General features: G+C 71.3%; 48 protein-coding genes (1 of these 48 cut by a window edge). 24 read left to right on the top strand and 24 right to left on the bottom strand.

The genetic code is table 11. The features are described 5' to 3' along the window. Nucleotides 1–121: 121 nt before the first annotated feature. Nucleotides 122–589: an RDD family protein gene (locus ACFY0D_RS35580; protein ID WP_390802049.1), complete on the bottom strand. Its 468-nt coding sequence runs from the start codon at nucleotides 587–589 to the stop codon at nucleotides 122–124. A 185-nt stretch (nucleotides 590–774) separates the two neighbouring features. On the opposite strand from ACFY0D_RS35580, the gene glnA reads away from it, so the two are divergent. Next, nucleotides 775–2,184, top strand: coding sequence for a type I glutamate--ammonia ligase (gene glnA, locus ACFY0D_RS35585; RefSeq protein ID WP_030010919.1), 1,410 nt, complete (start codon nucleotides 775–777; stop codon nucleotides 2,182–2,184). Nucleotides 2,185–2,325: 141 nt separating this feature from the next. Beyond that, nucleotides 2,326–2,937, top strand: coding sequence for a hypothetical protein (locus tag ACFY0D_RS35590; RefSeq protein WP_390802050.1), 612 nt, complete (start codon nucleotides 2,326–2,328; stop codon nucleotides 2,935–2,937). Nucleotides 2,938–3,005: 68 nt separating this feature from the next. On the opposite strand, the gene ACFY0D_RS35595 is transcribed toward ACFY0D_RS35590, so the two are convergent. Then, nucleotides 3,006–3,668 (bottom strand): TetR/AcrR family transcriptional regulator, encoded by a 663-nt coding sequence (locus ACFY0D_RS35595; protein WP_390802051.1) that lies wholly within the window; start codon nucleotides 3,666–3,668, stop codon nucleotides 3,006–3,008. An 86-nt stretch (nucleotides 3,669–3,754) separates the two neighbouring features. Here ACFY0D_RS35595 and ACFY0D_RS35600 point away from each other — a divergent pair, with 86 nt between their 5' ends. Continuing rightward, nucleotides 3,755–4,525 carry an SDR family NAD(P)-dependent oxidoreductase gene (locus ACFY0D_RS35600; protein WP_390802052.1) on the top strand — a complete coding sequence of 257 codons (771 nt, stop codon included), beginning with the start codon at nucleotides 3,755–3,757 and terminating at the stop codon, nucleotides 4,523–4,525. On the opposite strand, the gene ACFY0D_RS35605 is transcribed toward ACFY0D_RS35600, so the two are convergent. The 6 genes from ACFY0D_RS35605 to ACFY0D_RS35630 form a co-directional block, all read right to left on the bottom strand. Continuing rightward, nucleotides 4,526–5,044: a DUF4240 domain-containing protein gene (locus ACFY0D_RS35605; protein WP_390802053.1), complete on the bottom strand. Its 519-nt coding sequence runs from the start codon at nucleotides 5,042–5,044 to the stop codon at nucleotides 4,526–4,528. It lies immediately after the preceding gene. Nucleotides 5,045–5,168: 124 nt separating this feature from the next. Next, nucleotides 5,169–7,853, bottom strand: coding sequence for a pyruvate dehydrogenase (acetyl-transferring), homodimeric type (gene aceE / locus ACFY0D_RS35610; protein WP_390802054.1), 2,685 nt, complete (start codon nucleotides 7,851–7,853; stop codon nucleotides 5,169–5,171). A 230-nt stretch (nucleotides 7,854–8,083) separates the two neighbouring features. After that, complete coding sequence (locus ACFY0D_RS35615; RefSeq protein ID WP_030010631.1) at nucleotides 8,084–8,707, bottom strand: GntR family transcriptional regulator; 624 nt, start codon at nucleotides 8,705–8,707, stop codon at nucleotides 8,084–8,086. Nucleotides 8,708–8,934: 227 nt separating this feature from the next. Continuing rightward, entirely contained in the window at nucleotides 8,935–10,728 is a 1,794-nt protein-coding gene (gene sucB, locus ACFY0D_RS35620; RefSeq protein WP_390802055.1) for a 2-oxoglutarate dehydrogenase, E2 component, dihydrolipoamide succinyltransferase, read from the bottom strand. A gap of 54 nt (nucleotides 10,729–10,782) precedes the next feature. Next, nucleotides 10,783–12,171, bottom strand: coding sequence for a dihydrolipoyl dehydrogenase (gene lpdA, locus ACFY0D_RS35625; protein ID WP_030731050.1), 1,389 nt, complete (start codon nucleotides 12,169–12,171; stop codon nucleotides 10,783–10,785). Nucleotides 12,172–12,480: 309 nt separating this feature from the next. Then, a complete protein-coding gene (locus ACFY0D_RS35630; protein ID WP_390802056.1) occupies nucleotides 12,481–14,019 on the bottom strand; it encodes a leucyl aminopeptidase in 1,539 nt (512 codons plus the stop codon). 345 nt (nucleotides 14,020–14,364) lie between these two features. On the opposite strand from ACFY0D_RS35630, the gene ACFY0D_RS35635 reads away from it, so the two are divergent. The 5 genes from ACFY0D_RS35635 (at nucleotide 14,365) to ACFY0D_RS35655 (ending at nucleotide 21,075) form a co-directional block, all read left to right on the top strand. Beyond that, nucleotides 14,365–16,392: a hypothetical protein gene (locus ACFY0D_RS35635; RefSeq protein WP_390802057.1), complete on the top strand. Its 2,028-nt coding sequence runs from the start codon at nucleotides 14,365–14,367 to the stop codon at nucleotides 16,390–16,392. A 93-nt stretch (nucleotides 16,393–16,485) separates the two neighbouring features. Further along, complete coding sequence (pelF, locus tag ACFY0D_RS35640; RefSeq protein WP_390802058.1) at nucleotides 16,486–18,012, top strand: GT4 family glycosyltransferase PelF; 1,527 nt, start codon at nucleotides 16,486–16,488, stop codon at nucleotides 18,010–18,012. Continuing rightward, entirely contained in the window at nucleotides 18,009–19,577 is a 1,569-nt protein-coding gene (locus ACFY0D_RS35645; protein ID WP_390802059.1) for a hypothetical protein, read from the top strand. The genes pelF and ACFY0D_RS35645 overlap by 4 nt, the downstream gene beginning before the upstream one ends. Next, nucleotides 19,574–20,269 (top strand): spherulation-specific family 4 protein, encoded by a 696-nt coding sequence (locus ACFY0D_RS35650; RefSeq protein WP_390802060.1) that lies wholly within the window; start codon nucleotides 19,574–19,576, stop codon nucleotides 20,267–20,269. Before ACFY0D_RS35645 ends, ACFY0D_RS35650 begins: the two co-directional genes overlap by 4 nt. After that, nucleotides 20,266–21,075, top strand: a complete 810-nt coding sequence (locus ACFY0D_RS35655) for an endo alpha-1,4 polygalactosaminidase (RefSeq protein ID WP_390802061.1) — start codon at nucleotides 20,266–20,268, stop codon at nucleotides 21,073–21,075. Before ACFY0D_RS35650 ends, ACFY0D_RS35655 begins: the two co-directional genes overlap by 4 nt. A gap of 277 nt (nucleotides 21,076–21,352) precedes the next feature. Here ACFY0D_RS35655 and ACFY0D_RS35660 read toward each other — a convergent pair whose 3' ends face one another. From ACFY0D_RS35660 to ACFY0D_RS35680, 5 genes are all read right to left on the bottom strand, one after another. Further along, a complete protein-coding gene (locus tag ACFY0D_RS35660) occupies nucleotides 21,353–22,594 on the bottom strand; it encodes a sensor histidine kinase (RefSeq protein ID WP_390802062.1) in 1,242 nt (413 codons plus the stop codon). A 13-nt stretch (nucleotides 22,595–22,607) separates the two neighbouring features. After that, complete coding sequence (locus tag ACFY0D_RS35665; RefSeq protein ID WP_390802063.1) at nucleotides 22,608–23,252, bottom strand: hypothetical protein; 645 nt, start codon at nucleotides 23,250–23,252, stop codon at nucleotides 22,608–22,610. Nucleotides 23,253–23,305: 53 nt separating this feature from the next. Beyond that, nucleotides 23,306–25,171: a phosphatidylglycerol lysyltransferase domain-containing protein gene (locus ACFY0D_RS35670; protein ID WP_390802064.1), complete on the bottom strand. Its 1,866-nt coding sequence runs from the start codon at nucleotides 25,169–25,171 to the stop codon at nucleotides 23,306–23,308. Nucleotides 25,172–25,254: 83 nt separating this feature from the next. Then, nucleotides 25,255–26,319: a nicotinate-nucleotide--dimethylbenzimidazole phosphoribosyltransferase gene (cobT, locus tag ACFY0D_RS35675; protein WP_390802065.1), complete on the bottom strand. Its 1,065-nt coding sequence runs from the start codon at nucleotides 26,317–26,319 to the stop codon at nucleotides 25,255–25,257. A gap of 95 nt (nucleotides 26,320–26,414) precedes the next feature. After that, a complete protein-coding gene (locus tag ACFY0D_RS35680; RefSeq protein WP_390802066.1) occupies nucleotides 26,415–27,620 on the bottom strand; it encodes a bifunctional adenosylcobinamide kinase/adenosylcobinamide-phosphate guanylyltransferase in 1,206 nt (401 codons plus the stop codon). Between the two features lie 143 nt (nucleotides 27,621–27,763). On the opposite strand from ACFY0D_RS35680, the gene ACFY0D_RS35685 reads away from it, so the two are divergent. Beyond that, nucleotides 27,764–27,976 (top strand): hypothetical protein, encoded by a 213-nt coding sequence (locus tag ACFY0D_RS35685; protein WP_030011614.1) that lies wholly within the window; start codon nucleotides 27,764–27,766, stop codon nucleotides 27,974–27,976. Nucleotides 27,977–28,215: 239 nt separating this feature from the next. On the opposite strand, the gene katG is transcribed toward ACFY0D_RS35685, so the two are convergent. Beyond that, nucleotides 28,216–30,405 (bottom strand): catalase/peroxidase HPI, encoded by a 2,190-nt coding sequence (gene katG, locus ACFY0D_RS35690; protein ID WP_390802067.1) that lies wholly within the window; start codon nucleotides 30,403–30,405, stop codon nucleotides 28,216–28,218. 231 nt (nucleotides 30,406–30,636) lie between these two features. Here katG and ACFY0D_RS35695 point away from each other — a divergent pair, with 231 nt between their 5' ends. Further along, nucleotides 30,637–31,065, top strand: a complete 429-nt coding sequence (locus ACFY0D_RS35695) for a Fur family transcriptional regulator (RefSeq protein ID WP_390802068.1) — start codon at nucleotides 30,637–30,639, stop codon at nucleotides 31,063–31,065. A gap of 18 nt (nucleotides 31,066–31,083) precedes the next feature. On the opposite strand, the gene ACFY0D_RS35700 is transcribed toward ACFY0D_RS35695, so the two are convergent. After that, complete coding sequence (locus ACFY0D_RS35700; RefSeq protein ID WP_390802069.1) at nucleotides 31,084–32,085, bottom strand: AraC family transcriptional regulator; 1,002 nt, start codon at nucleotides 32,083–32,085, stop codon at nucleotides 31,084–31,086. Between the two features lie 192 nt (nucleotides 32,086–32,277). Here ACFY0D_RS35700 and ACFY0D_RS35705 point away from each other — a divergent pair, with 192 nt between their 5' ends. After that, the gene (locus ACFY0D_RS35705; protein ID WP_390802070.1) at nucleotides 32,278–33,042 is read left to right on the top strand and encodes a type 1 glutamine amidotransferase domain-containing protein; all 765 of its coding nucleotides are present in this window, start codon (nucleotides 32,278–32,280) and stop codon (nucleotides 33,040–33,042) included. A gap of 84 nt (nucleotides 33,043–33,126) precedes the next feature. Here ACFY0D_RS35705 and ACFY0D_RS35710 read toward each other — a convergent pair whose 3' ends face one another. From ACFY0D_RS35710 to ACFY0D_RS35720, 3 genes are all read right to left on the bottom strand, one after another. Then, on the bottom strand, nucleotides 33,127–34,410 hold the full coding sequence (locus ACFY0D_RS35710; RefSeq protein ID WP_390802071.1) for an AI-2E family transporter: 1,284 nt from the start codon (nucleotides 34,408–34,410) through the stop codon (nucleotides 33,127–33,129). Between the two features lie 249 nt (nucleotides 34,411–34,659). Beyond that, complete coding sequence (locus ACFY0D_RS35715; protein ID WP_390802072.1) at nucleotides 34,660–35,451, bottom strand: class I SAM-dependent methyltransferase; 792 nt, start codon at nucleotides 35,449–35,451, stop codon at nucleotides 34,660–34,662. Nucleotides 35,452–35,468: 17 nt separating this feature from the next. After that, the gene (locus tag ACFY0D_RS35720; RefSeq protein ID WP_390802073.1) at nucleotides 35,469–36,077 is read right to left on the bottom strand and encodes a DUF3043 domain-containing protein; all 609 of its coding nucleotides are present in this window, start codon (nucleotides 36,075–36,077) and stop codon (nucleotides 35,469–35,471) included. 263 nt (nucleotides 36,078–36,340) lie between these two features. On the opposite strand from ACFY0D_RS35720, the gene ACFY0D_RS35725 reads away from it, so the two are divergent. Then, nucleotides 36,341–37,135 (top strand): PspA/IM30 family protein, encoded by a 795-nt coding sequence (locus ACFY0D_RS35725; RefSeq protein WP_301371625.1) that lies wholly within the window; start codon nucleotides 36,341–36,343, stop codon nucleotides 37,133–37,135. 13 nt (nucleotides 37,136–37,148) lie between these two features. Then, on the top strand, nucleotides 37,149–37,427 hold the full coding sequence (locus tag ACFY0D_RS35730; protein ID WP_301371626.1) for a hypothetical protein: 279 nt from the start codon (nucleotides 37,149–37,151) through the stop codon (nucleotides 37,425–37,427). A gap of 71 nt (nucleotides 37,428–37,498) precedes the next feature. Here ACFY0D_RS35730 and ACFY0D_RS35735 read toward each other — a convergent pair whose 3' ends face one another. Then, nucleotides 37,499–38,272 (bottom strand): hypothetical protein, encoded by a 774-nt coding sequence (locus tag ACFY0D_RS35735; protein ID WP_390802074.1) that lies wholly within the window; start codon nucleotides 38,270–38,272, stop codon nucleotides 37,499–37,501. 100 nt (nucleotides 38,273–38,372) lie between these two features. On the opposite strand from ACFY0D_RS35735, the gene cobS reads away from it, so the two are divergent. The 3 genes from cobS (at nucleotide 38,373) to ACFY0D_RS35750 (ending at nucleotide 43,202) form a co-directional block, all read left to right on the top strand. After that, nucleotides 38,373–39,164 carry an adenosylcobinamide-GDP ribazoletransferase gene (cobS, locus tag ACFY0D_RS35740; protein WP_390802088.1) on the top strand — a complete coding sequence of 264 codons (792 nt, stop codon included), beginning with the start codon at nucleotides 38,373–38,375 and terminating at the stop codon, nucleotides 39,162–39,164. A gap of 32 nt (nucleotides 39,165–39,196) precedes the next feature. Further along, nucleotides 39,197–39,925, top strand: a complete 729-nt coding sequence (locus tag ACFY0D_RS35745; RefSeq protein WP_390802075.1) for a response regulator — start codon at nucleotides 39,197–39,199, stop codon at nucleotides 39,923–39,925. Between the two features lie 136 nt (nucleotides 39,926–40,061). Beyond that, nucleotides 40,062–43,202, top strand: coding sequence for an efflux RND transporter permease subunit (locus tag ACFY0D_RS35750; RefSeq protein ID WP_390802076.1), 3,141 nt, complete (start codon nucleotides 40,062–40,064; stop codon nucleotides 43,200–43,202). A gap of 79 nt (nucleotides 43,203–43,281) precedes the next feature. Here ACFY0D_RS35750 and nadA read toward each other — a convergent pair whose 3' ends face one another. After that, nucleotides 43,282–44,469, bottom strand: a complete 1,188-nt coding sequence (gene nadA / locus ACFY0D_RS35755; RefSeq protein WP_390802077.1) for a quinolinate synthase NadA — start codon at nucleotides 44,467–44,469, stop codon at nucleotides 43,282–43,284. 293 nt (nucleotides 44,470–44,762) lie between these two features. On the opposite strand from nadA, the gene erpA reads away from it, so the two are divergent. After that, nucleotides 44,763–45,119 (top strand): iron-sulfur cluster insertion protein ErpA, encoded by a 357-nt coding sequence (gene erpA, locus ACFY0D_RS35760; protein ID WP_030010511.1) that lies wholly within the window; start codon nucleotides 44,763–44,765, stop codon nucleotides 45,117–45,119. A 94-nt stretch (nucleotides 45,120–45,213) separates the two neighbouring features. Here the strand turns inward: erpA and ACFY0D_RS35765 are convergent, their stop codons facing one another. Together ACFY0D_RS35765 and ACFY0D_RS35770 are read right to left on the bottom strand one after the other, a co-directional pair. Then, nucleotides 45,214–46,668, bottom strand: coding sequence for a hypothetical protein (locus ACFY0D_RS35765; RefSeq protein WP_390802078.1), 1,455 nt, complete (start codon nucleotides 46,666–46,668; stop codon nucleotides 45,214–45,216). Nucleotides 46,669–46,740: 72 nt separating this feature from the next. Beyond that, nucleotides 46,741–46,980, bottom strand: a complete 240-nt coding sequence (locus tag ACFY0D_RS35770; protein ID WP_301371632.1) for a hypothetical protein — start codon at nucleotides 46,978–46,980, stop codon at nucleotides 46,741–46,743. Nucleotides 46,981–47,111: 131 nt separating this feature from the next. Here ACFY0D_RS35770 and ACFY0D_RS35775 point away from each other — a divergent pair, with 131 nt between their 5' ends. After that, nucleotides 47,112–48,086, top strand: coding sequence for a carbohydrate kinase family protein (locus tag ACFY0D_RS35775; RefSeq protein ID WP_390802079.1), 975 nt, complete (start codon nucleotides 47,112–47,114; stop codon nucleotides 48,084–48,086). 454 nt (nucleotides 48,087–48,540) lie between these two features. Here ACFY0D_RS35775 and ACFY0D_RS35780 read toward each other — a convergent pair whose 3' ends face one another. Further along, the gene (locus tag ACFY0D_RS35780; RefSeq protein WP_390802080.1) at nucleotides 48,541–49,920 is read right to left on the bottom strand and encodes a cysteine desulfurase/sulfurtransferase TusA family protein; all 1,380 of its coding nucleotides are present in this window, start codon (nucleotides 49,918–49,920) and stop codon (nucleotides 48,541–48,543) included. A 389-nt stretch (nucleotides 49,921–50,309) separates the two neighbouring features. Between ACFY0D_RS35780 and coxB the strand changes: the two genes are divergently transcribed. The 4 genes from coxB to ACFY0D_RS35800 all read left to right on the top strand — a co-directional run bounded on the left by coxB (nucleotide 50,310) and on the right by ACFY0D_RS35800 (nucleotide 54,779). Then, nucleotides 50,310–51,284, top strand: coding sequence for a cytochrome c oxidase subunit II (gene coxB / locus ACFY0D_RS35785; protein WP_301371635.1), 975 nt, complete (start codon nucleotides 50,310–50,312; stop codon nucleotides 51,282–51,284). Continuing rightward, nucleotides 51,281–53,011 carry a cytochrome c oxidase subunit I gene (gene ctaD, locus ACFY0D_RS35790; RefSeq protein ID WP_390802081.1) on the top strand — a complete coding sequence of 577 codons (1,731 nt, stop codon included), beginning with the start codon at nucleotides 51,281–51,283 and terminating at the stop codon, nucleotides 53,009–53,011. The genes coxB and ctaD overlap by 4 nt, the downstream gene beginning before the upstream one ends. Continuing rightward, entirely contained in the window at nucleotides 53,008–53,406 is a 399-nt protein-coding gene (locus ACFY0D_RS35795; RefSeq protein ID WP_053692942.1) for a cytochrome c oxidase subunit 4, read from the top strand. Before ctaD ends, ACFY0D_RS35795 begins: the two co-directional genes overlap by 4 nt. 125 nt (nucleotides 53,407–53,531) lie before the next feature. Then, on the top strand, nucleotides 53,532–54,779 hold the full coding sequence (locus ACFY0D_RS35800; RefSeq protein ID WP_390802082.1) for an Ig-like domain-containing protein: 1,248 nt from the start codon (nucleotides 53,532–53,534) through the stop codon (nucleotides 54,777–54,779). Nucleotides 54,780–54,895: 116 nt separating this feature from the next. On the opposite strand, the gene ACFY0D_RS35805 is transcribed toward ACFY0D_RS35800, so the two are convergent. Continuing rightward, a complete protein-coding gene (locus ACFY0D_RS35805) occupies nucleotides 54,896–55,297 on the bottom strand; it encodes a hypothetical protein (protein ID WP_328963654.1) in 402 nt (133 codons plus the stop codon). Nucleotides 55,298–55,496: 199 nt separating this feature from the next. Here ACFY0D_RS35805 and ACFY0D_RS35810 point away from each other — a divergent pair, with 199 nt between their 5' ends. Then, the gene (locus tag ACFY0D_RS35810) at nucleotides 55,497–56,117 is read left to right on the top strand and encodes a heme-copper oxidase subunit III (protein ID WP_266390758.1); all 621 of its coding nucleotides are present in this window, start codon (nucleotides 55,497–55,499) and stop codon (nucleotides 56,115–56,117) included. A gap of 76 nt (nucleotides 56,118–56,193) precedes the next feature. Further along, nucleotides 56,194–56,761, top strand: partial view of a c-type cytochrome gene (locus ACFY0D_RS35815; protein WP_314253217.1) — the 5' portion only. Its footprint extends 242 nt past the window's final position; the window shows 568 of its 810 coding nt (coding positions 1–568); it begins with the start codon at nucleotides 56,194–56,196; its stop codon lies off the right edge, out of view.

Here is a 56,761-nt window from a genome sequence, read left to right on the forward strand (position 1 = left end):
GGGGGGGGGCTCGTCGGCGCCTCCCCGTTCCTTTTTTTTCCCCCCCCCCCGGGGGGGCCCCCCCCCCCCCCCCGGGGGGGGGCCCCACCCCTGTGTCGTACGCGTGGTCCGCGGTGCGGGCCTAGATGCGGACCTGGACGGCGCGGGCCAGCCGGTCGTGGAGGCCGCGGCCGTCGCGGTCCCAGATCAGCGCCGGGACGACCAGGGCCAGCAGCAGCGTGCGCAGGACCACCCGGACGATGCCGAGGCGGTCGCCGGACTCCGAAATCACCCGGAGGCCCAGGATCCGCTTGCCGGGGGTGAAGCCCACGGTGCCGACCGTCAGGATGGTGAGGGCCACGAAGAGCGCGAGGGTCCAGTTGCCCGCCGCGGCCAGGTTGCCGCCGGTGATCAGCCCGTAGGCAATCAGCTGGCAGGCGATCCAGTCGATCGCGACGGCGCCGAGCCGACGTCCGAAGCGGGCCACCGAGCCGGGCCCCTGCTGGGGCAGGCCGAGCCGCTGACCCGGATAGCCGAAGTCGACACCCATCTCCTCGGCGGCCGCGCGGGGGCCGGAGAGCCAGGATCCGATTGCCTGTCTGTTGTCCACCCGAACACGGTACCCGTGGCGCCGCACGGCCCTCCGGCCGGACCCTGGTTAACTTGTGCGAAACAAATGGGTCATGCTTGGGAAATCCCGTCTGCTTATGGTCGGGTCAGCGTGCGGCACCGCACTGACGCACCACGAGCTATAAAGCCCGTCCCTGCCCCGGGGCCGGGAGTAGGAGGAGTTGGATGTTCAAGAACGCCGACGAAGTGAAGCAGTACATCGAGGAGAACGACGTCAAGTTCGTCGACGTCCGCTTCTGCGACCTGCCTGGTGTGATGCAGCACTTCACCATCCCGGCGCGAGCGTTCGACCCGGCGGAGGAGCTCGCCTTCGACGGATCCTCGATCCGCGGCTTCCAGGCGATCCACGAGTCCGACATGGCGCTGCGTGCCGACATCACCACCGCGCGTCTGGACCCGTTCCGCAAGGACAAGACGCTCAACATCAACTTCTTCATCCACGACCCGATCACGGGTGAGGCCTACAGCCGCGACCCGCGCAACATCGCGAAGAAGGCCGAGGCGTACCTCGCCTCCACCGGCATCGCCGACACCGCGTACTTCGGCCCCGAGGCCGAGTTCTACGTGTTCGACAGCGTGCGCTTCGCGACCTCCGCGAACGAGGGCTTCTACCACATCGACTCCGAGGCCGGCGCCTGGAACACCGGTTCGGAGGAGAACAACCGTGGGTACAAGGTCCGCTACAAGGGTGGTTACTTCCCCGTAGCCCCGGTCGACCACTTCGCCGACCTGCGCGCCGAGATCTCCCTTGAGCTGGACGCCCAGGGCCTCCAGGTCGAGCGTCAGCACCACGAGGTCGGCACCGGTGGCCAGGCCGAGATCAACTACAAGTTCAACACGCTGCTCGCCGCGGCCGACGACCTGATGCTCTTCAAGTACATCGTGAAGAACGTCGCCTGGCGCAACGGCAAGACCGCGACCTTCATGCCGAAGCCGATCTTCGGTGACAACGGCTCGGGCATGCACGTGCACCAGTCGCTGTGGGCGAACGGCGACCCGCTGTTCTACGACGAGGCCGGCTACGCGGGCCTGTCGGACACCGCGCGCTACTACATCGGCGGCATCCTCAAGCACGCCCCGTCGCTGCTGGCGTTCACCAACCCGACGGTGAACTCCTACCACCGCCTGGTGCCGGGCTTCGAGGCGCCGGTCAACATGGTGTACTCGCAGCGCAACCGCTCCGCCGCCATGCGCATCCCGATCACGGGCTCGAACCCGAAGGCCAAGCGCGTCGAGTTCCGCGCCCCGGACCCGTCGTCCAACCCGTACCTCGCCTTCGCGGCGCTGCTGCTCGCGGGCCTCGACGGTGTCAAGAACAAGATCGAGCCGATGGAGCCGATCGACAAGGACCTCTACGAGCTCTCGCCCGACGAGCACGCGAGCGTCCCGCAGGTCCCGACCAGCCTTGAGGACGTCCTCAAGGCCCTGGAGGAGGACCACGAGTACCTCCTGGCCGGCGGTGTCTTCACCCCCGACCTGATCGAGACCTGGATCGACTACAAGCGCACGCACGAGATCGCCCCGATCGCGCTGCGTCCGCACCCGCACGAGTTCGAGCTCTACTTCGACATCTAAAAATGCCTGATGGGAGGCCCCTCGCCACGCTCCTCGGAGTGCGGCGGGGGGCCTTTCCGCTTTGACAGGGCCGCACGGGCGAGTGAGGGTGGAAATGACCTAAAAGCCTCATAAGCGAAACATGTGCGGAGGTGCATGATAATGCGCCGTAAGATCGTTGCGGCAGCCATGGCGGGCGCCGCGGGAATCGCGATAGGTCTGCTGCCCGTCGCCAGCGCCTCGGCTTCGGTCGTCACCGGGAGTGGTGGCGGTGGCGGGAACGGTGGCTACAACTGCTACCGGTACCCCTCGAACCGCTCCGACGCCCGGTGGGACGCCTGCTGCAACCACGACTGGCGCAACCGGCCCAGCTGGTGCTGGGACCAGGGCGGTGTCGGCGGATACAACGACAACTGGCGCGACAACCGCAACTGGCGCGACTCGAACTGGTCGAACTGGAACGACTCCGGCCGCGGTGGCAACGGTGACTGGGGCAACCACGACGACTGGGGCAACGGCCGTGGCGGCAACGGTGACTGGGGCAACGGCCGTGGTGGCGACGGCGGACGCGGTGGCGACGGCGGCGGCAACTGGGGTGACGGCGGCGGTCGCGGTGGCGACGGCGGCGGCAACTGGGGCGGCGGGGGCGGCGACGGCGGCGGCAACTGGGGCGGCGGTGGCGGCGACGGCGGTCGCGGAGGCGACGGCGGTGGAGGCAATTGGGGCGGCGGCGGAGGGGGCGGCGGTGGCGGTGGAGGCGGCTGGGGCGGCTGAACCCCACCTGAAGACGTAGAGCCGCGGGCCTGACCGGCCCGGCCCGACCCGATGCGATGCCCCTGTTCCTACCCCTGGCGGAGGAGCAGGGGCATCGCCCCTGTGAGGTCACGCAGGCAGCGGACCGCGAGTTCCGCCGGCGATCCCGGGCCCGAGACCGGGGCCCCCGTCGTCGACCACAGCTCCAGCGAGACACGGATCGCGTCCGTGGCCGCCGCCGCGAGCAGACGTACCTCCAGCGGGTCGGCCTCCGGGCCCGCCAGCCGGGAGATCACCGGGACCAGCTGCTCCTCGGAATCCTGGTTCACGCGGTACCAGACCGCGCGCAGGGCCTGGTCGTCCGCCGCCGCGCGCAGCAGGCCGCGGGTCACCTCCAGGCCCTCCTCGACCGCCTGCTGTCCGCTCAGGGACCGGGTGACCGCGCGTTCCAGCGCCTCGCCCAGCGGCGTGCCGGGGTCCTCCTCGGCGAGCACGGCGCGCCAGGCGTCACCGCCGCCGGCCAGCAGCGGGGCCACCGCCTCCTGCTTGTTGCGGAAGTAGCGGTAGAAGGTGCGCAGTGCCACCCCCGCCCGGTGGGCGATGTCCTCGGCGGTGGTGCCGTCGGGGCCGTGTTCGGCGAACAGTTCGCAGGCCGCGCGGGCGATGTCGAGCTGGGTGGCGGCCTTGCGGCGCTCGGTCAGCGACTGGGCTCCGGGGCCGGCCTGGGGAGAGTACGGGCGAGGGGATCTCACGGGTGAAGCGTACCCCTCGCCATCCCCGGCGATTACATTCTTTGTCATCATGGCAAAACGTGCCATCGCTTGGGTACGCTCGCGCCATGAACCGTTACGAAGGACGTCGCGTCCTCATCACCGGCGGTGGCTCCGGCATCGGCCAGGCCACCGTCCACCGCATCCTCGCCGAGGGCGGCCGGGTCCACGCCGTCGACGTCAACGAGGCCGGCCTGAAGGCCACCGCCGACCGGGCCGCCGCCGACCGTAACGCGGCCCGGCTCACCACCGCGCTCCTCGACATATCCGACGAGAGCGCCGTCAAGGAGGGCGTGGCCGCCGCGGTCGGCGTCCTCGGCGGGATCGACGTACTCGTCAACGCCGCCGGCATCCTGCGTTCCGGGCACACCCACGAGACCACCCTGGACCTCTGGAACCAGGTCATCGGGGTCAACCTGACCGGCACCTTCCTGATGATCCGCGCGTCCCTCCCGGCGCTGCTCGCGGGCGACCGGCCGGTCGTCGTGAACTTCAGCTCCACCTCGGCGTCCTTCGCCCACCCCTACATGTCCGCCTACGCGGCCAGCAAGGGCGGCATCCAGTCCATGACCCACGCGCTGGCCGCCGAGTACAGCAAGCAGGGCCTGCGCTTCGTCAGCGTCGCACCCGGCTCCATCGAGAGCGGCATGACCACCGGAAACGGCCCCGGCCTGCCGGAGGACACCGACTGGTCCCTCTTGGTCAAGCTGGCCCCGGCCCTCGGCCAGGGCTTCGCCGGCCCGCAGACCGTCGCCGGCGTCGTCGCCATGCTGGGCTCCGAGGACGGCGCGTTCATCACCGGTACGGAGATCCGCATCGACGGCGGCACGCACTACTGATCAGGCGCGGAACCGGTCCCACAGCCGGGGGAAGCGCTCCGCGAGCACGGCTTCGTTCTCGAAGTCCAGCGCGGCGCCCTCCGGCTCGGCCGCCTGCAGCGGGATGCCCAGATCCGGCGCCACCGCCCCGGTCAGCTGTTCGTACGCCTCGTCGGCCGCGTACCCCAGCTCCTCGCCGTCCCCGTCGATCTCCTCGTCGAACTCGCCCAGGAGTTCCGCCAGCTGGTCGGGATCGTGCACCCCGCCCTCGAACACCTCCCGCCCCTGGCCGATCAGCCAGCAGCGGAAGTAGTCGAAGGCGTCGTCGCTCGCCCCGTCGAGCAGCACCCAGGCCGCGCCCCACAGGTCCCAGGTGTACGCCCGGTTGTACCGGGACTCGAAGTGGCGGGCGAAGTCCAGGACGGAGTCCGGGTCGAGCAGTGCGAGCCGCTCCACGAGCAGCTCGGCGTGTTCCTCGGGGTCGCCGTCGGCGGCCTCGCGGGTACGGTCGACGATCTCCCAGAACTCCGTCTCGTCCATCACCGCTCCAGCATCACGGGTTCACCCCCCGGCCGCCACCGCTCATACGGCCAAAGGCCGGTGTCCGACCCCCTTGGCGGGGCCGGACACCGGCCTTCGGCATGCCGTGCGCGGACGCGGGACCTTACAGGCCGTAGCGCTCCCGGGCCTCCTTGACGGCGGACGCCGGCACCTCGCCGCGGCGGGCGAGCTGGGCCAGCGCGGCCACCACGATCGACTGGGCGTCGACACCGAAGTGGCGGCGGGCGCCCTCGCGGGTGTCGGACAGGCCGAAGCCGTCCGTACCGAGCGAGGTGTAGTCCTGCTCCACCCACTGGCTGATCTGGTCCGGGACCTGACGCATCCAGTCGGAGACGGCCAGGACGGGGCCGGCCGCACCCTCCAGCGCGCGGGTGACGTACGGGGTGCGCACCTCGCCGCGCAGCAGCGCCTCGTCGCACTCCAGCGCCTCGCGCCGCAGCTCGCCCCAGGAGGTGGCGGACCAGACGTCGGCGGCCACGTTCCACTCGGCGGCCAGCAGCTTCTGCGCCTCCAGGATCCAGTGGATCGCCGTACCCGAGGCCATCAGCTGGACCTTGGGGGCGTCGGCGGCCGGGGCCGCCTCCGCCAGGTCCGCCGCCGTGTTGAAGCGGTAGAGGCCCTTGAGGATGCCCTCCTCCACGCCCTCCGGCATGGCGGGCTGCACCTTCGGCTCGTTGTAGACCGTCAGGTAGTAGAAGACGTCTTCCGGCGTCTCGCCGTACATCCGGCGCAGACCGTCCTTGACGATCACCGCGATCTCGTACGCGAAGGCCGGGTCGTAGTTGAGCGACGCCGGGTTCGTGGACGCGATCAGGTGCGAGTGGCCGTCCGCGTGCTGGAGGCCCTCACCGGTCAGCGTGGTGCGGCCGGCGGTGGCGCCGACGATGAAGCCCTTGCCGAGCTGGTCGGCGAGCTGCCACATCTGGTCGGCGGTGCGCTGCCAGCCGAACATCGAGTAGAAGATGTAGAACGGGATCATCGGCTCGCCGTGCGTCGCGTACGACGTGCAGGCGGCGATGAAGTCGGCCATGGCGCCGGCCTCGGTGATCCCCTCGTTGAGGATCTGGCCGTCCTTGGCTTCCTTGTAGTACATGAGCTGGTCGCGGTCGACCGGCTCGTACGTCTGACCCAGCGGCGAGTAGATGCCGGCCGACGGGAAGAGGGACTCCATACCGAAGGTACGGGCCTCGTCGGGGACGATCGGCACCCAGCGCTTGCCGGTCTCCTTGTCCCGCATCAGGTCCTTGACGAGCCGGACGAAGGCCATGGTGGTGGCCATCTCCTGCTTGCCGGAGCCCTTGAGCAGCGGGGCGAAGGAGCGGTCCGCGGGGGCGGGCAGGGCCACGTGCTTGACCTTGCGGGCCGGGGCCGGACCGCCGAGCGCCGCGCGGCGCTCGTTCAGGTACTGCACCTCGGGGCTGTTCGCGCCCGGGTGGCCGTACGGGACCTGGCCGTCGGCGAAGGCGCTGTCGGGGATCGGGAGGCCAAGGAGGTCACGCATGTCCTTGAACTCGTCGATCGTCAGCTTCTTCATCTGGTGGTTCGCGTTCTTCGACTCGAACCCGGCGCCCAGCGTGTAGCCCTTGACGGTCTGCGCGAGGATGACCGTCGGCGCACCCTTGTGCTCCAGGGCGGCCTTGTACGCGGCGTAGACCTTGCGGGGCTCGTGGCCGCCGCGGGAGGAGTGGAAGCACTCGGCGATCTTCGCGTCGGAGAGCACCCCGGCCAGCTGCACGAGGTCGGCGTTGGCGCCGAAGAAGTGCTGGCGGATGTAGGCCACGTCGCGGGTCGCGTACGTCTGGAACTGCGCGTCCGGTACCTCGCGCAGGCGGCGTACGAGGGCGCCCGTGGTGTCGAGCTGGAACAGCTCGTCCCAGGCGGAGCCCCACAGCGACTTGATGACGTTCCAGCCGGCGCCGCGGAACTGGGCCTCCAGCTCCTGGACCACGCGGAAGTTGGCGCGGACCGGACCGTCGAGGCGCTGCAGGTTGCAGTTGATGACGAAGGTCAGGTTGTCGAGCTGCTCGCGGGAGGCGAGGGCCAGGGCGGCGGTCGACTCGGGCTCGTCCATCTCGCCGTCGCCCAGGAAGGCCCAGACGTGCGAGTTGGCGGTGTCCTTGATGCTCCGGTTCTGCAGGTAGCGGTTGAAACGCGCCTGGTAGATCGCGGAGAGCGGGCCGAGGCCCATGGACACCGTCGGGAACTCCCACAGCCACGGCAGGCGCCGCGGGTGCGGGTAGGACGGCAGGCCGTTGCCGCCGGACTCCTGGCGGAAGTTGTCGAGCTGCTGCTCGGAGACGCGTCCGTCGAGGAACGCGCGGGCGTAGATGCCGGGGGAGGCGTGGCCCTGGATGTAGAGCTGGTCGCCCGATCCGTCGGCCTCCTTCCCGCGGAAGAAGTGCTGGAAGCCGGTCTCGTAGAGCCACGCGGCGGAGGCGAAGGTGGCGATGTGGCCGCCGACGCCGTACTTGGAGCCGCGGGTCACCATGGCGGCCGCGTTCCAGCGGTTCCATGCGGTGATCCTGGCTTCCATCTCCTCGTCACCGGGGAACTCGGGCTCCGCGGCGGTGGGGATGGTGTTGACGTAGTCCGTCTCCAGCAGCTTGGGCAGGGCGAGGCCGGCGGCCTCGGCGTGCTGGAGCGTGCGGCGGAGCAGGTATTCGGCGCGGCGCGTACCGGCGGCCTGTGCGACGGCGTCGAGGGAGGCCGCCCATTCGGCGGTCTCCTCGGTGTCGCGATCCGGGAGCTGGTCGAGCTCGCTCGGAAGCTTTCCTACGGGGTCGGACATTGCTGTGCGCCGCCTTCCGGACAAAGGAGAGGTGGTGAAAAAATCCCTGACGGGCAGGACAGGGTCGGTGGACCTGGTTGAGGTCCGCGACGACTGTAAATCGCTGATCGATGATCGATCAAATGAAAGTGACAAAGAAACGTCCATCCGGCGAAAGTCGGCACCGCGTGCCAGAGAAAAAGGCACGCGGTGCCGGTCAAACGCGGACAAACAGGCGCTCCCGCAGTCGATCAAGCGCGCGGGGCGCACCCCAGGACATGCCGCTTCACGAGCAGCCCGATGTCCGGATCCTGACTGCGGAACGCCTCGACGAGGGCCTCGTGCTCCTCGGCGTACGACTTCTGGACGGTCCCCAGCCAGCGGATGGACAGGGCCGTGAAGACCTCGATGCCCAGGCTCTCCCAGGTGTGCAGCAGCACGCTGTTCCCGGCCGCCCGCACCATCTCCCGGTGGAACCCGACGGTGTGCCGCACCTGCGCGGTCCCGTCCTCGGTCCGGTCGGCCTCCCACAGCGCCGCCACGTGCGGCTCCAGCGCCGAGCAGTCGCTCGCCAGCCGCGGGGCGGCCAGCTCGGCCGCGATCTGCTCCAGACCGGCCCGGACCGGGTAGATCTCCTCCAGGTCGGCCGCGGAGAGGTTCCGTACGCGCACGCCCTTGTTCGGCGCCGACTCGATCAGCCGCAGCGTCTCCAGCTCGCGCAGGGCCTCCCGTACGGGGGTCTGGCTGACCTCCAGCTCCACGGCGATCCGGCGCTCGACGATCCGCTCGCCGGGCTTCCAGCGCCCGCTGACGATCCCCTCCACGATGTGCTCGCGGATCTGCTCGCGCAGCGAGTGCACGACGGGTGGGGTGATCATCGGGGCTTCATCTCCTGTAGGGGCATGCATCGCTTCGATGCGTAGACAATACGGCCGAGTAGCCCCCACCGGATGCGTTCCCGGTCGCGGACGCCGGGTGAGGCTGGTTACAACAGGCTCCGGACCAGGGCCCCGAGAGGGGTACGACGACGGCGCCCCCGTCCGGAGGTGTTCCGGGCGGGGGCGCCGTGCCGTGTGCGACGGCCGGGGCCGTGCGGTGACCCTTACAGGCCGAGCTCGACCTCGAACTCGCCGGCCTCAAGGATCGCCTTGACGGCCGAGAGGTACCGGGCCGCGTCCGCGCCGTCCACCAGGCGGTGGTCGTAGGACAGGGTCAGGTACGTCATGTCGCGGATGCCGATGTTGGTGCCCTCGGCGGTCTCGATGACCACCGGGCGCTTCACCGTGGCACCGATGCCCAGGATGGCGACCTGGTTCGGGGGCACGATGACCGTGTCGAACAGCGCACCGCGCGAGCCGGTGTTGCTGATGGTGAAGGTCGCGCCCGACAGCTCGTCCGGCGTGATCTTGTTGCCGCGGACCTTGGCGGCCAGATCGGCGGTCGCCTTGGAGATGCCCGCCAGGTTGAGGTCACCGGCACCCTTGATGACCGGGGTCATCAGGCCCTTCTCGGAGTCCACGGCGATGCCGATGTTCTCCGAGTCGAAGTAGGTGATGGTGCCCTCGTCCTCGTTGATCCGGGCGTTGACGACCGCGTGGGCCTTCAGCGCCTGGGCAGCGGCCTTGACGAAGAACGGCATCGGCGAGAGCTTGACGCCCTCACGGGCCAGGAACGCGCCCTTGGCCTTCTCGCGCAGCTTCATGATCTTGGTGATGTCCACCTCGACCACGGAGCTGAGCTGAGCCTGCGAGTGCAGGGCCTTCATCATGTTGTCGCCGATGACCTTGCGCATGCGGGTCATCTTGACGGTCTGACCGCGCAGCTCGGACACCGCGGCGGCCGGGGCCTTCGCAGCGGGAGCGGCGGCGGCCGGAGCCGGGGCGGCAGCGGCGGCCTTGGCGGCCTCGGCGGCGGCCAGGACGTCCTGCTTGCGGATACGGCCACCGACACCGGTGCCCGAGACCGTGGACAGGTTGACGCCGGACTCCGAGGCGAGCTTGCGTACCAGCGGGGTCACGTACGCGGCCTCGTCACCGGCGGACGCCGGAGCGGCGGCCGGGGCGACCGGAGCCGGGGCGACGGGAGCGGCCGGAGCGACCGGGGCCGGAGCGGCCACCGGGGCGGCGGCCTGGACCGGAGCCGGAGCGGCGACCGGAGCGGCCGGGGCGACCGGAGCCGGAGCGGCGGCCGGGGCAGCCGGGGCCACCGGGGCCGGAGCGGCCACGGGGGCCGGGGCGGCAGCCGGAGCCGGGGCGGCCGGAGCGGCACCGGCGACGCCGATGACGGCCAGACGGGCGCCGACCTCGGCGGTCTCGTCCTCGCCGACCAGGATCTCCAGCAGCGTGCCGGAGACCGGCGCCGGGATCTCGGTGTCGACCTTGTCCGTGGAGACCTCAAGCAGCGGCTCGTCGGCCTCGACGGACTCGCCGACCTGCTTCAGCCAGCGGGTGACGGTGCCCTCGGTGACGGACTCGCCCAGGGCGGGGAGCACGACATCGGTGCCGGACGCGGCATGGCCCCCGGCAGTCTCAGCCTCGGCGGCGGGCGCCTCGGCGACGGGAGCCGGAGCCGCGGGGGCCTCGGCGACCGGGGCCGGAGCGGCAGCGGGGGCCTCGGCGGCGGCCGGCTCGGCGGCCGGGGCCGCAGCAGGCGCGCCGGAGCCGTCGTCGATGACGGCCAGCTCGGCGCCGACCTCGACGGTCTCGTCCTCGGCGACCTTGATGGAGGCCAGGATGCCCGACACGGGGGAGGGGATCTCGGTGTCGACCTTGTCGGTCGAGACCTCGAGCAGCGGCTCGTCGGCCTCGACGCGCTCGCCCTCGGCCTTCAGCCAGCGGGTGACAGTGCCCTCGGTGACGCTCTCACCGAGCGCCGGAAGGGTTACGGAAACCGACATGGTTTCAGTTGCTCCTAACGAAAGTGCGGAAGTGGTCGTCGCGCCCGTGACGAATTAGTCGTGGGAGTGAAGCGGCTTGCCGGCGAGGGCCAGGTGGGCCTCGCCCATCGCTTCGTTCTGGGTCGGGTGCGCGTGGATGAGCTGCGCGACCTCGGCCGGCAGAGCTTCCCAGTTGTAGATCAGCTGGGCCTCGCCGACCTGCTCGCCCATCCGGTCACCGACCATGTGGACGCCGACCACGGCACCGTCCTTGACCTGGACGAGCTTGATCTCGCCCGCGGTCTTGAGGATCTTGCTCTTGCCGTTGCCCGCCAGGTTGTACTTCAGGGCCACGACCTTGTCCGCGCCGTAGATCTCCTTGGCCTTGGCCTCGGTGATGCCGACGGAAGCGACCTCGGGGTGGCAGTAGGTGACGCGCGGGACACCGTCGTAGTCGATCGGGACGGCCTTGAGGCCGGCCAGACGCTCCGCAACCAGGATGCCCTCGGCGAAGCCGACGTGCGCGAGCTGGAGGGTGGGGACGAGGTCACCGACGGCCGAGATGGTCGGCACGTTGGTCTGCATGTACTCGTCGACCAGGACGTAGCCGCGGTCCATCGCGACGCCCTGCTCCTCGTAGCCCAGACCCTGCGAGACGGGGCCGCGACCCACCGCGACCAGCAGCACCTCGGCCTCGAAGGTCTTGCCGTCGACCAGCGTCACGCGGACGCCGTTCTCCGTGTACTCGGCCTTGTCGAAGAAGGTGCCCAGGTTGAACTTGATGCCGCGCTTGCGGAACGCGCGCTCCAGCAGCTTCGAGCTGTTCTCGTCCTCGACCGGCACGAGGTGCTTGAGGCCCTCGATGACGGTGATGTCGGAGCCGAAGGACTTCCACGCCGAGGCGAACTCGACGCCGATGACGCCGCCGCCCAGGACGATCGCCGACTCGGGGACGCGGTCCAGGACCAGCGCGTGGTCCGAGGAGATGATGCGGTTGCCGTCGATGTTCAGGCCCGGCAGCGACTTCGGCACGGAGCCGGTCGCCAGCAGGATGTGGCGGCCCTGGATGCGCCGGCCGTTCACGTCGACGGAAGTCGGGGAGGAGAGGCGGCCCTCTCCCTCGATGTAGGTCACCTTGCGGGAGGCGACCAGGCCCTGCAGACCCTTGTACAGGCCCGAGATGACCTCGTCCTTGTACTTGTGGACACCCGCGATGTCGATTCCCTCGAAGGAGGTCTTGACACCGAACTGGGCGGCTTCACGAGCCTGGTCCGCGATCTCGCCCGCGTGCAGCAGAGCCTTCGTGGGGATGCAGCCGTTGTGCAGGCAGGTGCCGCCGAGCTTGTTCTTCTCGATCAGGGCAACGTCCAGACCCAGCTGGGATGCGCGCAGCGCCGCGGCGTAACCGCCACTGCCACCGCCGAGGATCACTAGGTCGAAAACGGTGCTGGCGTCGTTCGCCACGTCACGTCCTCCATGCATGTGCGCCGGGCACCGGTCCTCTGTGACCGGGCGGCGGCTGGTATACGGCCGCTTGTTTCTTCGGCCCTGTGGTGGGGGCCCTGTCCTGCCGAGAACCCATCTTCGCATTTGTCGGGGGAACGCGGGACGCCGGGCCCACGATGTGATCGGGCGATCCTCCCGGACCGGGGGTTACCACTGCGTAGGTACCTACCGAGATACCTGCCGATTCCTTCAGGTTTCGTCGTGAGACGGACGCACCCCGGGCCCTGACCCGGCCCGGGGTGCGTCACGTCACATCGAACGGAGTGGTCAGCCGAGGTCGCCCGTGGCCGTGCGCTCGGCGAGACGCACCAGGGTGCGGACGGCGGAGCCGGTGCCGCCCTTGGGGGTGTAGCCGTGCGGCGCGCCCTCGTGGAAGGCCGGGCCGGCGATGTCGAGGTGGGCCCAGGTGATGCCCTCGCCGACGAATTCCTGCAGGAAGAGGCCGGCCACCAGGCCGCCGCCCATGCGGACACCCATGTTCGCGATGTCGGCGGTGGGGGAGTCCATGGTCTTGCGCAGCTCCGCGGGGAGCGGCATCGGCCAGGAGGACTCGCCGACCTCCTCGGCGATCTCGTGGATCGACGTGCGGAAGGCGTCGTCGTTGGCCATGATCCCGAAGGTGCGGTCGCCGAGGGCGAGCACCATGGCGCCGGTCAGGGTGGCGACGTCGACGATCGCGTCCGGGTTGTCCTCGGAGGCCTTGGTCAGCGCGTCACCGAGGACCAGACGGCCCTCGGCGTCCGTGTTGAGGACCTCGACGGTCTTGCCGCTGTACATGCGCAGCACGTCACCGGGCTTGGTGGCGGAGCCGGACGGCATGTTCTCGGCGAGCGCGAGCCAGCCGGTGACGTTGACCCGCAGGCCCAGCTTCGCGGCCGCGACGACGGAGGCGAAGACGGCGGCGGCGCCGGCCATGTCGCACTTCATCGTCTCGTTGTGGCCGGCCGGCTTCAGGGAGATGCCGCCCGAGTCGTAGGTGATGCCCTTGCCGACGAAGGCCAGGGTCTTCTCCGCCTTGGGGTGCGTGTAGGTGAGCTTCACCAGGCGCGGCAGGTTCTCGGAGCCCTTGCCGACGCCCATGATGCCGCCGAAGCCGCCCTTGACCAGGGCCTTCTCGTCCAGCACCTGGACCTTGATGCCGTTCTCCTTCGCGGCCGCGGAGGCGACCGCGGCGAAGGCCTCGGGGGTCAGGTCGTTCGGCGGGGTGTTCACCAGGTCACGGGCGACGTTGACCTCGGCCGCCACGACCGCGGCGCGCTCGGCGGCGGCCTTGTGCTCCTTGTCGCGGGGCTTGGCGCCCAGCAGGGCCACCTCGGCCAGCGGGGCCTTCGGGGCCGCGCCCTTGGCCTCCTTGCGGGCCTTGTTCTCGCCGCCCTGGTAGGCGGTGAAGGCGTACGCGCCCAGCAGGGCGCCCTCGGCGACGGCGGTGACGGCCGAGGCGTCCTCCAGCGGGAGGGCGAAGGCGGCCTTCTTGGTGCCGTGCAGCGCGCGGGCGGCGGCGCCGGCGGCCCGGCGCAGCACCTCCTCGTCGAACGACTCGTCCTTCTCCGGGACGGAGCCGAGCCCCACCGCCAGCACGACCGGGACCTTGAGGCCCGCCGGGGCCGGCAGCTTGGTGATCTCGCCTTCGGCGCCCGAGGCGCCCAGCGCGTCGAGGACGCCGGCGAGCTTACCGTCGAACGCCTTGTCCACGGCCTCGGCGCCCGCGGCGACGATCGGTCCCTTGGGGCCCTTCGCCACGCCGACCACGAGGGCGTCGGCGCGGAGCGTCGCCGCGCCGGCAGTGCTGAGAGTCAGAGCAGTCACGGTGGTGAAGTCTCGCTTCCGTTTGTGTGTGTGGGCCGAGTGGGTGGACGGCCATCCGTAGCGATCGTATTCGGGCCCGACGGCCGCCAGAAATGAGCCTACGCGTACGCGCTCGTCCGTACGTCACTCGAAGGTTTGGCAAGTTGTTCGATCAAGAGGCCATCGGGTTCACCCATCTGTGGACTCTGCTCCAGGTTTGCCTCGTAGACCTGACGAGGTCCGAAAGACTCGGTCCACTCTCGCAAGGGGACGCGGGGTTCCTTTGCATGATTTCCACAGAGCCTCCCAGGCCCGGCTGTCCGCCAAGGGCCGGTCGAGGGACGCCTGCGGGGGGAAAGGCCGAATATGGTCAACAAGAATCGGATGAACAGGGTCGCCGCGATGATGGCGGCAGCCGCCCTGGTATCCGTGGCAGTACCCGCCGCGACCGCCCAGGCGGCCGTGACACCGCGCATCGACCTGAAGGTGCTGGTCGTCGACGACGGTGGCAGCTCGGTCGAGGCGATCACCGCGGAACTCCGCGACACGGGGGTGCCCTACACCCGCGTCCAGCTGGGCAGCAGCGGCCGCCCGGTCATCAACGCGGGCTTCCTCAGCGACACGGTGGACGGCCGTCCGCGCGCCAAGTACCAGGGTGTCGTCCTGCCGAACGAGAACCCGTTCGGCGAGGGCTCGGCCGAGATGGCCGCCCTCACCGCCTACGAGACGACCTACGGCATCCGCCAGGTCGACGCCTACACCTGGGCCCACCCGGGCGTCGGGCTGGAATACACCGACAACGGCGGCTACAGCGGCCAGCTCGACGGCACCCAGGCCGCCGTCACCACCGCCGGAAAGGCGGGACCCTTCGCCTACCTCGGCGGCCAGGTCACCTTCGAGGACAACTCGGCCCTGGTCCCCGAGAGCTTCGGCTTCATGGGCAAGCCGCGCCCCGGCTACACCAGCTACGTCGACGCGCCCGTCGGCTCCGGCCGGGCCTCGCTCGTCGGCGAGTACGCGCACGACGGCCGCAGCGAACTGGTCGTCACCTTCGGCTACAACCAGTACCAGCAGCAGTTCCGGCTGCTCGCCCGCGGCATCGTCGACTGGCTGACCCAGGGGGTGCACCTCGGCCAGAGCCGCAACTACTTCGCGGTCCACGTCGACGACGTCTTCGCCCCCGACGCCCGCTGGAACAAGGACCTGAACTGCACGCCGGGCGACTACGCCTGCGCGGGCGGCGAGGGCAAGGAGAGCACCATCCGGATGAGCGCCGCCGACGCCGTGTACGCGGCGCAGTGGCAGACGTCGAAGAACTTCAAGCTCGACATGCTCTTCAACGGGGGTGCCGGGGAGGAGTGGAAGGCCGAGAACGGCGGCGTCGACGCGCTGACCGCCCAGCTCGTCGCCGACCGCGCCAAGTACCGGTGGATGAACCACACCTACACCCACCCGTTCCTCGGCTGCGTCCAGAACACCGCCGTCACCCCGTGGACCTGCACGAAGAACGCCGCGGGCGCGATCCAGTACATGAGCCGCGCCGAGATCTCCGCCCAGATCCGAGACAACAACAACTGGGCCGCCGCCAAGGGCATCACCACCGACCGGACCGAACTGGTCACCGGTGAGCACTCCGGCCTCAAGACCGCACCGCAGCAGGCCGTGGACAACCCCAACCTGGCCGGCGCCCTCGCCGACAACGGGGTCAAGTGGGCGGGCAGCGACAACTCCCGCGAACCCGCGCAGCGAGCGGTCGGCGCGGCCCTCACCGTCCCCCGGCACCCGATGAACGTGTACTACAACACGGGCACCAACGCCGAGATGGCCGACGAGTACAACTGGATCTACACCAGCCGCGCCCACGGCGGAAGCGGCGTCTGCGAGGACAACCCGGCGACCTCCACCTGCCTGCCGGCCCCGCTGAACGTCAACACCGGCTACCTCGACACCATCGTCCCGGCCGAGGCCCGCACGGCCCTGCGCCACGTCCTGGCCAACGACCCGCGCCCGCACTACGTCCACCAGTCCAACCTCGCCGAGGACCGGACCCTCTACCCGGTGCTCAACCAGGTCCTCGACACCTACCGCGCCCTCTACGCCCCCAGCGCACCGATCGTCAACCAGAGCATGAAGGACACCGGCGTCGAGTTCCAGCGCCGCGCCGCCTGGGACAAGGCCCTCGCCGACGGCAAGGTCACCGCCTACCGCATCGGCAAGGACGTCACCATCAAGGCGCCCTCCGGGGTCGTCGCCCCGGTGACCGCCCCCACCGGCACCAAGAAGCAGCTGCTGCTCGGCACCGCCGACTTCGGCACCGCCTACGCCGGTACCCGTTCCGCCTGGGCCGGTCCGGAGCTGCTCCAGAGCGCCGTCACGCTCAAGCTGCCCAGCTGACCGTCCCGCAAGCCACCACGAGTACCACCTAGCGCCGGCGCTCCGCGAACCCACGGGCGCCGGCCCCTTTTCCGTCCTGGGGGGACACACCGCATGAGTCATGGGCGTCACGTCACCATGCTCACCGAAGGCACCTATCCGCACGTCCACGGGGGCGTCAGCACCTGGTGCGACCAACTGGTACGAGGTATGCCGGAGGTCGACTTCAACCTCATAGCCCTGACCGGCTCCGGACGAGAGCCGGTCACCTGGGAACTGCCCCGCAACGTCTACCGGCACACCGCCTTCCCGCTCTGGGGGCCGCTCCCGTCCCGCATCCGCCGGTCGGCCCTGCGCGGCAAGGCCCACCGCCGCTTCACCGAGGTCTACGAGAGCTTCCTGCTCTCCCTGCTCGACCCCGAGCCCGATCCCGCCCGGCACAGCTTCTCCGAGGCCCTGCGCGAACTGGCCGTCCTGGCCCGGGCCGGAAAACTCGCACCGGCCCTGCGCTCCGAATCGGTCCTGCGGCTTCTGATGACCGTATGGACCCGCCCCGGGCTCGTCACCGCCGAGGCCGGACCCACCATCCACGACGCGCTCACCGCCACCGACCTGCTGGAACACGCGCTGCGCCCGCTCGGTGTCCGGATCCCGCCCGACAGCGTCGCGCACGCCGTCAGCAGCGGCCTCGCCACCCTCCCGGCCCTCGCCGCCAAATACCTCGACGGGGTCCCCTTCCTGCTCACCGAGCACGGCATCTACCTGCGCGAGCGCTACCTCGGCTACCGCAGCGCCGCCCAGCGCTGGCCCGTCAAGGCCCTCATGCTCGGCTTCTACCGCGAGCTCAACACCGAGGGTTACCGGCAGGCCGACCTGATCACCCCGTGCAACCAGTACAACCGCCGCTGGGAGGAGCGCGGAGGCGCCGAGTCCGACCGCATCCGCACCGTCTACAACGGCGTCGACCCGCACGCCTTCCCCGAGGCCGGCCCCGAACCCGACGTGCCCACCCTCAGCTGGTGCGGCCGCATCGACCCGATCAAGGACCTCGAAACCCTCATCCGGGCCTACGCCTTCATGCGCGAGGAACTGCCCGCCCTGCGGCTGCGCCTCTTCGGCCCCGTCCCGGCCGGCTGCGAGGAGTACAAGCTCCGCCTGGAGAAGCTCGCCGCCGAACTCGGCGTGACCGACGGGATCACCTACGAGGGCCGCATCGAGCAGGTGGCCCAGGCCTACGCGGCCGGCAGCGTCGTCATGCTCTCCTCCATCAGCGAGGGCTTCCCCTTCAGCATCATCGAGGCCATGTCCTGCGGCCGCACCACCGTCTCCACCGACGTCGGCGGCGTCCGCGAGGCCGTCGGCGACACCGGCCTCGTCGTACCGCCGCGCGAGCCCGAGACCATGGCCCGCGCCACCCTCGCCCTGCTCCGCGACGACGAACGCCGGGCCGAACTCGGCCGGATGTCCCGCAAGCGGGTCGTGGAGAAGTTCACCCTCCACCAGTCCGTGGACGGCTTCCGGCACATCTACCGCGAACTCGCCGGCCAGCCCGTCCTGCCCGTCCACGCGGGCGACGAATGGACCCAGCGGCTCGCCGATCCCTGGTACCGCGAACTCGCAGCCGACGGGAGCCTGTGGTGAGCGGATCCCTCTGGCTCAAGCCGCCCGGCTCCGGCCCCGGCTCCGGCGCCGACACTCTCCCGGCCGTCCCCCGGCCGCGCCGCGACGGCCCCGGCGCCGACGTCACCGCCGCCGACGCCGCCACCGACCCGATGGACGAACTCGCCGAGCGCCTCGACGTGTTCATCGCCTCCGCCGTCCACCCCGACGAGATCGCCGCCATCCTCGAATCCGACGGCATGACGGACGAGTACATCCGGCTCACCTACGGCCGGCACGACTCCTTCGGACTCGCCGAGGAGCTCTACGCCCGGGTGCCCCGCTCCTTCCCGGAGCCGGGCGCCGCCCCCGACCCCTGGAAGGTCTCCCTCACCGCCTGCCTGCTGCGCGGGGTGATCTTCGCCCTGCCCGGCCTGGCCTACCTGCTCGGCGCGCCCCTGCTCGAAGGCCCCCAGGACCGCCTCGGCCTGCCCGCCGGGACCCTGACCCTGCTCGCCGGCGCGCTCATCGGCTGGGTCTGGGACCAGACCCTGTCCCACCGGGCCTACTCCTGGCTCGGCCTCGGCGACCGGGGCGCCGCCGGGCGGACCCTGCTCGTCGGAGCCCCCGTCGGCGCCCTGCTGGGCACCGCCGCCGCACTGGCGGTACCCGGCGGGCCCCCGTTCTCCTACGCCTTCGCCGCCGGACAGGCCCTCTACGTCGGGGCCGCCACCGTCCTGCTGGTCCTCGGCCGGGAACGGGTCCTGCTCGCCGCACTCGCCCCGATGGCCGTCGGAGCCCTGCTCGCGCTCTTCGTCGACCTGCCCGTGCCGGTCCGGGTGACCCTGCTCGTGGTGTCCCTGCTGGCCGCCTGCACCCTGGCCCTACGGGAACTCCCGCTGGCCGACGGGCTCCGGACCGCCGTGCACCGGATCCGCGCCTCGGCGGCCCGCCGCCCCGGCCAGGGCCCCGTGCGCTGGCAGATGCTGCGCGGCGCCGAGGAGGACTTCGCACCCCGCGGACCCCGGATCGGGGACTCGGTCCCCTACGGGGTCTTCGGCCTCGGCACCGGCCTGCTCGTGCTGTACGCCGCCCTCGGGGAGGTCCTCGCCGGAGGCCCCGCCGAGGCGGTCGCCGCCCCCTCGGCGGTGGCCCTCACCCTCAGCATGGGCCCGGCCGAATGGCTGCTCCACCGGTTCCGCAGCGGGACCCTCTCCGGACTCCAGGGGGCCCGCTCGCCCCGGGCCTTCCGCCGGCGGATGCTCGCCACCCTGACCCGCTGCCTCGCCGTCTACCTGACCGTCCTGCTGGCCCTGGGCCTGGCCGGCACCCTGCTCTGGCCCGGCGCCCCCATGCTCACCGGAGTCCGGATCGCGACCCTGCTGCTCCTCGGGGCCGTCATGTGGACCGGGCTGCTCCTGCAGTCCTTCGGGGCGGTCCGGCCCGCTGCCGTGGTCTGCTCCTCGGCCGCCGTCGCCCAGAGCCTGGCCCTGCTGACCGGGTTCGGCCAGCCCCGGGCGGTCCAGCTGGTGGTGGCGGGCGCAGCCGCCGCCGTACTGGCCACCCTGGTCTGCCTGCTCCTCGGCCGCGCGACCGCCCACCGATGACGCACCATCCGTCCGAGAAGAAGGACCCCATGCTGCTGGTGCCCCTCTACGAGCATCCCGCCGACCGGCCGGAAGCCTGGGAACGGCTCATCCGCTCCGCCGGCCGGCTGCACTCGGTGGTCCTCAACCCCGACAGCGGACCGGGCGCCGCCCGCGACGAACGGTTCGCCGTCGTCGCCGAACGGCTGCGCGAGGCCGGGGTACCCGTCCTCGGGTACGCCGACACCGACTACGGGCGGCGCCCGCACGCGGAGGTGGTCCAGGACCTGCTGCGCCACCGAGACTGGTACGCCACCGACGGGGCCTTCCTCGACCAGGCCTCCGCCGACCCCGAACTGCTCCCGCACTACGGGCGGCTCGCGGTCGCCGCCCGGGCCGCGGGCGCCCGTACCCTCGTCCTCAACCACGGGGTCCACCCGCACCCCGGCTACGCCGAACTCGCCGACCTGCTCGTCACCTTCGAGGGCCCCTGGGACGCCTACCGGGACGCGGCCGCCGTACCGCCCTGGACCGCCGACCATCCGGCCCAGCGGTTCTGCCACCTCGTGTACGCCGTCCCGCCGGGCGCGCTCGCCGCCCGGCTCGCCGAGGAACTCGCCGCCGAACGCGGGGCCGGGGTGCACTGCGCCGTCCCGGGCAGCGGCGCGCACCCCTGGGGGACCCTGCCGTACGCCCTGGAGGCGGCCGGATGAGGAGGCTCGCACTCCTGTTGGCCGTGCCCCTGCTGCTGCTGGCCGCGTGCACGACCCAGCCGGAACCGGAACGCGACGAGCTGTCGCCCGACCCGCCGCCGGGCCAGCGGTGGCAGCCGAAGCCGGGGGTCGGCTGGCAGTGGCAGCTCACCGGGAAGCTCGACACCTCGGTGAAGGCGGCCGTGTACGACGTCGACGGCTTCAACACCACCAAGGAGCAGGTGGCCACCCTGAAGAAGGACGGCCGCAAGACCATCTGCTACATCTCCACCGGCGCCTGGGAAGACTTCCGGCCGGACGCCGACGCCTTCCCGAAGACGCTGCTGGGCGAGGGCAACGGCTGGGAGGGCGAACGCTGGCTGGACATCCGGGGCCTGGCGGAACTGGAACCGCTGATGGGCGAGCGGTTCGACATGTGCAAGGTGAAGGGCTTCGACGCGGTGGAGCCGGACAACATGGACGGCTACGCCAACCGGTCCGGCTTCCCGCTGACCGCGGACGACCAGCTGAAGTACAACCGCCTGATCGCCCGGCTGGCGCACGACCGGGGCATGTCGGTGGGGCTGAAGAACGACCTGGACCAGATCCCGGAGCTGGTGGGCGACTTCGACTTCGCGGTCAACGAGCAGTGCGTGGAGTACGAGGAGTGCGACCGGTACGCGCCGTTCACCGACGCGGGCAAGGCGGTGTTCCACGTGGAGTACGAGGGCAAGCCGAAGCGCTGGTGTCGCCAGGCCCGTGCGGCGAAGCTGAGCTCGATGCAGAAACGGTACGACCTGGACGCGTGGCGCCAAGTCTGCCCCTAGCCTGGCCGGCAGTTTCAGGCTGGCCGGGGGGGGGGGGGGCCGGCGCCGCGGGGGGGGGGGGGGGGTGGGGGGGGCGGGGGCGGGCGCGGGGCCGCCCCCGCCCCCCGCCCCCGGGGGGGGGGGGCGGGGGGGGGGGGGGGGGGGGGCCCCCCCCCCCCCCGAAACCCGGCTCCGCGGGGCACCGGGCTCGGCCCGGACCCGCGCCTCAACCGCCGGCGAGGCTGGAACTGGCCCGGCCGAGGCTGGATGGTGCCGTCGGCGAGGCCGAAATGGGCTGCTACCCCAGGGGGAGGATGGCGTGGACTCGGTAGCCGCCGCCGTAGCGGGGGCCCGCGAAGCAGGAGCCGCCCAACGCGCCGGTGCGCTCGCGCATGCCGAGGAGGCCGTGGCCGCCGCCCGGGTCGGCCGGTTCCGGGGCCGCGTCGGCCGCCCCACCGCCGTCGTCGAGGACGGTCACCTCCACCGACGGCCCGACCCCGACCACGCTGACCTCGGCCTTCGCCCCCGGGCCCGCGTGCTTGCGGACGTTCGTCAGCGCCTCCTGGATCACCCGGTACGCCGCCAGGTCCACGGCCGCCGGCAGCGGCCCCGCCGTCCCGTCCAGCTGGACGATGACCTCCACCGGCAGCCCGGCGTGCCGGAAGGTGTCCACCAGCTCGTCCAGGACGCCGAGCCCCGGCGCGGGCTCCGTCGGCGCCTCCGGGTCGCCGGACTGCCGCAGCAGCCCGACCGTGGCCCGCAGTTCGTTCAGCGCCGACCGGCTGGCGTCCCGTACGTGCGCGAGCGCCTCCTTGGCCTGGTCGGGGCGCTTGTCCATGACGTGTGCGGCCACTCCCGCCTGCACGTTGACCAGGGCGATGTGATGGGCGACCACGTCGTGCAGGTCCCGGGCGATCCGCAGCCGCTCCTCGGCGACCCGCCGCCTGGCCTCCTCGTCCCGGGTCCGCTCGGCGCGCTCGGCCCGTTCCCGGATGGCGTCGACGAAGGCCCGCCGGCTGCGTACGGCGTCCCCGGCGGCCGCGGCCATCCCGGTCCAGGCGAAGATCCCGATGTTCTCCTGGGCGTACCAGGGCAGCGGCCCGGCGAGCATGGCCACGCCCGTCAGCCCCGCCATGGTGAGCAGCCCGATCCGCCAGGTCGTCGGCCGGTCGGTGTGGGCGGCGACCGTGTACAGGGCGATCACCGTGCACATGGCGACGGGCGCCCGCGGTTCCCCGGTGGTCAGCTCCAGCAGGGACAGCCCGCAGGTCACGGCGAGCACGGCGCGCGGCTGACGGCGCCGGAAGACCAGGGCGGCCGCGCCGAGCAGCATCAGCAGCAGCGAGAACGGCTCCGGGGTGCGCGTCCCGAAGGTGGGCCCGTGCGGCCCGTGCGGATCGGCGAAGGAGCCGACGACCATGGCGACGAACGCCCCGAACGCCAGCACGGCATCGGTGGCGAGCGGATGGGCCCGCATCCACTGCCGGGTGGGGGCGAACCGCGCGAGGTCTGTCGTCACCCGGATACGGTACGGCCTCATCCACCGGCGCCTCCTACGGCGGAGGGTGCTGCCCCAGCGGGACGCGGGAGCGCACCGGACCCCAGCGCGCCCGCATCACGCACACCGCCATGACGGCGGTGATGGCCGCCAGGTGCTCCTTGCCCGCCAAATTGTCCTTGACGAGCACCTCGCCGATCATCACCAGGATCACCAGGGCGCCGGTCAGGTACGCCCGATAGCGCCAGCAGACGTAGATGGCGAGCCCCACCACCGCCGCCGAGGGCCCGGTGTCGTTGACGATCCGGTCGGACACCGGCAGACCGAGGGGATGGTCCGGCCCGAGCGCGAGCCCGATCCGCGCGTACGTGGTCCCGGCGAGGGTGGCGACGTAGCCGATCAGCAGGGTGCGCCACCAGCCGATGCAGATCTCGGCGATGCCGAAGACGAGCAGGATCTGCGCGAGCGCCCCCCACACCGGCAGGTCCAGGGCGGGGACGAACAGGGACAGCGGGGTGCGCATGAGGGCCAGCCCGAGCGGATCGGCGGCCTTGACCGATCCGAGGTCCTGGACCGGCTGGAACCCCCAGGAGGTGTTCTGCACGATCTGGAAGACCGAGGTCAGACAGACCGCGCCGAGGGTCATCGGGATCGCCCGCCACCGGTCGCGGACGAGCGCGTCCCGGACGGTCCAGAACATGGGTCCCCACTCACGGCGGGCGAACCGCCGGAGTGAGGAGGTGTTCCACGCTGTCAACGGCGGGTCTCCAGGTGTCTGCGGTGCAGCCACTTCGGAAGGCCGGGGGCCTCCAGGAAGCCCTCGGCCCGGCCGGCCGCGACACCGATCCGCAGCAGGTCCGAACTCTTCTCGAAGAGCATGAACCGCGGTTCCCAGATCGGCCGGTATTTGGCGTTGGCCCGGTAGAGGGACTCGATCTGCCACCAGCGGGAGAAGAAGCTGAGCAGCGAGCGCCACATCCGCAGCACCGGACCGGCGCCGAGCCTGGACCCGCGCTCGAAGACGGACCGGAACATCGCGAAGTTGAGGGAGACCTGGGTGACCCCGATCTCCTTGGAACGTTCGAGGAGTTCGATGACCATGAACTCCATCAGGCCGTTCTCGGAGTCCCGGTCACGGCGCATCAGGTCCAGCGACAGACCCTTGGGCCCCCACGGCACGAAGGACAGCACGGCCCGCAGCTCGCCGTTGCCGTCGGTGCACTCCAGCATCACGCACTGGCCGTCGGCGGGATCACCCAGCCGGCCCAGCGCCATGGAGAAGCCGCGCTCGGTGGCGCCGTCGCGCCAGTCGTCGGCGCGGCGCACCAGCTCGGCCATCTCCTCGGCCGGGATGTCGTCGTGGCGGCGGATGCGGACCGCGTACCCGGCCCGCTTGACGCGGTTGAAGGCCTGCCGGACGGTCCGCATGGCGCGGCCCTCCAGGGTGAAGTCGGCGGTCTCGACGATCGCCTCGTCACCGAGTTCGAGGGCGTCCAGGCCGTGCCGCGCGTAGATCTGCCCGGCCTCCTCGCTCGCCCCCATCACGGCCGGCACCCAGCCGTGCTCGCGGGCCTCGGCCAGCCACGGATCGATGGCGCCGGGCCAGGCTTCGGGGTCGCCGATCGGGTCGCCGGAGGCGAGGGAGACCCCGCCGACGACGCGGTAGGTGACGGCGGCCTTGCCGGTGGGGGACCAGATGACGGACTTCTCGCGGCGCAGTGCGAAGTAGCCGAGCGAGTCGCGGTCGCCCTGCCGGGCCAGCAGCGCCCGCAGCCGCTCCTCGTCCTGCTCGCTGATCGGGTCGACGGCGCGGCGCGAGCGGAAGGCGGCGAACAGCACGGCGAGCAGCAGCAGCATCGACATGACGTTGATGCACACGTCCACCCAGCCGGGCGTGATGATCGCCTCGGAGGCCCGCTCACCGGGCGTCAGGGTGATCAGCCGCATCACGCCGTACCACCAGCGCTCCGGGAAGGAGGCCTCGGCGCCGATCGGGGAGACGTTGGTGGCGCCGACGAGCAGGGCCGCGACCAGCGAGGTGAGCAGCAGGCCGACGGCGGCGACGGCGCTGGCGAGCGTCGGGTTGGAGCGGTCGCCCTTGGCGTAGAACTCGCGGCGGCCCAGCAGCAGGGCCGCCGTGAAGGCGGCGGTCAGGACCAGGGAGACCCAGTTCTGCGCGTGCTCGCGGATCTCCTCGTGCGTGGAGAGCGCGTTGGCGAGCAGCAGGGCCAGGAGGCCGCTGAGGACGAGGTTGAGGATCCAGGAGGCCCGCTTGCGGCGGCCGAGGGTGACGGCGAGCAGCAGCGTGAACAGCCCGGAGGCGAACCCCGCGGTGAGCATGTACGGGGTGTAGAAGTCCTCGATGTTGTGGCGCCTCAGGTCCTGCCCGAGCGAAACCCACACCGCGCTGAGGAAGTTGATGAAGGTGACGGCGCGCAGATACCACACCGCGAACGCGGCGCCGTGCCGTGAACGGGCGCTCCCCCGGCCGGTTTCCCGGCCGCTCCCCGCCGCCCTGCCGGCGGGGTCGCCGCCGGTCTCTTTCCTGCCGGCTGACGGACCGGTCGCCGGTGCGGCGGTGCGGTCGGTCTCTGCGCTGGTCAAACGGACCTCTCCCATAAAAAGCGATCATATGGGGCACAGCTGTCCGTGATTGCGCGGTCGGGGGCCACGGCCTGGTCAGGACCGGGGGCCCCGGCGGCTCATTCCGTCGGCTCCTCCACCGCCCGCTCCGGGAGTTCCGCCGCGAGTGCGGCGGCCGCCTGGACGAGGGGGAGAGCCAGCAATGCCCCGGTACCTTCACCTACTGTGACGCCGTGGTCGAGCACGGGGTTGAGCGCCATTCGGTCAAGTGCCTTCGCCTGGCCCGGCTCGCCGCTGGCCTGTCCGGCCAGCCACCAGTCCGGAGCCCGGAACGCGGCCCGCTGGGCCACCAGCCCGCACGCGGCCGAAACGACACCGTCAAGGATGACGGGCGTACGGCGCACCGCGCACTGGAGGAGGAAACCGGTGATGGCGGCCACGTCCGCACCGCCGACCGCGGCCAGCAGCGCCACCTGGTCGCCCAGGACCGGGCGCGCCCGGCGCAGCGCGTCGCGGATCGCCGCGCACTTGCGCATCCAGGCCAGGTCGTCGATGGGCAGGCCGCCGCGGCCGGTGACCACCGACGCGTCCGTTCCGCACAGGGCGGCGACGAGGGTCGCGGCGACGGTGGTCCCGCCCACGCTCAGGTCACCGAGGACGACCAGATCCGTTCCGGAGTCGGCCTCCTCGTCGGCGATCCGCATCCCGAGCCGCACCGCGGCCTCGGCCTCCTCGGCCGTCAGCGCGTCCTCCACGTCGATCCGGCCGCTGCCCCGCCGGATCCGGTGCCGGACCACGTCCGCGGGGAGCAGCTCGGGGTCGCAGTCGAGCCCGGCGTCGACGATCCGTATGGTGGCGCCGAACCGGCCGGCCAGGACGGCCACGGGGCTGGCCCCTTCGAGGACGGCCCGCACCAGTTCGTGGCCGGTGGACGCGGCCCGGGCGGAGACGCCCTCGGCGGCGATCCCGTGGTCGGCGGCGAACAGCACCACGCGCGGGCGCTCGATCGGTTTGACCGGAACCCGACCCTGCGCGGCGGCGAGCCACTCGGCGAGTTCGTCGAGCCGGCCCAGCGCGCCGGGCGGGACGGCGAGGCGCTCACGGCGTTCCTCGGCGTCACGCCGGACGCCCCCGTCGGGGCGCTCGATCAGATCGGAGAAGTCGTCGAGATTCAGCGTGCTCATCTGCCAGAGAGTACAGCCGGTAAGGCCCTCCCTCAGGCCTTCGGCGACGGGCCGTCGGACACCTCGTCGCCGGGCCGCGCCGACGCCTTCCCGCGCTATTCCTTGAGCACGGTCACCAGGCCCGCGACGACGAGAAGCACGTGCTCGCACTCGCCCGCGACGGCCGCGTTCAGCCGGCCCAGCTCGTCGCGGAAGCGGCGGCCCGACGTGGTCGCCGGGACGACGCCCGAGCCGACCTCGTTGCTGACCAGCACCACCGGACGGCGGGTCGCGCGTACGGCCGCCACCAGCTCGGCGGTCCGCTCGGCGAGCTGCTGCTGCCCGCCCTTGGCCCACACCGCGTCGTCCCACGCCCCGGCCCGGTCCATCGCGTCCGTCAGCCACAGCGCCAGGCAGTCGATCAGCAGCGGCGGCCCGTCGGCGGCCAGCAGCGGAACCAGCTCGCACGTCTCCACCGTCCGCCAGCTCCCCGGCCGGCGCTCCCGGTGCAGGCCGACCCGCTGGGCCCATTCCGCGTCGCCGCCCCGGGTGCCGCCGGTGGCCACGTAGACCACCTCCGGGAAGGCCTCCAGCCGCCGCTCCGCCTCCACGGACTTGCCGGAGCGCGCCCCGCCCAGCACCAGGGTCCGGCGCGGCAGGTCCGGCACCGCGCGGTACTCCCCGACGATCACGGTCGTCCCGTCCGGCACCGCCCGGGCCCCGGCCGCCGCGCACCGGCGCTCCAGCTCCCGGCCCGGCGGGGTGTCGTGGTCCAGGTGGACGGCGATCACGTCCGTCGCCGGGCCGACGGCGCCGCTCGCCCGCAGCCGCGCCAGCGCCTCGGGCCGGCCCAGCACATCCATGAGGACCATGTCGTACGGGCGCCGCCCGGCCTGGTCGGCGACCCCGGCCGGGGACCCGCCCGGCGGCAGGTACAGCAGCCGGGCGCCGTCCGGGCCCGTCACCTCGTACCCGGTGCCGGGCGCGTCCATCGGCACCGCCCGCACCCGGTGCCCCGAGATCACCGCGAGCTCCCGCCCGTCCGGCACCCGCCCGGCGGCCGGCAGTCCGGGCGGCAGCTCGACAGGGGGCCCGTCGTGCGGGTGGGTCAGCAGCACCTGCCGCACACCGGCCAGCGAATGCCCGGCCCGGGCGCCCGCCAGCACCGCCCCGGGGGTCAGGTCCAGCAGCAGCGCCCCGTCGACGAGGACGGCGGTGGCGGCGCGGGAGCGCGAGCCGACGGAGACGGCGCAGGCCGCACAGGGGCAGCCCGGGCGGGGCAGGCCCTCGGGTGTTCCGGTGCCGAGCAGAGTGAGTTCCACAGGGTGATCCTCCCGCGTCGCCGAGACTGCTGCGCGCCCGGTTACTCTGCGGGCAGACTGAGGGGGTGTCGCGTCGACCGCGAGCGCGGCCTGGTCAACGCGGCACCCCCTGTACAGGAAGTGTGCGAGCAACGGAGGCGGACATGGCGTGGACGTGGCGGTTCGAGACGGCCGACGGCACCGAGACGAGCCCGTCGGTGGTACCCGAGGAGTTCACCACGCAGGGGGACGCGGAGTCCTGGATCGGCGAGTACTGGAAGGACCTGCTGGAAGGCGGCGTCGAGCAGGTGAAGCTGTCCGACGACGGCGGGACCGAGCTCTACACGATGAGCCTGCGCGCCGCCCTGGACGCGTAGCCGTTCCATAGGCACGAGAACGACGGAGCCGCCGGGTCTGCGACCCGGCGGCTCCGTCGTTCTGAAGGAAACGGTCTAGGTCCTGTCGTCAAAGTGGCGTCGGTAAGGCCCGCGGCGTCCGGTGCCGTGCATCGCAAGGCGGAGGGGCGCCCGTGTACTGGACGTACTCGGGCGCCCCGACAACGCGGCGAGGTGCGGTGCCGGACGCCGCGGGCCAGACGGGACTTTGACGACAGGGCCTAGGCGAGGTCGAACCGGTCGAGGTTCATCACCTTGTCCCAGGCGGAGACGAAGTCACGGACGAACTTCTCTCCCGCGTCCTTCGACGCGTACACCTCCGCGAGGGCTCGCAGCTGGGCGTGCGAACCGAAGACGAGGTCCACCGCGGTCGCCGTCCACCTGACGTTGCCCGTGGCGTGGTCCCGGGCCTCGAACACGTTCTCCGCCGACTCCGACGCCTTCCACTGCGTACCCATGTCGAGCAGGTTGACGAAGAAGTCGTTGGTCAGCGCCTCCGGGCGGTCCGTGAACACGCCGTGCCGGGCCTGTCGGAAGCCGGTGTTCATGGCCCGCATGCCGCCGACGAGCACCGTCATCTCGGGCGCGGTCAGGTTCAGCATGGAGGCACGGTCCAGCAGAAGTGCCTCCGGGGACAGCTTCTCGCCCGCCTGCAGGTAGTTCCGGAACCCGTCCGCCTTCGGCTCCAGGACGGCGAAGGCCTCCACGTCGGTCTGCTCCTGCGAGGCATCCGTGCGCCCCGGTGCGAACGGCACCTCGATGTCGTACCCGGCGTTCTTCGCGCCCTGTTCGACGGCCGCGCAGCCGCCCAGCACGATCAGGTCGGCGAGCGAAACCTTCTTCCCGCCGGCCTGTGCCCCGTTGAAGTCCTGCTGGATCCCTTCCAGCTTCCGCACCGCCTCGGCGACCTCGGGCAGGTCGTTGGCCTCCCAGTCCTTCTGCGGCGCGAGCCGGATCCGGGCCCCGTTGGCCCCGCCCCGCATGTCGGTGCCGCGGAAGCTCGACGCCGCCGCCCAGGCGGTGACGACCAGCTGGGGGAGGGACAGCCCCGAGGCGAGGATCGTGCGCTTGAGGGCGGCGACGTCCTCGCCGCCGACCAGCTCGTGATCGACCGCGGGCACGGGGTCCTGCCACAGCTGCGGTTCGGGGACCCACGGGCCCAGGTAGCGCGAGATCGGACCCATGTCGCGGTGCAGCAGCTTGTACCAGGCCCTCGCGAACGCGTCGGCGAGCTTGTCCGGGTTCTCGTGGAAGCTCTTCGCGATCGGTGCGTAGACCGGATCCATCCGCAGCGCGAGGTCCGTCGTCAGCATCATCGGCGCGTGCCGCTTCGACGGATCATGGGCGTCCGGCACCGTGCCCTGCGCCGAGGGGTCCTTGGGGGTCCACTGCTGGGCACCGGCCGGGCTCGTGGTCAGTTCCCACTCGTACCGGAACAGGTTGTCCAGGTACCCGTTGTCCCACTTCGTCGGCTCGGTGGTCCACGCGCCCTCCAGCCCGCTGGTGAGCGCGTCGGCGCCGCTGCCGGTGCCGTAGGTGTTCTTCCAGCCGATCCCCTGCTGCTCGATCGGGCAGGCCTCGGGCTCGGGCCCGATGTAGTCGGCGCCGACCGCACCGTGGCACTTGCCGAACGTGTGGCCGCCGACGATGAGCGCGACCGTCTCCTCGTCGTTCATGGCCATGCGCGCGAACGTCTCGCGAATGTCCCGGGCGGCGGCGACCGGGTTCGGGTCGCCGTTGGGCCCCTCCGGATTGACGTAGATCAGCCCCATCTGCACGGCGCCGAAGGGGCCGGAGAGTTCCCTGTCGCCGCTGTAGCGCTCATCTCCGAGCCAGGTGTCCTCGGGCCCCCAGAAAACCTCCTCGGGTTCCCAGATGTCCTCCCGCCCGAAGGCGAAACCGAACGTCTTGAAACCCATCGATTCCATGGCGCAGTTGCCGGCGAACACCAAAAGGTCGGCCCATGAGATTTTCCGGCCGTATTTCTGCTTGACCGGCCAGAGCAGGCGGCGCGCCTTGTCGAGGCTCGCATTGTCAGGCCAGCTGTTGAGAGGGGCGAACCGCTGGGCGCCGGCTCCGCCGCCACCCCGGCCGTCGGCGATGCGGTACGTTCCCGCGGAATGCCAGCTCATCCGGATGAAGAGCGGGCCGTAGTGGCCGTAGTCCGCGGGCCACCAGTCCTGCGACGCCGTCATCACCTCGAAGACGTCCCGCTTCAGGGCGTCGAGGTCCAGGGTCGCGAACTCTTCCGCGTAGTCGAAATCGTCGCCCATCGGATCGGCCAGGGGCGAATTCTGGTGCAGAACCTGAAGGTCCAGCTGGTTCGGCCACCAGTCCCGATTCGACCTGGGGCGAGTCGGCGCGGGGGTCGGGGCAGGGATTACTGGGTTCTCGCTGTCGCTGCCGGACACGTCCGTCCTTCTTCCTGTGTCGATGTTTCCATCTGCTGGCTGCTTGCGTCGGCGCGTCCGTATGGTCGCGCACCGAAGGGCCCGCCGCCGCGAGAACACGCAGGGCGCGGGCGCGTGGAAAACACCCGGAATTCGGATCGGCGTCCCTTCCCGACGGTTCCGCTTCCCGGCGGGTCGGGATCCATATCGCTAACGTTCTGTTGTCCTGCCGAGCCGAAAAGGTGAGCCGATATGAGTGACCTCCTGAAGCGGCTTCGGGAGCGCGGCTGGCGGATGACGTCCCAGCGGCGTGTCGTCGTGGAGGTCCTCGACGGCGATCACGTGCACCTCACGGCGGACGAGGTGCACGCCCGTGCGGCGCAGCGGCTGCCCGAGATCGCCCGGGCGACCGTCTACAACACCCTGGGCGGGCTGGTCGCGATCGGGGAGGTGGTGGAGGTCTGCGTACGGGGCCGGGGCAAGCGCTTCGACCCCAACGCGCACCACCCGCACCAGCACTTGGTGTGCACCGGCTGCGGCACCATCCGCGACGTACATGCGGCCGGCCCGCCGGCCGATCTGCCGCCGGGGGAGCGGTTCGGCTTCATCGTGTCCGCGGTCGAGGTCACCTACCGCGGGTTGTGCCCTTCCTGCGCCTCCGGGACGGGTCAGGCGTCGTGACCGTGTCCGTGACCGTGCTCATGCGGAGCCCGTGTCCCGGGCCCGGTACGCGCCGGGGGTGATGCCCTCCCACCGGGTGAACGCGCGGACCAGGGCCGTGGCACCGCTCAGGCCCACGAGCGGGGCGATCCGGTCGAGCGGCAGGTCCGAGGTCTCCAGCAGCCGACGGGCCCGGCGGTGCCGGGCCGCGTCGAGGAGGGCCCGCCAGGAGGTGCCCTCCTCCTGGAGGGCCCGGCGCAGGGTGCGGGGGCTGAGGTGGACGCCCCGGCCTGCGTCGGCGAGGCCGGTGCCGTCGAGCGGGGCGTGGTCCAGCCACTGCCGGACCCGCTCCGCGAGGGTCACGGAGGTCGACAGCTCCCGCAGCAGCCGGTCGGCGTAGGCGCGGTGCAGGGCGCCGAGTTCGGGGTCGCGCGGGGCGCGGGGCCGGTCGAGATCGAGGTTGGCGACGGTGAGCGCGTTCTCCGCGGCGCCGAAGGTGACCGGGCAGCCGAGGATCCGGGCGTACGGCTGCGCGGAGCCGGTCCGGGCGTGGGTGAAGGACACCGACAGCGGCGCCCAGTCGTCCCCGGCGATCCAGCGGGCGGCCCGCACGATGCCGGCGAGGATCGCTTCCACCTGCTGGGGGTGCATGGTGGCCGGGTCGACGGTCGGCCGGTACCGGATACGGGTGGCCTCGCCGCCGCGTTCCACGGAGACCCTGCCGGCCTGGCTGACCAGGGGGTGGTAGCGGACCGCCGCTTCGGCGGCCTCCGCGAGGCTCGCGCAGGTGAGTACGACGTGGCCGAGGACGTGCAGACTGCCCGGCTTGATCCCGTCCCCGACGCGCAGACCGGCGTGCGGGTCACCACCGCGGGCGCCGATCACCGTGTCCCACAGGGCGCGCACCTCGGTGAACGGGAGCCGGTCCACGGGCGAGGCCCAGGCATCGGGCCCGGTCGTGCCGTCGGCGCCGCCCGGCGTGGCGTTCAGGACGGCGCGCGCGTAGGACGCGGCGACGGTGGACGGCTCGATGCTGGGCATGGCGGCAGTCAATGCCGGGCGGGGTCCGCCGTCAACCGGCCGTGGGGGCCGGGGGAGTCAACGAGGTGGCCGCCAGGGTGAATGACCGGGCGCGGCGGCGCTCCTAGGGTCGGGCTGCCCGTTGCGGCAGGCCGCCCGCAGACCCGCCGGGACGCAGCCGGTTCGCCTCATGCGCACCCGAAGGAGCACCCTTTGATCGTCTTTCTGCTGCCCTCGTCCGGCTACGACCCGACCGAGGCGGCCGTGCCCTGGGCCGCGCTGCGGGACGCCGGGTACGACGTGCGGTTCGCGACCCCCGACGGGCGGATCGCACCGGCCGACCGCCGGCTGACGGACACCGGCTTCTCCTGGCTCTCCCCGTGGCTGATGACCCGGCGCGCCGAGCTGGCGGCCTACCGGCGGCTGACCGACGACCCCTGGTTCCGCGCCCCGCTGTCCTACACCGAGGTCGACCCGGCCCGCCTGACGGGGCTGTTCGTACCCGGCGGGCACGCCCAGGGGATGCGGACCCTGCTGGAGGACACGGCCGCCCAGCGGCTGTTCGCACGGGCCTTCCTGCTGGGGCTGCCGGTGGGGGCGGTGTGCCACGGTGTGCTGCTGGCCGCGCGGGCGAAGGACCCCACGACCGGGCGGTCGGTGCTCCACGGCCGGCGGACCACCGCGCTGACCTCGCTGCTGGAACTGACCGCCTGGAACCTGACCCGGCTGTGGCTGGGCCGCTACTACCGGACCTACCCGGCGACCGTCCAGGCGGAGGTCACCGCGGCCCTCGCGGATCCGGGCCACTTCCTGGCCGGCCCGCCGCTGCCGCTCCGGGACACCGCGGGTCGCCCCGGCCGCGGTTTCACCGTGCGGGACGGCAACTACGTCTCCGCCCGCTGGCCGGGGGACTGCCACCGCCTGGCGGCGGACTACCTCGCGCTCGTCCGCTCGCACCGCCGCGCGCACCGGGTGTGACCGGTCGCACCCGGTCCCCGTTCGGCCGGTGGGCCGAGGGCCGGGAGCCGGGGGCTGCGGATTCCTGCCGGTCCGCTCAGGGCGTCAGGTGGGTCCCCGGTCCGGCGCCGCGGGCGGATCCGCCCGCTCCTCCTCGACCGCCACGGGCGACCCGTCCGGCGAACCGTCGTCCCCGCTGTTGGCGCGCAGGTGCCCGACCACCGTATTGGCCACCGCGACCAGCGGGACGGCGACGACCGCTCCGCCGATGCCGGCGACCACTCCGCCGGTGGCGACGGCCAGGACCACGGCCAGCGGGTGGACCCGTACGGCCCTGCCGAGGATGAACGGCTGCAGCACGTGGCCCTCGATCTGCTGGACGACGAGCACCACCAGCAGGGTCATCAGCGCGGTGAAGACCCCCTGGGTGACCAGTGCGACGACCACCGCGAGGGCCCCGGACGCGACGGCGCCCACGAGGGGCACGAACGAGGCCAGGAAGATCACCACGGCGATGGGCACGGCGAGCGGCACGCCCAGGAAGTAGATGCCGAGCCCGATGAAGAGTGCGTCGATGAAGGCGACGATCAAGGTTCCGCGGACATAGGCGGTCAGGGTGCCCCAGGCGGCCGGCCCCGCGTCGGCGACATCCGGCCGGGCGGCTGCCGGGACCAGCTTCAGCGTCCACTGCCAGATGCGCCTGCCGTCGTACAGCAGGAAGAGCGTCGAGAACATCGCCAGCAGCATTCCGGTGATGATCTCCACCAGGACGGTCACCCCCCGGAGCCCCGTCGAGGTGATCTCGCTGGTACTGGTGCCGATGGCATTGCTCAGACTGCCGGCGACATCGTTGATCTGCTGCTCGGTCACGTGGAAGGGGCTGTCGAGGAGCCATCGTTTCAGCTCCTCGATGCCTTCCTGCAGCCGCCCGGACAGATTGTCCAGGTTGTCGAGCACCTGCCAGACGACGAACCAGCCGATCAGGCCCAGGACGACGAACCCGAAGAGCGCGGTGAGGGCGGTGGACAGCCCCCGGGAGAGCCCCGCACGGTGCAGCCGGGCGACCGTCGGTTCCAGCAGGGCGGTGATCAGCAGCGCGGCCGCGAAGGCGAGGACGACGAGCCGGACCGAACCGATCACCCGCATGATGACCCACACGGCGGCCGCGAGCACCAGGAACCGCCAGCCGGCCTCGGCCGCGACCCGTACACCCCAGGGCACCGCCCGGGCGGGGTCCGGGTTGCGCGGACGGCCCCGGCGGGCCTCCGCGACCCGCTGCCGCTCGGCCAGCAGCTCTGCTTCGTGCCGCGCCTGCACCTGCGCACGACGCTCGCCGAGCGCCGCGGCGCCGGCCTTCACGCGTCCGGGCCAGGTACGGATTCCAGGCATGCCGAACCTCCTTCCTCATCCGGCCGTCTGCCCCGGATTCCGGGGATCAGGCCGGTGCGGCCCGAGGCGTTCGGACGGACTTGGGGAGGGATTCGAGCGGATTTCGGGCGTACCGGGGCGTGTCAGGCCGGGAAGGGATACGAGGGCCTCCTGGACCGGCGAAGACGTCGCAGTCCCCACCGAACCCGGAAGGCCCTCACCCGTTCAAGAACCCGGCACGCGAGTCATCGGCGTCCCGGGACGACTCATCTATCCCCGTACCCCGCACAGGTGCAGCAGCGCCGCCACACCCCGGTAGGGGTCGATCCGGCCGGCGCGGTCCTCGGCGGCCAGCAGCCGCTCCAGCTCCTCGTCGGGTGGCAGGATCTCGCCCGCCTCGGTGCCGTCGGTGAAGACGCGCACGCCGTACCATGACTGCAGCGGCGCACCGATCCCCGACAGGGTGGCCGTCAGTCCGGCCAGCCGGTCCGCGCGGACGTCCAGGCCCAGCCGATTCGTGTAGTCGGTCGAGTCGAACGCGGCCAGCGCGCCCTTCCAGTCGCCGTCCAGGCCCGGCCGCATGGCGAGCGCGTCGCCGTTGCGCACCAGCAGGGACAGCAGTCCGCCCGGGGCCAGCATCCGGGCCAGCCCGGCCAGCATGGCGTCCGGTTCGGGTACGTACATCAGCACCCCGTGGCACAGCACCACGTCGAAGCTGCCCGGCAGGAAGTGGGCCCCGGTCTCGCGGCCGTCGCCCTCCAGGAGGCTGACGCGGTCGCGGATCCCTTCGGGTTCCGCGGCCAGCGCCTCACGGGCGACGGCCAGCATGCCCGCGTCCTGCTCCAGGCCCGTCACCTTGTGCCCGGCGCGGGCCAGCCGCAGTGCCTGCGTGCCCTGGCCCATGCCTACGTCGAGTACGCGCAGCCGCTGCCCGACCGGGAAGCGCTGCGCGATCTGCTCGTCGACCTGCCGGCCCACGAGCTCCTGCCGGACGGCGTTGCGCAGCCCGCCCAGGCCTTCGAGCCAGAGGCGGGCGCCTTCCGCGAAGCCTTCCCCCGACATGCCGGGCGTCGCTCGGCTCAGGGCCGTTCCCCTCGCTTGACCTGCGGCTTGGGAAGACGGAGCCGGCGCATCTGGAGGGTGCGCATGAGGCCGTAGGCGATGGCGCCGCGGCGGGGCTCGTCCGGGAAGCGCGTGACCAGGGCCTTGCGGAGGCGCAGGACCAGGCCGACGGAGTCGAGGAGGATCAGGACGATCACACCGAGCCACAGCATCAGCGCGATGTTCTGGATCGCCGGCTGCCGCACCATGCTCAGGACCAGGATGACCACCGCCAGGGGCAGGAACATCTCGGCGACCGAGTAGCGGGAGTCCACGTAGTCGCGGACGAACCGGCGGACGGGGCCCTTGTCACGGGTCGGCAGGTAACGCTCGTCGCCATTGGCCAGCGCTTCGCGCTGCTTGGCCATCTCGGTACGGCGACGCTCACGGGCTCGCTTGGCATCCTCCTTGCGGTTGCCGGTCGAGGCCACCACGGCCTTGCGCTGCGACTGGGCCACAGCACGCTTCGGCGTAGGGCGGCCCTTCGGGGCCTGCGGGTCACGGGGCTGCGAGAGGTCGGCGCTCACCTTGTCGGTGGCGGCGGCCTTCTCTTCCTTGGAGGAGCGGCTACCAAACACAAAACCCAAGCCTACGTGGTTGCGGGCATGGGCCCCACCCCGCTGGGGAACGATCCGGCAACGGCGGGCGTCCTTCCCCTTGCACGGTTCGTGCGGTGGGCCCGTTCTCCTGGGATCACCTACTCCTTACGCCTGATGGGGCGCGGGCGTAGTCGTCCTGGAGGAGGAGCGCATCCGTACTCGAACAGTGCGGTAATGGAGACAGGGCCCGTACTGTGGGTTCTGTCGGTGACCTGGAGCACAGTCCGTCTAGAAGGGGGCGCGCGAAGCCCATGAGCGGTGTCATGAAGCGTATGGGGATGATCTTCCGCGCGAAGGCGAACAAGGCCCTTGACCGGGCCGAGGACCCGCGCGAAACCCTCGACTACTCGTACCAGAAGCAGCTGGAGCTGCTGCAGAAGGTGCGCCGCGGAGTCGCCGACGTGGCGACCTCCCGCAAGCGCCTGGAGCTGCAGCTCAACCAGCTCCAGGGGCAGTCCGCCAAGCTGGAGGACCAGGGCCGCAAGGCCCTCGCCCTGGGCCGCGAGGACCTGGCCCGCGAGGCCCTGTCCCGGCGCGCCTCGCTCCAGCAGCAGGTCAGCGACCTGGAGGTGCAGCACCAGACCCTGCAGGGCGAGGAGGAGAAGCTGACCCTCGCCGCCCAGCGGCTCCAGGCCAAGGTGGACGCCTTCCGTACGAAGAAGGAGACCATCAAGGCCACCTACACCGCGGCCCAGGCGCAGACCCGGATCGCGGAGTCCTTCTCCGGCATCTCCGAGGAGATGAGCGACGTCGGCCTGGCCATCCAGCGGGCCGAGGACAAGACCGCCCAGCTGCAGGCCCGCGCCGGTGCGATCGACGAGCTGCTGGCCTCCGGCGCGCTCGACGACCAGAGCGGCCTCGGCTCCAAGGACGACATCCAGGCCGAGCTGGACCGCCTCTCGGGCGGTACGGACGTGGAGCTGGAGCTCCAGCGCATGAAGGCCGAGCTGGCGGGCGGCCCGTCCGCCCAGCAGCAGGCCATCGAGGGCGGCGCGCAGGGCAACGGTCAGCAGCCGCAGACTCCGCACCGGTTCGACAAGCAGTAGGACGGGGCCCGTCATGATTGTCCGCATCATGGGGGAAGGCCAGGTGGAAGTGGCCGACAGCCACTTCCCCGAGCTCAACAAGCTGGACGACGAACTGCTCGCGGAGATGGAGAGCGGCGACGAGGAGGGCTTCCGGCGGACGCTGGGCGCGCTGCTCGACGCCGTACGGCGGCTCGGCACACCGCTCCCGGACGACGCGCTGGAGCCGTCCGAGCTGATCCTCCCCGGTGATGACGCCGCCCTGGACGAGGTCAGGGAGATGCTCAGCGACGACGGCCTGATCCCGGGCTGAGCCCGGACCGGGTACACCGACGGCACGGCGGCGGGCCCTCCCCCTTCGACGGGGAGGGCCCGCCGCCGTCGTCAGTGCGGGGGCGGCTTCTCCAGGGAGATGCGGTGGTCCGGGTCCGGGGTCCCGCCGATGAAGTTCTCGAACCTGCGGCGCGGCCGCGCCCAGCGCCGGTCGTGGTGAAAGGCGCGCAGCCCGGCCTTGGCCCGGGCACGCGGCCGGTTCGCGTAGAACCGCTTCGCGTACGGGGAGCCGGGCCGGGCCAGCCGGATCGCGCCGACCAGCGCGACGAAGGGCACGACCAGGCCGAAGAGCGCGGTGCGCGCCTTGCCCTTCCACAGGGCGAGCAGGGAGAGGAAGAAGTTGGTGGCCCCGTTCATGACGACCAGGCCGCGGCTCTGACGCTCCTCGCTCGACAGGTCGTTCACCCCGAAGGGCACGAAACCGCCGATGACCAGGGCCACGATGGCGGCCGTGACGACCACGAGCTCCACGCTCTTGCGGCCCTGCTCGCTCCAGTAGACGTCGTCGAGGTGCAGGATGAGCGCGAACTCGTCCAGGACCAGGCCCGCGCCCAGGCCGAAGATCACGGCCGATGCCCACGCGCCGAAGCCGTACCGGCCGCTGCCGACCGCGCCGAAACCGCCGATGATCACGAGGATCACGCCCGGCACCACGTGGTGGATGTGCAGACCGCCCGGGGTGACGTTCTTGAAGGGGCCCCGGCCGGCCCGGATCGTCCGGGTGATCACACGGGTGACCAGGAACGACAACACAAAGGAGAGCAGGGCGAGCAGGAGCGGCAGCTTCCCCGGTTCGACGATGTTCCGATACCACCAGTGACCCATCCCACGGACTCCCTATTTGGCATGTAATGGGTAATTTACCGCTCGTGCTGAGCGGGTAGCGTTCCCGCCGATGACAGATTCGTACGACGGCCCGCCCCCGATGCCGCCCCCGGAACGCGCCTCGTTCCCCGACGGCGTCCGTTTCGCGTTCGGCACCCTCACCGTGCTGCCCGCCCGCATCACCCGCTGGGACCGCCCCGCCGCCCGCACCGGAATGGCCTGCGCCCCGCTCGCCGGGCTGGTCGTGGGCGTGCTCGCGGCCCTGCCCGGAGCGCTCCTGCTGCTGCTCGGCGGGGGCCCGCTGCTCGCCGCGGCCCTCACCGTCGCCGTACCGGCCGCGCTGACCCGGGGACTGCACCTCGACGGCCTCGCCGACACGGCCGACGGCCTCGGCAGTGCCAAACCCGCCGACCAGGCCCTGCGGATCATGAAACAGTCCGACATCGGCCCCTTCGGCGTCGTGACCCTGGTGATCGTGCTGCTCCTGCAGGTGGCCGCCCTGTCCGACATCTACGCCGACAGCTGGATCCGCGGCGCCCTCGCCGCCGTGGTCGCCGCCGTGGCGGCCCGCCTCGCCATGACCCTGGCCTGCCGGGAAGGCGTCCCGGCGGCCCGCCCCGGGGGACTCGGCGCCGCCGTCGCCGGGGTGGTCACGCGGCGCGCCGCCGTCCTGATCGCCATGCTCGTCACCGCCCTGGCCGCGGCCGCCGCACTCCCGCTGGGCCTCCCCGCCGCCGGCCGGAGCGCGGCGGCGGTCCTGGCCGCCCTGCTCGCCGCGGAACTGCTGCTCCGCCGCTGCGTACGCCGCTTCGACGGGGTCACCGGCGACGTCTTCGGCGCCCTGGCCGAGGTCGCGGCGACCACCGCCCTGATCGTCCTCGCCCTGGGCTGAGCGCGGACGGCGGGCCCGCGTACCCTCAGCCCGTGGACCAACCTTCGACGGACCTGCCCTCTGCCGCGCCCGTCAGGGTGCTGCTCGCCGACGACCAGGCGCTGCTGCGCAGCGCCTTCAAGGTGCTCGTCGACTCCGAGCCCGACATGGAGGTCGTCGGGGAGGCCTCCGACGGGGCCCAGGCCTTCGAACTCGCCCGCCGGATGCGCCCCGACGTCGTCCTCATGGACATCCGGATGCCCGGCACCGACGGGCTCGCCGCCACCCGCATGATCAGCGCGGACCCGGAACTGGCCGACGTGCGCGTGGTGATGCTGACGACCTTCGAGGTCGACGAGTACGTGGTCTCGGCCCTGCGGGCCGGCGCCTCGGGCTTCCTCGGCAAGGGCGCCGAGCCCGAGGAACTGCTCAACGCCATCCGCGTCGCCGCGGCCGGCGAGGCCCTGCTCTCCCCGGCCGCCACCAAAGGGCTCATCGCCACCTTCCTCGCCCAGGGCGGCGGCGCCGACCCGGCCGCCGCCGGAGCTTCGGCCGGGGCGCACGCGGAGCGGCTCGCCGCGCTGACCGTCCGGGAGCGCGAGGTCCTCGTACACGTCGCGGCCGGGCTGTCGAACGACGGGATCGCCGGGCGGCTGGAGGTCAGCCCGCTGACCGTCAAGACCCACGTGAACCGGGCCATGGCCAAGCTCGGCGCCCGCGACCGGGCCCAATTGGTGGTCATTGCCTACGAATCGGGACTGGTCCGCCCACGCGCGGAGTAGCACCGCCGGGTACGACGTACTCCAAACGCGGTATGCCGCACATAAGGACGACACCTGCGAGCGACGAAACGCGCCACCGCGGTGCGACAGGGTAGGAGTGCCCTCGCGTTCGTCACTGCAGAGAGATCTCATACCCATGTCGTGGCTGTCCCGCTTCAGCCTGGCCCAAAGGGCCTTGGTCGGCCTCGTGTCGATCGTCGCGCTCCTCTTCGGCGCCATAGCCATCCCGCAGCTCAAGCAGCAGCTGCTGCCCTCCATCGAATTGCCGATGGTGTCCGTGCTCGCGCCGTACCAGGGCGCCTCGCCCGACGTGGTCGAGAAGCAGGTCGTCGAACCGATCGAGTCCATGCTCAAGGGCGTCGACGGCATCACCGGCATCACCTCCACCGCCAGCGAGGGCAACGCCCTCATCATGGCCACCTTCGACTACGGCGACAGCGGCACCAAGCAGCTCGTCGCCGACGTCCAGCAGGCCGTGAACCGGGCCCGCGTCCGGCTGCCCGCCGAGGTGGACCCGCAGGTCGTGGCCGGCTCCACGGACGACATCCCGACCGTCATCCTGGCCGTCACCGCCGACAAGGACCAGCAGGCGCTCGCCGACCAGCTGGAACGTTCCGTCGTCCCCGTCCTCTCGGACATCGAGGGCGTCGGCCAGGTCACCGTCGACGGCGTCCAGGACCTCCAGGTCACCGTCACCCCCGACAACGCCAAGCTCGCGGCCGCCGGCCTCGACGGCGCCAAGCTCGCCGAGGGCCTCCAGGCGGGCGGCGCGGCCGTCCCCGCCGGCTCCTTCGACGAGGCGGGCAAGAACCGCACCGTGCGCGTCGGCGGCGGCTACACCTCCCTCGCCCAGCTGGAGGAGCTGCGCCTGACCCCGGGCCCGGGCAAGCCGGCCGTCCGCCTCGCCGACGTCGCCACCGTGAAGCAGGAGCCGGCCAAGGCCGTCTCCATCACCCGCACCAACGGCAAGCCCAGCCTCGCCCTCGTCCTCACCATGGACAAGGACGGCAGCGCCGTCGCCATCTCCGACGCCGTCAAGGACAAGCTGCCCGAGCTGCGCTCCGCGCTCGGCGCCGGCGCCGACCTGACCGTCGTCAGCGACCAGGGCCCGGCCGTCGCCAAGTCCATCTCCAGCCTCACCACCGAAGGCATGCTCGGCCTGCTCTTCGCGGTGATCGTGATCCTGGTCTTCCTGGCCTCGCTGCGCTCGACGCTGGTCACCGCGGTCTCCATCCCGCTGTCCGTCGTCCTCGCGCTCATCGTGCTGTGGACCCGCGACCTGTCGCTCAACATGCTGACCCTGGGCGCCCTCACCATCGCCATCGGCCGCGTGGTCGACGACTCGATCGTGGTCCTGGAGAACATCAAGCGCCACCTCGGCTACGGCGAGGAGCGCGAGGCCGCGATCATCACCGCGGTCAAGGAGGTCGCCGGCGCGGTCACCTCCTCCACCCTCACCACCGTCGCCGTCTTCCTGCCGATCGGCCTCACCGGCGGCATGATCGGCGAGCTCTTCGGCTCCTTCTCGCTCACCGTCACCGCGGCCCTGCTGGCCTCGCTGCTCGTCTCGCTGACGGTCGTACCGGTGCTCTCGTACTGGTTCCTCAGCGCGCCCAAGGGCGTCGAGCCCGGGAACGCCGAAAGCGCGGCCAAGGCCCGCCGCGAGGCCGAGGAGAAGGAGGCGCGCAGCCGCCTCCAGCTCCTCTACGTCCGCGTCCTGGGCTTCGCCACCCGGCGCCGGCTGACCAGTGTGGCCATCGCCGTGGTCGTCCTCGTCGGCACCTTCGGGATGACCCCGATGCTGAAGACCAACTTCTTCGACCAGGGCGAGCAGGAAGTCCTGACGGTCAAGCAGGAACTCGCCCCCGGCACCTCGCTGGCCGCCTCCGACGAGGCGAGCCGCAAGATCGAGCAGGTGCTGGCCTCGGTCGAAGGGGTCAAGAGCTACCAGGTCACCGTCGGCTCCTCCGGCTTCCTCGCGGCCTTCGGCGGCGGTACGGGCTCCAACCAGGCCTCGTACCAGGTCAGCCTCAAGGACTCCGGCAAGGCGGACGCCGTCAAGAAGGGCATCGAGGGCAAGCTGGCCGCCCTCGACGGCATCGGCGAGACCCGCATCGTGGCGGGCGACGGCTTCGGCAGCCAGAACCTCAGCGTGGTCGTCAAGGCCGGCGACGGCAAGGTCCTCGCCGAGGCCGCCGAGCAGGTCCGCGTCGAGGTCGCGAAGCTCAAGAACGTCGCCGACGTGCAGAGCGACCTCTCCCAGTCCGTCCCCCGCATCTCCGTGACCGCCACGCCCAAGGCGGCCGAGGCCGGCCTGAACCAGGCCGCGCTCGGCGCGATCGTCGCGCAGGCCGTCCGGGGCAACCCGGCGGGCAAGGCCGTGCTCGACGACACCGAGCGGGACATCGTCATCAGGTCCGCGCAGCCGGCCACCACCCTGGCCGAACTGCAGGCGCTCCCGGTCGGCCCGGTCAAGCTCGGCGACATCGCCGAGGTCAAGGAGGTCCCCGGCCCGGTCGCGATGACCCGGATCGACGGCGCCCGCGCCGCCACCGTCACCGCGCGGCCGCTCGGCGACAACACCGGCGCGGTCAGCGCCGAGCTGCAGACCAAGCTCAAGGCCCTGGACCTGCCGGAGGGCGCCACCGCATCCATCGGCGGCGTCTCCGAGGACCAGGACGAGGCCTTCGGCTCGCTGGGCCTGGCCATGCTCGCGGCCATCGCGATCGTGTTCATGCTGCTGGTCGCGACCTTCCGGTCGCTGATCCAGCCGCTGATCCTGCTGGTCTCCATCCCGTTCGCGGCGACCGGCGCACTCGGCCTGCTCATCGCCACCGGCACCCCGATGGGCGTCCCGGCGATGATCGGCATGCTGATGCTCATCGGCATCGTGGTGACCAACGCGATCGTCCTGATCGACCTGGTCAACCAGTACCGCGCCCAGGGCCTGGGCGTCGTGGAAGCGGTCGTCGAGGGCGGCCGCCACCGGCTGCGCCCGATCCTGATGACGGCCCTGGCGACGATCTTCGCGCTGCTCCCGATGGCGCTGGGCGTCACCGGCGAGGGCGGCTTCATCTCGCAGCCGCTCGCGGTCGTGGTGATCGGCGGCCTGGTCAGCTCCACCCTGCTGACGCTGCTGCTCGTACCGACCCTCTACACGATGGTCGAGCTCCGCAAGGAGCGCCGCCGCGCCAAGCGCACGGCGAAGCGCGAGGCCCGTCTGACGGTGGTCCCGGCCCCCTCCGCCACGGAGGAAGAGGTCCCGGCCAAGGCCTGACACTCCTCGCACAACGGCCGAAGGGCCGCTCCTCGGATCGAGGGGCGGCCCTTCGGGCATGTGCGGGGGGAGGCGGTGGCTACGGGAGCGCCAGCATCCGCTCCAGCGCGAGCTTCGCGAAGCTCTCCGTCTCCTTGTCGACCTGGATCTGGTTGACGAGGTTGCCCTCGGCCAGGGACTCCAGGGTCCACACCAGGTGCGGGAGGTCGATGCGGTTCATCGTCGAGCAGAAGCAGACCGTCTTGTCGAGGAAGACGACTTCCTTGTCCTCGGCGGCGAATCGGTTCGCCAGGCGGCGGACCAGGTTCAGCTCCGTGCCGATGGCCCACTTGGAACCGGCCGGGGCCGCCTCCAGCGCCTTGATGATGTACTCCGTCGAGCCGACGTAGTCCGCGGCCGCCACGACCTCGTGCTTGCACTCGGGGTGGACCAGGACGTTCACGCCGGGGATCCGGGCGCGGACGTCGTTGACCGAGTCGACCGAGAACCGGCCGTGCACCGAGCAGTGGCCGCGCCACAGGATCATCCTGGCGTTCCGCAGCTGCTCGACCGTCAGGCCGCCGTTCGGCTTGTGCGGGTTGTAGAGCACGCAGTCGTCCAGGGACATGCCCATGTCGCGGACGGCGGTGTTGCGGCCCAGGTGCTGGTCCGGGAGGAAGAGGATCTTCTCGCCCTGCTCGAACGCCCAGTCCAGGGCCTTCTTCGCGTTGGACGAGGTACAGATCGTGCCGCCGTGCTTGCCGGTGAAGGCCTTGATGTCGGCGGAGGAGTTCATGTACGAGACGGGCACCGTGACGTCGGCGATGCCGGCCTCGGTCAGTACGTCCCAGCACTCCGCGACCTGCTCGGCGGTGGCCATGTCGGCCATCGAGCAGCCGGCGGCCAGGTCCGGCAGGACCACCTTCTGGTCGTCCGAGGTCAGGATGTCCGCGGACTCGGCCATGAAGTGCACGCCGCAGAAGACGATGTACTCGGCCTCCGGCTTGGCGGCCGCGTCCTTGGCCAGCTTGAAGGAGTCGCCGGTGACGTCCGCGAACTCGATGACCTCGTCACGCTGGTAGTGGTGGCCCAGGATGAAGACCTTGTCACCGAGCTTCTCCTTGGCCGCGCGGGCGCGCTCCACGAGGTTCGGGTCCGACGGCGAGGGCAGGTCGCCGGGGCACTCCACCCCGCGCTCGCTCTTGGGGTCGGCCTCACGGCCGAGCAGCAGCAGGGCAAGGGGCGTCGGCTGGACGTCCAAAGGCTGGGCGGTGGTCACGACACGCACCCTTTCTGTTCTGCGACAAGGGACTTCTGGATCATCACTTCGACTTCTCGTCTATTTGACGTTATCTATCATAACCGCTTCACGTCAGTTTGACGATGCCGATAGTGTCAATGTGACGCATCAGCCCACGATTCGCCGGGTCCACCCCCGCGCGCGGTGTGCGAGCATGGAATATCTGAAACAAGCGTCGGGTCCCGGAATGAATCCGCGGTCCCGCTCGTTGCCACCGACGGCAAGAGTCCGACGTTTCCCCGCCTCCGGCGGGGAGCCGCCCACTTCGGGAGTGAATGCAGATGTCCGTACAGGACGACAAGACCACTGTGAGCGACGGCATCCTCCTGTCCGACGCCGCCGCCGAGAAGGTCAGGACCCTGCTGGAGCAGGAAGGCCGCGATGACCTGGCGCTCCGCGTCGCCGTCCAGCCCGGTGGCTGCTCCGGCCTGCGCTACCAGCTCTTCTTCGACGAGCGCTCCCTCGACGGCGACGTCGTGAAGGACTTCGACGGTGTGAAGGTCGTCACGGACCGGATGAGCTCTCCGTACCTCCACGGTGCCTCCATCGACTTCGTCGACACCATCGAGAAGCAGGGCTTCACCATCGACAACCCGAACGCCACGGGCTCCTGCGCCTGCGGCGACTCGTTCAGCTAAACCCGGACACCCACGAGGGCCCGCCCCCGGTCGAATCCGACCGGAGGCGGGCCCTCGTGTCATTCCCGGTCCCGGGCCCTGCCCGGGACCCCGGCTACTGCCGGGGGAGCGGCTTGCCGGTGGCCGCGTCGAGCACCTTCCGGTCGCCCAGCGGCTGCTGCAGCGTCACCGTCAAGGACATCTCCTGCGCCAGCATGATGCAGGCCTGGCCCGGCTTGTTCGGGGTGTCCGTGATCTTCACCAGGACCGATTCCGCCTGCTCCCGCGCCTCCACGGCGTAGGTGCTGCACACGCTGCCCCAGAAGTTCACCGTCAGCTTCCGGTCGGCCTCCGCGTACGAGAACCCGGTCACCGTGCGCAGGCCCTTCGGGCCGGGAGTGCTCTCCTGGGCGGCCGCCGCCGGCTGGGCCACCGTGTGACCGGGCGCGCCGCCCTGGCCCGCCACCTCGAAGAGCCAGGCCGGAACCAGCCCCTGCGCCCCGTTCACCGTGCCGGGGACCAGGCCGAGCGCGGCGCCCTTCACCGTCTCCGTCCGCGGGGGCTTCATCGGCCGCGGCTCCGGGTTGCACGGCACCGTGTCCGTGGCCGACACCGGGGTGTCCGCCGTCAGCGGGACCGCGCTCGCGCATCCGCTGGGCTCGGGGTTGCCCTCCCCGCCGCCCGACTTCGCGTTCAGCCGGGCCAGCGCCTCCACGGCCCCGACCACCTGCTGCGAGGCTGCCCGTGCGGGGGCCTTCAGCTCCCCGTTGCCCCCCACCACCGAGCCGTCGGAGCCCACGCTGACCTTCGTGGCCCAGCCGTGCGTGCGCAGCCCGTCGACCACCGGGTCGGCGGCCACCACCCGTACCGAACCCTGGTTGAACCGCGCGTCCGGCGTGGCCCCCGCCACCCCCGCGGCGGCCAGTACGGGGGCCGCGGCGGCCTTGGCGGCCTCCTCCGACACCGGCTTGCCCGTCTCGGCCCCACCGCCCGCACTCGCCCCCGCGTCCTGCGGGAGGGTGGCAGGGCCGCAGGTGTCCTTGCCGCGCACGCAGTCGTCCCCGGCGCCGTTGCCGTTGCCGGGAGCCTGGAAGCGGGCGAAGTTCCACGTCCCCGGCGCCGTACGGGCCACCGTGAGCCGGGGCCCGGAGCCGTCGGCGGCCTCCCCGGCCAGCCAGACGTCCCCGCTCAGGCGCGGCTCGCCGGGCAGGCCCAGAGCCGCCGCGAGGCGGGCCACCTCCGCCGAGGTGACCTCGCCGGACAGCGCGTAGCTCGGCGCGTCGGCCGGAGCCTCCGGAAGCTTCACGTCGGCCCGGTAGACCACCCCGCCGCCGGACGGGTCGGGCTCCCCGGGCGCGATGCCCGGCCCCGAGGGGGCCCCCGCGTCGCGCGGCGCGGAGGCCGCGCTGTCACCCGTACGGTGACCCGGCCCACCGTCGCCGTAGGCGGTCGACGCCCAGTACGCGCCACCGCCGCCCGCGAGCAGGACGGCGGCCGCGATCGAACCGACGGCCCAGGCGGGCCGCCGCCGTGTTCCGCGTGATGTGTCGTCGGGTCCTTCGCTGGTCACCGCATCGCTCCTTCACCGGTCCCGTCGTACCTGATGCGGGTGTGACGGAGCGGGAGCGCAACCGGTTCCCTCCTACTGGTCCCCGTACACGGACGTGGAGGCGATCAGCCGCGCCGAGGCCGGCGGGACGCTGATCCCGTGGATCTGCGAAGGGGCCACCCGGACCGGCCGGGGGCCCGCCGGAACCGCCCAGTGCGGGGCCATCCGGGCGCAGTCACCCAGCAGGCGGGCGAAACCGGGCTGTCGTGGGGCTTCCGCGCCGCGCTTGTCGGCGGTGTACTCGGAGTAGCCGAAACCGTCGGTATAGGTCATGCAGGCACCGTAGGCATCGGAGCTGTGGCGAAGAAAGACCTACTAAGGGGTAGTTTCCGGGGTACAGCCCGGGGCCGCTTACCGGGTAGTTTTGACTGTCCCTCGCCGTCCTCAGCAGGAGCGTCCTCGCCGTGCGCATCGCAGTCACCGGCTCCATCGCCACCGACCACCTCATGACCTTCCCCGGCCGTTTCGCCGACCAGCTGGTCGCGGACCAGCTGCACACGGTCTCCCTCTCCTTCCTCGTCGACAACCTCGACGTCCGGCGGGGCGGGGTCGGCCCGAACATCTGCTTCGGTATGGGGCAGCTCGGCACCCGCCCGATCCTCGTCGGAGCCGCCGGCTCCGACTTCGACGAATACCGCGCCTGGCTGGACCGGCACGGCGTCGACACCGAGTCCGTCCGGATCTCCGAGGTGCTGCACACCGCGCGCTTCGTGTGCACCACGGACGCCGACCACAACCAGATCGGCTCCTTCTACACGGGCGCGATGAGCGAGGCCCGGCTGATCGAGCTCAAGGCCGTGGCCGACCGGGTGGGCGGGCTCGACCTCGTCCTCATCGGCGCGGACGACCCCGAGGCGATGCTGCGCCACACGGAGGAGTGCCGCACGCGCGGGATCCCCTTCGCCGCCGACTTCTCGCAGCAGATCGCCCGGATGGACGGCGACAACATCCGCACCCTGATGGAGGGCGCGACCTTCCTCTTCTCGAACGAGTACGAGAAGGGCCTCATCGAGTCGAAGTCCGGCTGGACCGACGAGGAGATCCTGTCGAAGGTCGGCACCCGCGTGACCACGCTGGGCTCCAACGGCGTCCGGATCGAGCGCGTCGGCGAGGCGCCGATCGTGGTCGGCTGCCCGGAGGAGACCGCGAAGGTCGACCCGACGGGTGTCGGCGACGCGTTCCGCGCCGGGTTCCTGACCGGTCTGGGCTGGGGCGTCGGCCTGGAACGTGCGGCGCAGCTGGGCTGCATGCTCGCGACGCTGGTCATCGAGACCCTCGGCACCCAGGAGTACGCGCTGGCCCGCGCCCACTTCATGGAGCGCTTCACCAAGGCCTACGGCGACGAAGCCGCCGCCGAGGTCCGCGCCCACCTGGCCTGACCGCCGCCGCGGCTCCGACCTTCGCCCCAAGGGCCTACCCCCCTGGTGGTGAGCCCGGCCAGATCCAGCCCCTCCGGCGTTTGAGGAGCGGGGTCTGGGGCGGAGCCCCAGGAAACCCGGCTCCGCCGGGCAGGGGGGGGGGGCCGGGCCCCGCCCCCCCCCCCCCCCCCCGGGGCGGCCCCGGGGCCCCCCCCCCCGGGGGGCCCCGCGGGGGGGGCCGCGCGCCCCCCCCCCGCCCCCGCGCGCCCCCCCCCCGCCCCCCCCCGGCGCCCCCCCCCCCCCCCCCCGCGGGGGCCCCGCGGGCGGGGGGGGGGGGGGGGGGGGGGGGGGGGGGGGGGGGGGCCCCCCCCCCCCCCCGAAACCCGGCTCCGCCGGGCACCGGGCTCTGCCCGGACCCGCGCCTCAATCGCCGGCGAGGCTGAAACGTGGCGCAGCCGGATCGGGGCCGGCCCGGTCAGGTGGCCCGGCGGACCGTGTACGCGGAGCCGACCTCGCGGGGGGTCTCGCCCACATACGTGTGGCCCCGCATCGCGCACCACGCCGGGATGTCCAGCCGCGCCACCTCGTCGTCGGAGACGACCGTGACGGTCCCGCCCACCGGGACCGTCACGATGGCCCGGGCCAGTTCGATCACCGGCTGGGGGCAGCGCAGCCCGAGCGCGTCGAGCTCCAGGGAGTCCGCCACCGGCGCCACCGCCGGGGGCTCCGACACGCCCAGCCGTTCCCGTACGTCCGCCACCGCGCGCGGCAGCACCTCCAGGAACGCGTTGACCTCCTCCGCCGGGGTCCCCGGCGGCAGGGACACCCGTACGTTCCCCTCCGACAGCACGCCCATCGCCCGCAGCACGTGACTGGGGGTCAGCGTGGAGCTCGTGCACGAGGAGCCGGAGGAGACCGAGAAACCGGCCCGGTCCAGCTCGTGCAGCAGCGTCTCCCCGTCGACGTACAGGCAGGAGAAGGTGACCAGGTGCGGCAGCCGCCGCTCCGGATCGCCCACCACCTCCACGTCCGGGACCAGCCGCACCACCCGCCGCCGGATGCGGTCCACCAGGACCCGCAGCCGGGCCGCCTCCGCGTCCGCGTCGGCCCGTACGGCCCGCAGGGAAGCCGCCGCGGCCACGATCGCGGGCAGGTTCGTGAAACCGGGGGAGCGCCCCGACTCCCTCTCGTCCGCAGGTCCTTGGGGGGAGAAACGCACCCCCTTGCGGACCGCCAGCAGACCGACCCCGGGCGGGCCGCCCCACTTGTGCGCACTCGCGGCCAGGACGGACCAGGCGCCCTCCACCGGACCCCAGCCCAGCGACTGGGCCGCGTCCACCAGCAGCGGCACCCCGGCCGCCGCGCAGACCTCGGCCACCTCCGCCACCGGCTGGACCGTGCCCACCTCGTGGTTGGCCGACTGGAGGCAGGCGAGGGCGCTCTCCGGGGCGAGCGCGTCCGCGTAGGCGGCGGGCGTCACCGCGCCCCACCGGTCCACCGGGACCTCGGTCACCGTCCCGCCGCGCGCCTCGTGCACCTCGGCCGAGTGAAATACAGAACTGTGTTCGACCGCCGATACGACCAGATGACTTCCGACGCGTCGGCGCCCCGCGAGGACCCCCGCCACCCCCGTGTGAACCGCGTGCGTCCCCGAAGGAGTGAACACGAGCTCGTCGGCCCGGCATCCCACCGCCTCCGCGGCGGCCTCCCGCGCCGCGTCCAGCAGCAGCCGGGCGCGCCTGCCCTCCCGGTAGAGCCGGGACGGATCGGCCCAGCCCTCGTCCAGGGCGGCCTGCAACGCCTGGCGGGCCACGGGGTGCAGGGGAGCGGCGGACGCGCTGTCGAAGTACGGCATCCGGTCACCGTAAGGCAGGGGGCGTGCGGAGTATGCCGTTGAGGGGTGGTGATCGGGCGACGGGTGGGCAGGAGCCGTGCGGAGCACGCCGTTGAGGGGTGGTGGCCGGGCGACGGGTGGGCGGGGCCCGCAGCGTTCGAGGTCAGGGGGCGTCAGATGTGCTCCGGAGCCCGCCATTCAGGGCCATTCGCGCCGTCCCCCGGACGGCGGATCCATCCCTTCGGGGGCAGTAGCGGCGCGTTGGGCACCCTCCCCGCGCGACCCCAAATAGCGTCCAGTAGGGTTTGGTCCGCATAAACATCCAAACCCCTGCCTGCGTCAGGGCCGGCGACCGACCCGAACACGGCCGCGGCCGGCCGCGCGGGCCGAGACTCTCGGGAAGGCGCTACGTGAGTCCCTACGGCTCCGACCGCTCGCCGCGGCGCCCGATGCGGCGGAAGCTGCTGCAGGCGCTGACTGCGGGCGTGGTCCTGGCGACCGCCACTGGTTGCTCGTATACATGGAAAGACTTCCCCCGCCTCGGAATGCCGACTCCGGTAACCGAGGAGGCGCCGCGCATCCTCTCCCTGTGGCAGGGATCCTGGGCGGCCGCGCTGGTCACGGGCATCCTCGTGTGGGGCCTGATCATCTGGAGCGTCATCTTCCACCGGCGCAGCCGGACGAAGATCGAGGTCCCCGCGCAGACCCGGTACAACATGCCCATCGAGGCGCTGTACACCGTGGTCCCGCTCATCATCGTCTCGGTGCTCTTCTACTTCACCGCTCGTGACGAGTCGAAGCTCCTGGCCCTCACCCCGAAGCCGCCGCACACGATCAACGTGATCGGCTTCCAGTGGAGCTGGGGCTTCAACTACGTCGAGAACGTCGACGGCGACGCGGCGACCCCGAAGGCGGGCGCGGTCCCCAAGGAGCTGGCCTCCATCCCGGACCGCTTCACCAAGGACTTCCCGGCGGGCGCCGAAGGCGTCTACCAGAAGGGTGTCCCGGGCGACAAGAACCCCCAGACGGGCAACCCGGGTCCGACCCTGGTCCTCCCCAAGGGCGAGAAGGTCCGTTTCATCCTGTCGTCGAACGACGTGATCCACTCCTTCTGGGTGGTCCCGTTCCTGTTCAAGCAGGACGTCATTCCGGGCCACACCAACGTCTTCGAGGTCACCCCGTCCGAATACGGCACCTTCATGGGCAAGTGCGCCGAGCTCTGCGGCGTTGACCACTCCCGGATGCTCTTCAACGTCAAGGTGGTCTCCCCCGAGGAGTACCGGGCGTACCTGAAGGATCTGGCGGAGAAGGGTCAGACCGGCTACCTCCCGGCCGGCATCCAGCAGACCGACCCGGCCCGGAATGCGGAAGTGAACAAACTGTGAGCATCCTCAACGAATCCCAGGGTGCCGCCGCCGACTCGTATGAGAACGAGCTGCCGGTACGGCGCAAGCAGCCGGGCAATGTCGTCGTGAAGTGGCTGACCACGACCGACCACAAGACCATCGGCACGATGTACCTGGTCACGTCGTTCGTGTTCTTCATCATCGGCGGCCTGCTGGCGCTCTTCATGCGCGCCGAGCTGGCCCGTCCGGGCACGCAGATCATGTCGAACGAGCAGTTCAACCAGGCGTTCACCATGCATGGCACGATCATGCTGCTGATGTTCGCCACCCCGCTCTTCGCGGGCTTCGCCAACTGGATCATGCCGCTGCAGATCGGCGCGCCCGACGTGGCGTTCCCGCGGCTGAACATGTTCGCGTACTGGCTGTACCTCTTCGGCTCGACCATCGCGGTGGCCGGCTTCGTGACGCCGAACGGCGCTGCCGACTTCGGCTGGTTCGCCTACTCCCCGCTGTCGGACGCGGTCCGGTCGCCGGGCATCGGCGCCGACATGTGGATCATGGGTCTGGCCTTCTCCGGCTTCGGAACCATCCTCGGCTCGGTCAACTTCATCACCACGATCATCTGCATGCGCGCTCCCGGCATGACGATGTTCCGCATGCCGATCTTCACCTGGAACGTGCTGCTGACCGGTGTCCTGGTCCTGCTCGCCTTCCCGGTGCTGGCCGCCGCGCTCTTCGCGCTGGAGGCCGACCGCAAGTTCGGCGCGCATGTGTTCGATGCCGCGAACGGCGGCGCATTGCTATGGCAACACCTCTTCTGGTTCTTCGGACACCCAGAGGTGTACATCATCGCGCTGCCGTTCTTCGGAATCGTCTCCGAGATCATCCCGGTCTTCAGCCGTAAGCCGATGTTCGGCTACATCGGCCTGATCGCCGCGACGATCGCGATCGCCGGCCTCTCCGTGACCGTGTGGGCCCACCACATGTACGTCACCGGTGGCGTGCTGCTGCCGTTCTTCTCCTTCATGACCTTCCTGATCGCGGTACCGACCGGTGTGAAGTTCTTCAACTGGATCGGCACCATGTGGAAGGGCTCGCTGTCCTTCGAGACCCCGATGCTCTGGACGATCGGCTTCCTGGTCACCTTCACCTTCGGTGGCCTGACCGGCGTCATCCTGGCCTCGCCCCCGATGGACTTCCACGTCTCCGACTCGTACTTCGTCGTCGCGCACTTCCACTACGTCGTCTTCGGCACCGTGGTGTTCGCGATGTTCGCCGGCTTCCACTTCTGGTGGCCGAAGTTCACGGGCAAGATGCTGGACGAGCGCCTCGGCAAGATGACGTTCTGGACGCTGTTCATCGGCTTCCACGGCACCTTCCTGGTGCAGCACTGGCTCGGTGCCGAGGGCATGCCGCGCCGTTACGCGGACTACCTCGCCGCCGACGGTTTCACCGCGCTGAACACGATCTCGACGATCAGCTCGTTCGTGCTCGGCCTGTCGATGCTGCCGTTCATGTACAACGTCTGGAAGACGGCCAAGTACGGCGAGAAGGTCGAGGTCGACGACCCGTGGGGTTACGGCCGTTCGCTTGAGTGGGCGACGTCCTGCCCGCCGCCGCGGCACAACTTCCTCACCCTGCCGCGGATCCGTTCGGAGTCCCCGGCGTTCGACCTGCACCACCCTGAGATCGCGGCCCTCGACCACCTCGAGGACCACAGCGTCGCCGCCAAGGCCGTCGCCGGTGGCAAGGAGGCCGACAAGTGAAGATCCAGGGCAAGATGTTCCTCTGGCTCTCCTTCTTCATCCTGATCATGGCCGTCGTGTACGGCGTGTGGTCGAAGGAGCCCGTCGGTACCACCGCGCTCTTCCTGGCCTTCGGCCTGAGCGTCATGATCGGCTACTACCTGGCCTTCACGGCCAAGCGTGTCGACGAGATGGCCCAGGACAACCTGGAGGCCGACGTCGCCGACGAGGCGGGCGAGCTGGGGTTCTTCTCCCCGCACAGCTGGCAGCCGCTCTCGCTGGGCATCGGCGGTGCGCTCGCGTTCATGGGCGTCATCTTCGGCTGGTGGCTCATGTACTTCTCGGCCCCGATCATCATGATCGGCCTGTGGGGCTGGGTGTACGAGTACTACCGCGGTGAGAACCAGAACCAGTAGCAGGACCTTCGCGGCCGCGCCGCGCAGCGCTTGGGGCCCGGGCCCCTCCTTCGGGAGGAGCCCGGGCCCCTCGTTTGCAGTCACCCCGCGCGCCGGATTTGTCATATCTTCATAGCGTTGGCTCCATGAAGCACTCACCGCGTCTTTGGACGGTACTCAGCTGCTCCCTGCTGGTCGCGTCCCTCGGGGCCGGCGCCACCGCATGCGGGTCCGGCGACAAGAACCCGCTGTCAGCCCGCCCGTACGACGCGGGCGATCAGGTCGCCTTCAACCAGAGCGCCGGCAACCGCCCCGTGAACCCCGACCGGCCCCTTGAGATCACCGCCAAGAGCGGCGGCGGCCGGATCACCGATGTGCTGGCCGTGGACACCCACGGCCGCCGCCTGGCGGGCGAACTGAGCGCCAAGGGGGACCGCTGGCACAGCACGACCCCGATGGCCTCAGGCGTCCGCTACACGGTCACCGTGAGCACCGAGGACGAGCGGGGCGCCCCCGGGCAGCGCACGCTCACCTTCGACACCACCCCGTCCAAGGGGATCCTGAAGGTCGAGTTCGGCCCGGACGAGGGCAAGTACGGCGTCGGGCAGCCCATCACCGCCGAACTCAGCGAGCCCGTCAAGGACAAGGCCGCCCGCGCCATCGTGGAACGGGGCCTCGTCGTCGACGCCCCGCCCGGCGTCGAGGGCGCCTGGCACTGGGTGGACGACAAGAACCTCCACTACCGGCCCAAGGACTACTGGCCCGCCAACTCCGCCGTCTCCGTACGGAGCAACCTGGAAGGCGTCAGGATCACCGACGAGCTCCACGGAGCCGTCGCCAAGCCGCTGAAACTGGAGATCGGGGACCGGGTCGAGGTCACCACCGACGCCTCCTCGCACTACCTCACGTTCCGGCGCAACGGAGAAGTGATCAACACCATCCCGGTGACCACCGGAAAGCCCGGCTTCTCCACCCGCAACGGCATCAAGGTGGTGCTGGGCAAGCAGTACTTCGTACAGATGCGCGGCGACACCGTCGGCATCGGCGGCAGCGAGTACTACAACCTGCCCGTCTACTACGCCACCCGCGTCACCTGGAGTGGTGAATACGTCCACGCCGCGCCGTGGTCCGTCGGCTCCCAGGGCTACGAGAACGTCAGCCACGGCTGCACGGGCATGAGCACCGGCAACGCCGCCTGGTTCTACGAGAACATCACCGAGGGCGACGTCGTCAAGGTGATCAACAGCATCGGCGACGACATGGACGTCTTCGGCAACGGCTTCGGCGACTGGAACATGGACTGGAAGGACTGGCGCCAGGGCAGCGCCCTGCTCAAGGGCACCCAGGAAGGCCGCAGTCCGGTCGACCAGGCCCGCCTGCGCCCCACCGTCTAGGTGGCCCCGGGCCGGTCTCTCCCCCCGGACGCCGTCCGGGGGGAGAATCCCGGCTCATTCACCCGTACGGGCCTCTGCGGGGCACACACGGGCACACGCGGGGCCCGTAGGACGGATCAGGCGTCCAGGGACAGACGGGTCCTCAGGAGGCCCGCCAGGGTGTCCGCGAACTGCACCGGGTCCACCGGAAGGGTCACGGCCGCGTCCGCGCGGCTCCACGTGGCCAGCCAGGCGTCCTGGGGGCGCCCCATCAGCAGCAGCACCGGCGGACACCGGAAGATCTCGTCCTTGATCTGCCGGCACACACCCATGCCCCCGGCCGGAACCGCCTCGCCGTCCAGCACGCACGCGTCGATTCCGCCCGCGTCCAGCGCCGTCAGGACCGCCGGCAGCGTCGCGCACTCCAGGAACTCCACCGGCGGCAGGTCCGCGGCGGGCCTGCGTCCTGCCGCCAGCCGCACCTGCTCCCGGGTGCCCGCGTCGTCGCTGTAGACCAGAACCCGCGCAGTCGCCCGCATTTCGTTCCTCCACGTGGCCGTGAATCACGTTGATGTTGCGCGGGATGCTACTCCTCCCGGTGCGCCGTCCACATCGGTTCGAACATGTCGCAGGTGACGGCGCGCAGGGCTCATCTGATGGGCCGTTCGGGCCTTGCACACGCCCCTGACACTCCGAACGGCACCCCCCGGGGTGAGGGCGGGATAAGCGACCGACATAATGTCGGTCGTGGCGACAGCAACGACAGTAGATACCGGGCACGCGCACCCGACGGTCAACCGGCCGAACCTCGTCAGCGTCGGAACCATCATCTGGTTGAGTTCCGAGCTGATGTTCTTCGCGGCCCTCTTCGCGATGTACTTCACCCTGCGATCCGTGATGGGTCCCGAGTTCTGGACGAAACAGGCCGAGGCCCTGAATCTTCCCTTCTCGGCGACGAACACGACGATCCTGGTGCTTTCCTCGCTCACCTGCCAGCTCGGCGTATTCGCCGCCGAGCGCGGTGACGTGAAGAAGCTCCGGACGTGGTTCATCATCACGTTCGTCATGGGTGCGATCTTCATTGGCGGCCAGGTGTTCGAGTACACCGAGCTGGTCAAGCATGAGGGCCTGTCCCTCTCGTCGGACCCCTACGGCTCGGTGTTCTACCTGACCACCGGCTTCCACGGTCTGCACGTGACGGGCGGTCTCATCGCCTTCCTGCTGGTCCTCGGCCGGACGTACGCGGCCAAGAGGTTCACCCACGAACAGGCCACGTCGGCCATCGTCGTGTCCTACTACTGGCACTTCGTCGACGTCGTCTGGATCGGCCTCTTCGCGACGATCTACCTGATCAAGTAGCGAACACGTCACCGGGCAAGACCCGGCACTCCATCCAGACACACCGACGCAGAAGATCCTGACACCGGGGTAATCCGTGAAAAAGCTCTCCGCACGACGACGCCATCCGCTGGCGGCGGTCGTCGTTCTACTCCTCGCGCTGGCGGCCACTGGGGGGCTGTACGCCGCCTTCGCCCCCGCGGGCAAGGCGCAGGCCGATGAAACCGCCCAGTCCCTCGCCATCGAGGAGGGCAAGAAGCTCTACGCCGTGGGTTGCGCAAGCTGCCACGGAACCGGCGGTCAGGGTTCCTCTGACGGCCCGAGCCTGGTCGGCGTCGGCTCCGCGGCCGTCGACTTCCAGGTGAGCACGGGCCGCATGCCCGCCCAGCAGCCCGGCGCCCAGGTGCCGAAGAAGCCCGTCATCTACGACCAGGCGCAGATCGACCAGCTGGCCGCGTACATCGCGTCCCTCGGCGCCGGTCCGATCACGCCGACCGCGAAGCAGTACGACCCGGCGGGCGCCGACATCGCCAACGGTGGTGAGCTCTTCCGCAACAACTGCGCGCAGTGCCACAACTTCACCGGCGAAGGCGGCGCGCTGACGAACGGCAAGTACGCCCCCAACCTTGAGGGCGTCTCGCCGAAGCACATCTACGAGGCCATGC

The sequence above is a fragment of the Streptomyces sp. NPDC001502 genome (assembly GCF_042894785.1).
Classification (GTDB): domain Bacteria; phylum Actinomycetota; class Actinomycetes; order Streptomycetales; family Streptomycetaceae; genus Streptomyces; species Streptomyces kutzneri.

What these genes read in the sequence shown, in the direction of transcription:
- glnA (WP_030010919.1), top strand. Translation starts at nt 775, where the DNA reads ATGTTCAAGAACGCCGACGAAGTGAAGCAGTACATCGAGGAGAACGAC.
- ACFY0D_RS35590 (WP_390802050.1), top strand. Translation starts at nt 2,326, where the DNA reads ATGCGCCGTAAGATCGTTGCGGCAGCCATGGCGGGCGCCGCGGGAATC.
- ACFY0D_RS35600 (WP_390802052.1), top strand. Translation starts at nt 3,755, where the DNA reads ATGAACCGTTACGAAGGACGTCGCGTCCTCATCACCGGCGGTGGCTCC.
- ACFY0D_RS35605 (WP_390802053.1), bottom strand. Translation starts at nt 5,044, where the DNA reads ATGGACGAGACGGAGTTCTGGGAGATCGTCGACCGTACCCGCGAGGCC.
- aceE (WP_390802054.1), bottom strand. Translation starts at nt 7,853, where the DNA reads ATGTCCGACCCCGTAGGAAAGCTTCCGAGCGAGCTCGACCAGCTCCCG.
- sucB (WP_390802055.1), bottom strand. Translation starts at nt 10,728, where the DNA reads ATGTCGGTTTCCGTAACCCTTCCGGCGCTCGGTGAGAGCGTCACCGAG.
- ACFY0D_RS35635 (WP_390802057.1), top strand. Translation starts at nt 14,365, where the DNA reads ATGGTCAACAAGAATCGGATGAACAGGGTCGCCGCGATGATGGCGGCA.
- pelF (WP_390802058.1), top strand. Translation starts at nt 16,486, where the DNA reads ATGAGTCATGGGCGTCACGTCACCATGCTCACCGAAGGCACCTATCCG.
- ACFY0D_RS35650 (WP_390802060.1), top strand. Translation starts at nt 19,574, where the DNA reads ATGACGCACCATCCGTCCGAGAAGAAGGACCCCATGCTGCTGGTGCCC.
- ACFY0D_RS35655 (WP_390802061.1), top strand. Translation starts at nt 20,266, where the DNA reads ATGAGGAGGCTCGCACTCCTGTTGGCCGTGCCCCTGCTGCTGCTGGCC.
- ACFY0D_RS35660 (WP_390802062.1), bottom strand. Translation starts at nt 22,594, where the DNA reads ATGAGGCCGTACCGTATCCGGGTGACGACAGACCTCGCGCGGTTCGCC.
- ACFY0D_RS35665 (WP_390802063.1), bottom strand. Translation starts at nt 23,252, where the DNA reads ATGTTCTGGACCGTCCGGGACGCGCTCGTCCGCGACCGGTGGCGGGCG.
- ACFY0D_RS35670 (WP_390802064.1), bottom strand. Translation starts at nt 25,171, where the DNA reads ATGGGAGAGGTCCGTTTGACCAGCGCAGAGACCGACCGCACCGCCGCA.
- cobT (WP_390802065.1), bottom strand. Translation starts at nt 26,319, where the DNA reads ATGAGCACGCTGAATCTCGACGACTTCTCCGATCTGATCGAGCGCCCC.
- ACFY0D_RS35685 (WP_030011614.1), top strand. Translation starts at nt 27,764, where the DNA reads ATGGCGTGGACGTGGCGGTTCGAGACGGCCGACGGCACCGAGACGAGC.
- ACFY0D_RS35695 (WP_390802068.1), top strand. Translation starts at nt 30,637, where the DNA reads ATGAGTGACCTCCTGAAGCGGCTTCGGGAGCGCGGCTGGCGGATGACG.
- ACFY0D_RS35700 (WP_390802069.1), bottom strand. Translation starts at nt 32,085, where the DNA reads ATGCCCAGCATCGAGCCGTCCACCGTCGCCGCGTCCTACGCGCGCGCC.
- ACFY0D_RS35710 (WP_390802071.1), bottom strand. Translation starts at nt 34,410, where the DNA reads ATGCCTGGAATCCGTACCTGGCCCGGACGCGTGAAGGCCGGCGCCGCG.
- ACFY0D_RS35715 (WP_390802072.1), bottom strand. Translation starts at nt 35,451, where the DNA reads ATGTCGGGGGAAGGCTTCGCGGAAGGCGCCCGCCTCTGGCTCGAAGGC.
- ACFY0D_RS35725 (WP_301371625.1), top strand. Translation starts at nt 36,341, where the DNA reads ATGAGCGGTGTCATGAAGCGTATGGGGATGATCTTCCGCGCGAAGGCG.
- ACFY0D_RS35730 (WP_301371626.1), top strand. Translation starts at nt 37,149, where the DNA reads ATGATTGTCCGCATCATGGGGGAAGGCCAGGTGGAAGTGGCCGACAGC.
- ACFY0D_RS35735 (WP_390802074.1), bottom strand. Translation starts at nt 38,272, where the DNA reads ATGGGTCACTGGTGGTATCGGAACATCGTCGAACCGGGGAAGCTGCCG.
- cobS (WP_390802088.1), top strand. Translation starts at nt 38,373, where the DNA reads ATGCCGCCCCCGGAACGCGCCTCGTTCCCCGACGGCGTCCGTTTCGCG.
- ACFY0D_RS35750 (WP_390802076.1), top strand. Translation starts at nt 40,062, where the DNA reads ATGTCGTGGCTGTCCCGCTTCAGCCTGGCCCAAAGGGCCTTGGTCGGC.
- erpA (WP_030010511.1), top strand. Translation starts at nt 44,763, where the DNA reads ATGTCCGTACAGGACGACAAGACCACTGTGAGCGACGGCATCCTCCTG.
- ACFY0D_RS35770 (WP_301371632.1), bottom strand. Translation starts at nt 46,980, where the DNA reads ATGACCTATACCGACGGTTTCGGCTACTCCGAGTACACCGCCGACAAG.
- ACFY0D_RS35780 (WP_390802080.1), bottom strand. Translation starts at nt 49,920, where the DNA reads ATGCCGTACTTCGACAGCGCGTCCGCCGCTCCCCTGCACCCCGTGGCC.
- ACFY0D_RS35800 (WP_390802082.1), top strand. Translation starts at nt 53,532, where the DNA reads ATGAAGCACTCACCGCGTCTTTGGACGGTACTCAGCTGCTCCCTGCTG.
- ACFY0D_RS35805 (WP_328963654.1), bottom strand. Translation starts at nt 55,297, where the DNA reads ATGCGGGCGACTGCGCGGGTTCTGGTCTACAGCGACGACGCGGGCACC.
- ACFY0D_RS35810 (WP_266390758.1), top strand. Translation starts at nt 55,497, where the DNA reads ATGTCGGTCGTGGCGACAGCAACGACAGTAGATACCGGGCACGCGCAC.